General features: G+C 28.9%; 55 protein-coding genes, 1 pseudogene and 2 riboswitches (2 of these 58 only partly in view). Of the genes and pseudogenes, 8 read left to right on the top strand and 48 right to left on the bottom strand.

The features are described from left to right. From ACTG47_RS01760 to ACTG47_RS01615, 30 genes are all read right to left on the bottom strand, one after another. Positions 1 to 165 carry the beginning of a flagellin N-terminal helical domain-containing protein gene (locus tag ACTG47_RS01760; protein ID WP_479925873.1) on the bottom strand. It extends 777 nt beyond the left edge of the window, so the window shows 165 of its 942 coding nt (coding positions 1-165); its start codon is at positions 163 to 165; the stop codon falls past the left edge of the window. Positions 166 to 266: 101 nt separating this feature from the next. Further along, a complete protein-coding gene (fliT, locus tag ACTG47_RS01755; RefSeq protein WP_479925872.1) occupies positions 267 to 605 on the bottom strand; it encodes a flagellar protein FliT in 339 nt (112 codons plus the stop codon). Beyond that, complete coding sequence (gene fliD / locus ACTG47_RS01750) at positions 605 to 2,122, bottom strand: flagellar filament capping protein FliD (RefSeq protein ID WP_479925871.1); 1,518 nt, start codon at positions 2,120 to 2,122, stop codon at positions 605 to 607. Before fliD ends, fliT begins: the two co-directional genes overlap by 1 nt. A 2-nt stretch (positions 2,123 to 2,124) precedes the next feature. Further along, positions 2,125 to 2,496 (bottom strand): flagellar export chaperone FliS, encoded by a 372-nt coding sequence (gene fliS, locus ACTG47_RS01745; protein WP_479925870.1) that lies wholly within the window; start codon positions 2,494 to 2,496, stop codon positions 2,125 to 2,127. Positions 2,497 to 2,499: 3 nt separating this feature from the next. Continuing rightward, entirely contained in the window at positions 2,500 to 2,892 is a 393-nt protein-coding gene (gene fliS / locus ACTG47_RS01740; RefSeq protein WP_479925869.1) for a flagellar export chaperone FliS, read from the bottom strand. A gap of 22 nt (positions 2,893 to 2,914) precedes the next feature. Then, entirely contained in the window at positions 2,915 to 3,127 is a 213-nt protein-coding gene (gene csrA / locus ACTG47_RS01735) for a carbon storage regulator CsrA (RefSeq protein WP_479925868.1), read from the bottom strand. Further along, a complete protein-coding gene (locus ACTG47_RS01730; RefSeq protein WP_479925867.1) occupies positions 3,121 to 3,513 on the bottom strand; it encodes a flagellar assembly protein FliW in 393 nt (130 codons plus the stop codon). Before ACTG47_RS01730 ends, csrA begins: the two co-directional genes overlap by 7 nt. Positions 3,514 to 3,529: 16 nt before the next feature. Continuing rightward, complete coding sequence (gene flgL, locus ACTG47_RS01725; protein WP_479925866.1) at positions 3,530 to 4,462, bottom strand: flagellar hook-associated protein FlgL; 933 nt, start codon at positions 4,460 to 4,462, stop codon at positions 3,530 to 3,532. An 18-nt stretch (positions 4,463 to 4,480) separates the two neighbouring features. Continuing rightward, the gene (flgK, locus tag ACTG47_RS01720; protein ID WP_479925865.1) at positions 4,481 to 5,791 is read right to left on the bottom strand and encodes a flagellar hook-associated protein FlgK; all 1,311 of its coding nucleotides are present in this window, start codon (positions 5,789 to 5,791) and stop codon (positions 4,481 to 4,483) included. A 17-nt stretch (positions 5,792 to 5,808) separates the two neighbouring features. Further along, on the bottom strand, positions 5,809 to 6,225 hold the full coding sequence (locus tag ACTG47_RS01715) for a flagellar protein FlgN (protein WP_479925864.1): 417 nt from the start codon (positions 6,223 to 6,225) through the stop codon (positions 5,809 to 5,811). A 4-nt stretch (positions 6,226 to 6,229) separates the two neighbouring features. Then, positions 6,230 to 6,505: a flagellar biosynthesis anti-sigma factor FlgM gene (gene flgM / locus ACTG47_RS01710; protein ID WP_479925863.1), complete on the bottom strand. Its 276-nt coding sequence runs from the start codon at positions 6,503 to 6,505 to the stop codon at positions 6,230 to 6,232. 151 nt (positions 6,506 to 6,656) lie between these two features. Beyond that, positions 6,657 to 6,971: a FliM/FliN family flagellar motor switch protein gene (locus ACTG47_RS01705; protein ID WP_479925862.1), complete on the bottom strand. Its 315-nt coding sequence runs from the start codon at positions 6,969 to 6,971 to the stop codon at positions 6,657 to 6,659. 23 nt (positions 6,972 to 6,994) lie between these two features. Further along, positions 6,995 to 7,423, bottom strand: coding sequence for a YaaR family protein (locus ACTG47_RS01700; RefSeq protein WP_479925861.1), 429 nt, complete (start codon positions 7,421 to 7,423; stop codon positions 6,995 to 6,997). Between the two features lie 8 nt (positions 7,424 to 7,431). Then, entirely contained in the window at positions 7,432 to 8,100 is a 669-nt protein-coding gene (locus ACTG47_RS01695) for a lytic transglycosylase domain-containing protein (protein WP_021382652.1), read from the bottom strand. Positions 8,101 to 8,138: 38 nt separating this feature from the next. After that, complete coding sequence (gene rfbB / locus ACTG47_RS01690; RefSeq protein WP_407813934.1) at positions 8,139 to 9,122, bottom strand: dTDP-glucose 4,6-dehydratase; 984 nt, start codon at positions 9,120 to 9,122, stop codon at positions 8,139 to 8,141. Between the two features lie 22 nt (positions 9,123 to 9,144). Then, positions 9,145 to 9,705, bottom strand: coding sequence for a dTDP-4-dehydrorhamnose 3,5-epimerase (rfbC, locus tag ACTG47_RS01685; protein ID WP_243193843.1), 561 nt, complete (start codon positions 9,703 to 9,705; stop codon positions 9,145 to 9,147). 49 nt (positions 9,706 to 9,754) lie between these two features. After that, the gene (rfbA, locus tag ACTG47_RS01680) at positions 9,755 to 10,624 is read right to left on the bottom strand and encodes a glucose-1-phosphate thymidylyltransferase RfbA (protein ID WP_243193842.1); all 870 of its coding nucleotides are present in this window, start codon (positions 10,622 to 10,624) and stop codon (positions 9,755 to 9,757) included. Positions 10,625 to 10,735: 111 nt separating this feature from the next. Beyond that, positions 10,736 to 11,608, bottom strand: coding sequence for a dTDP-4-dehydrorhamnose reductase (gene rfbD / locus ACTG47_RS01675; protein ID WP_479925860.1), 873 nt, complete (start codon positions 11,606 to 11,608; stop codon positions 10,736 to 10,738). A 202-nt stretch (positions 11,609 to 11,810) separates the two neighbouring features. Next, positions 11,811 to 15,617, bottom strand: a complete 3,807-nt coding sequence (locus ACTG47_RS01670) for a phosphoribosylformylglycinamidine synthase (RefSeq protein ID WP_479925859.1) — start codon at positions 15,615 to 15,617, stop codon at positions 11,811 to 11,813. A 24-nt stretch (positions 15,618 to 15,641) separates the two neighbouring features. Next, the gene (gene purD, locus ACTG47_RS01665) at positions 15,642 to 16,892 is read right to left on the bottom strand and encodes a phosphoribosylamine--glycine ligase (protein ID WP_479925858.1); all 1,251 of its coding nucleotides are present in this window, start codon (positions 16,890 to 16,892) and stop codon (positions 15,642 to 15,644) included. A gap of 10 nt (positions 16,893 to 16,902) precedes the next feature. After that, positions 16,903 to 18,435 carry a bifunctional phosphoribosylaminoimidazolecarboxamide formyltransferase/IMP cyclohydrolase gene (purH, locus tag ACTG47_RS01660; RefSeq protein WP_479925857.1) on the bottom strand — a complete coding sequence of 511 codons (1,533 nt, stop codon included), beginning with the start codon at positions 18,433 to 18,435 and terminating at the stop codon, positions 16,903 to 16,905. Further along, the gene (gene purN, locus ACTG47_RS01655; RefSeq protein ID WP_479925856.1) at positions 18,428 to 19,021 is read right to left on the bottom strand and encodes a phosphoribosylglycinamide formyltransferase; all 594 of its coding nucleotides are present in this window, start codon (positions 19,019 to 19,021) and stop codon (positions 18,428 to 18,430) included. Before purN ends, purH begins: the two co-directional genes overlap by 8 nt. Next, positions 19,015 to 20,091 (bottom strand): phosphoribosylformylglycinamidine cyclo-ligase, encoded by a 1,077-nt coding sequence (gene purM, locus ACTG47_RS01650; protein ID WP_054268781.1) that lies wholly within the window; start codon positions 20,089 to 20,091, stop codon positions 19,015 to 19,017. Before purM ends, purN begins: the two co-directional genes overlap by 7 nt. Beyond that, positions 20,085 to 21,452, bottom strand: coding sequence for an amidophosphoribosyltransferase (purF, locus tag ACTG47_RS01645; RefSeq protein WP_054268780.1), 1,368 nt, complete (start codon positions 21,450 to 21,452; stop codon positions 20,085 to 20,087). The genes purM and purF overlap by 7 nt, the downstream gene beginning before the upstream one ends. An 11-nt stretch (positions 21,453 to 21,463) precedes the next feature. Beyond that, a complete protein-coding gene (gene purC, locus ACTG47_RS01640; protein ID WP_479925855.1) occupies positions 21,464 to 22,162 on the bottom strand; it encodes a phosphoribosylaminoimidazolesuccinocarboxamide synthase in 699 nt (232 codons plus the stop codon). 5 nt (positions 22,163 to 22,167) lie between these two features. Next, positions 22,168 to 22,644 (bottom strand): 5-(carboxyamino)imidazole ribonucleotide mutase, encoded by a 477-nt coding sequence (gene purE / locus ACTG47_RS01635; protein WP_003425290.1) that lies wholly within the window; start codon positions 22,642 to 22,644, stop codon positions 22,168 to 22,170. A gap of 434 nt (positions 22,645 to 23,078) precedes the next feature. Beyond that, positions 23,079 to 23,519, bottom strand: a complete 441-nt coding sequence (locus ACTG47_RS01630) for an HAD-IA family hydrolase (protein WP_479925854.1) — start codon at positions 23,517 to 23,519, stop codon at positions 23,079 to 23,081. Further along, positions 23,473 to 23,784: an HAD family hydrolase gene (locus ACTG47_RS01625; protein WP_479925853.1), complete on the bottom strand. Its 312-nt coding sequence runs from the start codon at positions 23,782 to 23,784 to the stop codon at positions 23,473 to 23,475. Before ACTG47_RS01625 ends, ACTG47_RS01630 begins: the two co-directional genes overlap by 47 nt. A 298-nt stretch (positions 23,785 to 24,082) precedes the next feature. Beyond that, positions 24,083 to 26,326: an EAL domain-containing protein gene (locus tag ACTG47_RS01620; RefSeq protein ID WP_479925852.1), complete on the bottom strand. Its 2,244-nt coding sequence runs from the start codon at positions 26,324 to 26,326 to the stop codon at positions 24,083 to 24,085. 325 nt (positions 26,327 to 26,651) lie between these two features. Beyond that, on the bottom strand, positions 26,652 to 27,233 hold the full coding sequence (locus ACTG47_RS01615) for a sugar O-acetyltransferase (protein WP_169467511.1): 582 nt from the start codon (positions 27,231 to 27,233) through the stop codon (positions 26,652 to 26,654). A 437-nt stretch (positions 27,234 to 27,670) separates the two neighbouring features. Between ACTG47_RS01615 and ACTG47_RS01610 the strand changes: the two genes are divergently transcribed. The 4 genes from ACTG47_RS01610 (at position 27,671) to ACTG47_RS01595 (ending at position 33,826) form a co-directional block, all read left to right on the top strand. Further along, a complete protein-coding gene (locus ACTG47_RS01610) occupies positions 27,671 to 28,252 on the top strand; it encodes a TetR/AcrR family transcriptional regulator (protein ID WP_169467513.1) in 582 nt (193 codons plus the stop codon). A 59-nt stretch (positions 28,253 to 28,311) separates the two neighbouring features. Next, complete coding sequence (locus ACTG47_RS01605) at positions 28,312 to 29,178, top strand: alpha/beta hydrolase (protein ID WP_479925851.1); 867 nt, start codon at positions 28,312 to 28,314, stop codon at positions 29,176 to 29,178. Positions 29,179 to 29,473: 295 nt separating this feature from the next. Next, complete coding sequence (gene uvrA / locus ACTG47_RS01600; protein WP_479925850.1) at positions 29,474 to 32,902, top strand: excinuclease ABC subunit UvrA; 3,429 nt, start codon at positions 29,474 to 29,476, stop codon at positions 32,900 to 32,902. Positions 32,903 to 32,992: 90 nt separating this feature from the next. Further along, positions 32,993 to 33,826 (top strand): serine aminopeptidase domain-containing protein, encoded by an 834-nt coding sequence (locus tag ACTG47_RS01595; RefSeq protein WP_479925849.1) that lies wholly within the window; start codon positions 32,993 to 32,995, stop codon positions 33,824 to 33,826. A 195-nt stretch (positions 33,827 to 34,021) separates the two neighbouring features. Here ACTG47_RS01595 and ACTG47_RS01590 read toward each other — a convergent pair whose 3' ends face one another. Both ACTG47_RS01590 and ACTG47_RS01585 read right to left on the bottom strand, forming a co-directional pair. Continuing rightward, on the bottom strand, positions 34,022 to 34,588 hold the full coding sequence (locus tag ACTG47_RS01590) for a chromate transporter (RefSeq protein ID WP_479925848.1): 567 nt from the start codon (positions 34,586 to 34,588) through the stop codon (positions 34,022 to 34,024). Further along, a complete protein-coding gene (locus ACTG47_RS01585) occupies positions 34,585 to 35,148 on the bottom strand; it encodes a chromate transporter (protein ID WP_479925847.1) in 564 nt (187 codons plus the stop codon). Before ACTG47_RS01585 ends, ACTG47_RS01590 begins: the two co-directional genes overlap by 4 nt. Before the next feature lie 104 nt (positions 35,149 to 35,252). On the opposite strand from ACTG47_RS01585, the gene ACTG47_RS01580 reads away from it, so the two are divergent. Next, positions 35,253 to 36,140 carry a LysR family transcriptional regulator gene (locus ACTG47_RS01580; RefSeq protein ID WP_479925846.1) on the top strand — a complete coding sequence of 296 codons (888 nt, stop codon included), beginning with the start codon at positions 35,253 to 35,255 and terminating at the stop codon, positions 36,138 to 36,140. Between the two features lie 150 nt (positions 36,141 to 36,290). Here the strand turns inward: ACTG47_RS01580 and ACTG47_RS01575 are convergent, their stop codons facing one another. Continuing rightward, a complete protein-coding gene (locus ACTG47_RS01575) occupies positions 36,291 to 37,682 on the bottom strand; it encodes a metallophosphoesterase (protein WP_479925845.1) in 1,392 nt (463 codons plus the stop codon). A 522-nt stretch (positions 37,683 to 38,204) separates the two neighbouring features. Next, positions 38,205 to 38,301: riboswitch (cyclic di-GMP riboswitch) on the top strand. Positions 38,302 to 38,354: 53 nt separating this feature from the next. Here ACTG47_RS01575 and ACTG47_RS01570 point away from each other — a divergent pair. Together ACTG47_RS01570 and ACTG47_RS01565 are read left to right on the top strand one after the other, a co-directional pair. Further along, on the top strand, positions 38,355 to 38,531 hold the full coding sequence (locus tag ACTG47_RS01570) for a hypothetical protein (protein WP_479925844.1): 177 nt from the start codon (positions 38,355 to 38,357) through the stop codon (positions 38,529 to 38,531). 337 nt (positions 38,532 to 38,868) lie between these two features. Next, positions 38,869 to 39,885, top strand: coding sequence for an ArsR/SmtB family transcription factor (locus ACTG47_RS01565; protein ID WP_479925843.1), 1,017 nt, complete (start codon positions 38,869 to 38,871; stop codon positions 39,883 to 39,885). A gap of 71 nt (positions 39,886 to 39,956) precedes the next feature. Here ACTG47_RS01565 and guaA read toward each other — a convergent pair whose 3' ends face one another. From guaA to ACTG47_RS01525, 8 genes and pseudogenes are all read right to left on the bottom strand, one after another. Continuing rightward, complete coding sequence (gene guaA / locus ACTG47_RS01560) at positions 39,957 to 41,492, bottom strand: glutamine-hydrolyzing GMP synthase (protein WP_479925842.1); 1,536 nt, start codon at positions 41,490 to 41,492, stop codon at positions 39,957 to 39,959. Positions 41,493 to 41,713: 221 nt separating this feature from the next. Further along, positions 41,714 to 41,815, bottom strand: a riboswitch (purine riboswitch). Between the two features lie 59 nt (positions 41,816 to 41,874). Continuing rightward, positions 41,875 to 43,058, bottom strand: a pseudogene (larC, locus tag ACTG47_RS01555) (nickel pincer cofactor biosynthesis protein LarC). A gap of 86 nt (positions 43,059 to 43,144) precedes the next feature. Further along, positions 43,145 to 43,885 (bottom strand): nickel pincer cofactor biosynthesis protein LarB, encoded by a 741-nt coding sequence (larB, locus tag ACTG47_RS01550; protein WP_169467539.1) that lies wholly within the window; start codon positions 43,883 to 43,885, stop codon positions 43,145 to 43,147. A 164-nt stretch (positions 43,886 to 44,049) separates the two neighbouring features. Next, positions 44,050 to 45,678, bottom strand: coding sequence for a chaperonin GroEL (groL, locus tag ACTG47_RS01545; protein ID WP_169467540.1), 1,629 nt, complete (start codon positions 45,676 to 45,678; stop codon positions 44,050 to 44,052). A gap of 32 nt (positions 45,679 to 45,710) precedes the next feature. After that, positions 45,711 to 45,995 (bottom strand): co-chaperone GroES, encoded by a 285-nt coding sequence (locus tag ACTG47_RS01540; RefSeq protein ID WP_003420907.1) that lies wholly within the window; start codon positions 45,993 to 45,995, stop codon positions 45,711 to 45,713. 192 nt (positions 45,996 to 46,187) lie between these two features. Next, complete coding sequence (gene cls, locus ACTG47_RS01535) at positions 46,188 to 47,678, bottom strand: cardiolipin synthase (RefSeq protein ID WP_479925841.1); 1,491 nt, start codon at positions 47,676 to 47,678, stop codon at positions 46,188 to 46,190. An 18-nt stretch (positions 47,679 to 47,696) separates the two neighbouring features. Beyond that, positions 47,697 to 48,572: a DNA-3-methyladenine glycosylase family protein gene (locus tag ACTG47_RS01530; protein WP_479925840.1), complete on the bottom strand. Its 876-nt coding sequence runs from the start codon at positions 48,570 to 48,572 to the stop codon at positions 47,697 to 47,699. Positions 48,573 to 48,861: 289 nt separating this feature from the next. Then, positions 48,862 to 49,893: a YeiH family protein gene (locus ACTG47_RS01525; RefSeq protein ID WP_479925839.1), complete on the bottom strand. Its 1,032-nt coding sequence runs from the start codon at positions 49,891 to 49,893 to the stop codon at positions 48,862 to 48,864. 187 nt (positions 49,894 to 50,080) lie between these two features. Between ACTG47_RS01525 and ACTG47_RS01520 the strand changes: the two genes are divergently transcribed. Beyond that, positions 50,081 to 50,971: a LysR family transcriptional regulator gene (locus tag ACTG47_RS01520; protein WP_169467548.1), complete on the top strand. Its 891-nt coding sequence runs from the start codon at positions 50,081 to 50,083 to the stop codon at positions 50,969 to 50,971. A 51-nt stretch (positions 50,972 to 51,022) separates the two neighbouring features. Here ACTG47_RS01520 and ACTG47_RS01515 read toward each other — a convergent pair whose 3' ends face one another. From ACTG47_RS01515 to ACTG47_RS01485, 7 genes are all read right to left on the bottom strand, one after another. Further along, entirely contained in the window at positions 51,023 to 51,949 is a 927-nt protein-coding gene (locus ACTG47_RS01515; RefSeq protein ID WP_479925838.1) for a ketopantoate reductase family protein, read from the bottom strand. Positions 51,950 to 52,129: 180 nt separating this feature from the next. After that, complete coding sequence (gene pyrE, locus ACTG47_RS01510; protein ID WP_054268753.1) at positions 52,130 to 52,714, bottom strand: orotate phosphoribosyltransferase; 585 nt, start codon at positions 52,712 to 52,714, stop codon at positions 52,130 to 52,132. An 84-nt stretch (positions 52,715 to 52,798) separates the two neighbouring features. Continuing rightward, positions 52,799 to 53,701, bottom strand: coding sequence for a dihydroorotate dehydrogenase (locus ACTG47_RS01505; protein ID WP_169467552.1), 903 nt, complete (start codon positions 53,699 to 53,701; stop codon positions 52,799 to 52,801). Next, on the bottom strand, positions 53,694 to 54,386 hold the full coding sequence (locus ACTG47_RS01500) for a dihydroorotate dehydrogenase electron transfer subunit (RefSeq protein ID WP_169467554.1): 693 nt from the start codon (positions 54,384 to 54,386) through the stop codon (positions 53,694 to 53,696). The genes ACTG47_RS01505 and ACTG47_RS01500 overlap by 8 nt, the downstream gene beginning before the upstream one ends. A gap of 38 nt (positions 54,387 to 54,424) precedes the next feature. Further along, positions 54,425 to 55,345 (bottom strand): aspartate carbamoyltransferase, encoded by a 921-nt coding sequence (pyrB, locus tag ACTG47_RS01495; RefSeq protein ID WP_169467556.1) that lies wholly within the window; start codon positions 55,343 to 55,345, stop codon positions 54,425 to 54,427. Positions 55,346 to 55,635: 290 nt separating this feature from the next. After that, complete coding sequence (locus tag ACTG47_RS01490) at positions 55,636 to 56,658, bottom strand: C40 family peptidase (protein ID WP_479925837.1); 1,023 nt, start codon at positions 56,656 to 56,658, stop codon at positions 55,636 to 55,638. A 557-nt stretch (positions 56,659 to 57,215) separates the two neighbouring features. Beyond that, positions 57,216 to 57,671 carry the end of a M56 family metallopeptidase gene (locus ACTG47_RS01485; protein WP_479925836.1) on the bottom strand. It continues 684 nt past the right edge of the window, so the window shows 456 of its 1,140 coding nt (coding positions 685-1,140); its start codon lies off the right edge, out of view — the gene reads right to left on this strand; its stop codon occupies positions 57,216 to 57,218.

The raw sequence follows: 57,671 nt of genomic DNA, 5'->3' as shown, positions 1-57,671 counted from the left end.
TTGTGCTCTCATTTTTTCAGATATTGCAAGACCAGCAGCATCATCAGCAGCTCTCTTTATTCTAACCCCAGAAGATAACTTTTCCATAGATTTACTTTGACCACTTACGTTTCTTCCCATTTGATTATTTGCTATTAAAGCACTTACATTTGTATTAACTCTCATTAATTTACCCTCCTTAGTATAATTGACATCCTTGTCATTTCTACTTTTTAATTTTTATATCAATCCTTTGTTTATATAATCGGATAAGTTAATCTATAACTTTATACTTTTTTACTAAAAATATTCACTTTTTCTCTATTTAACTTAGAATACATTGTATTTACTTGTTTTGTTAACTTGTATTCATGTAGCTCTTTTTTAACTTCTAATAAATTTCTTTGTAAAGTATTTTGTATTTTGCTATCAATATCAATTAGCTTCATATCGCTGTAAATACTTATGAAATTTTCTTTATCATTTTCATCTACACTATTTATAATTTTTTGTCTATCATCTAACTTATTACTTATGTATTGATACTCTTCTTTATCAATAAGGTTTATAATCTGTAGAGATATTTCTTTATATAAATCCAGTTTATCTTCTAGTATTCCCATCATTACTTACCTTGTGAAAAATAGTTCATTTGAGAACTATACTGATTTAACAAAGATTCTAAAGCTGAATATTTTGCATAAAGTCTTTTCTCTTTATCATTCATTTTTTCAACCAATCTATTTATATTTTTTTCTTGTTCTGCTATTTCTTTAGAATATATATTTTCACTTGCAGAAGCTGTTTTTTCTATACCAGCTTTTTCTGCAAATTTAGAACCTGAACTTCCTGAATACTCATATATTATATCTTTTAACTTTTCAAACATACCCTTATCATCACTATTTGAAGAATATCCAGCTAAAATTTTATATACTTTATCACTATCTTCTATAATAGCCTTCGAAAAAACATCTTCCTTAAATGCTATTTGTCCTTTTTTATTATAATCCTCAGATTCATTAATACCTATCTTTCTTAAAGCATCAATATTTTTTGCATCTCCAAAAAACATAGATTGAATATCTTCAACAAATGCTCTTAATTCATCATCATTTCTTAGTATACCTTCTTTAGCTTTTTTATCCCATTTTTCTATTTCATCTGTTGTCATATCTTCTTTTTGAGCTTCTGTAAGAGGCGGATAGTCTTTTGATTTTTTAGTAGTTATCAATCCATACACTTTATCCATCAATTTATTGTAATCCTCTACAAATGCTTTCATATTTTTAGTAGCTTCTTCAGTATCAGTGACAGAAACTAATTTAGATGTTCCTTTTGAATTCACATTATAGGAAATATTATCTATTACAAATGAATTTGATTCCCTATTTATATTCACTACTCTTCCATTTTCATCAGTTATATCAGCTTCTAGATTTTTCCCATGTGTTGATGCGATTTTATTACCAGCAGAATCAGCTGTAAATGTAATACCATTATCATTAGCAATTTGTTGAGCTAAATTATCATTTCCAGTTATTTTTAAATTAAGTTCTGAGGATGCGCCAGTTTGCTTTCTCGAAATCATTAATTCACCTGTCAGTTCACTATATGAAGCTCTTATATCTTTATCTTCACAAAGAGCATTTATTTTACTAACAATAGTACTTGTCGTATCCTGTTCAGATATAGGTATGTTTACATCTCCTATAGTCAATGAACTTGCACCACTAGCATTTGGAGGAAATTGTTTAACAATTGGGGTACTTGCATTTAGCTTAATTGTTACTTTTGCTGGCTCTGCCATTTGTGATACAGCAAACTGATAGTTTATTTTATTTGCACCAGCTGACCCACTTGCAACTATAACACTCTCATCAGAACTTTTTACACTTAAAGATGAATATGCATTTTTACTTATTATATTACTCTTAGAATCAAGTCCAAAATATTTATCATACATATCTTTTGATTCTTTAATAATATCTCTGTATATTTCTTGCTTCCATTTTACTATTTGTTGAGCTTGCTTAGCTTTATCGACCTTTTCTTTGTCTTTGGTCATACTAGCCTCTATTATCCCTTCCATATCAAAATTTCCTGAAAGACCCGTAACTCTTATAGGACTTATATTTGACATAATCACTCCTCCTGTCTGTTATTTATTGATTTATTATTAGCCTCATACCACATATCTTTAATTTGTTGTATTATTGGTAACACCTCATCTATTATTTTTATATCTTTTGTTACATCTACTTTTGATAACTCAGATCTTATAAAGTCATAAACATTATACATATCTTTAGCCCATTGGCCTACATTTTGATCTAATGTAAGCATTAATTCTGTAAATATATCTTGTACTCTTATAAGCTCTTTATGTGATTTCTGCATATCTCCATCTATGATTGCTATCTTTGATATTTTTGTGGCTTCTACAGCTCCATCTAAAAGTATCAATAATAATTCTTCTTGAGAAAGTTTATTTAACTCATCTAAATTTAGTTTCATTAGTTATCTCCTATTTCTTTCTTCTTTACTTTTTTTATCGGCTTCATACCATGTATCTTTAATTTGTTCTATTACAGGTAATATACTATCTATTATTTGAATATCCTTTCTTATATTTGCTCTTGATAATTCATATCTTACAAAATCATAAACTCTATACATATCTTTAGCCCATTGACCTGCATTTTGATCTAATGTGACCATTAATTCTGTAAATATATCTTGTACTCTTATAAGCTCTTTATGTGCCCTTTGCATATTCTTATCTACAATAGATAACCTAGCTATCTTCGTATATTTTACTGCTCCATCTACAAGCATCAATAACAATTGTTCTTTTGATGCCATAAAAACTGCATTTTGTTTATAATAACTATAAGGATTTTCTCCATACATACACAAATTCCTCCAAACACTTTTATTTTAAATTTCTCAAAATTTCTATATTTTTATTTGTTGCTTTTATATTTTCATCTTTTATTTTTTCATAAATTTCTTTTCTTAATATTCCTATGTCATTTGGTGCTGTTATAGCTAATTTAACATTATTTCCATCAACACCTACTACTTTAACCTCAATATTTTCTCCTATAAGTATTGCCTCATCCTTTTTTCTAGAAATCACTAACATCCATTATCACCTCTCAGTAATGGATGTCTTATACTGTATTTTTCTTCTTCTAAGATTATTTGCATTCCATAATTATTTTTTATATTTATTACTATAGGAGCTTTTAAGTTAACAGTTGATTCTTCTAAAATTCGTCCAAGAGTTATTATATTAAATAAGATAATATCATTAGGAGACTCTATCTCAAGTTTTTCTATTATATCTTGACTTAGAACCACTTCATACTCCTTAATAATCTCAAATGGTGATACAACGATAAATCCTATACAATCTTCTTCAGTAGAATTGAGTTCTTTCAAAGTATCATTATTTTCTATATCTAAAATCTCGTATTCACTTAAATTTTCAAACCCTAGTATACCTTTTTTTAATGTAACCTTCATCATATCTTCGTTATTTTTACTATATGTAATCTAATATAGATACATTAAATAACTTTCCTCCTGTTTGTAGTGAAGCTTGATAAGTTAATTCTGCTGCCTTTAATTGAACAAGTTTTTCTCCATAATCTATCTCTTCATTTTGTGATAGAATATCCTTTAATTGTATCAAACCATCATCATTTTTTTCCTTCATAGCTTCTACTGTATTTGCTTTTGTACCATATATAGACCTAACATTTACTGTATTTTCTATTAGTTGCTCCATATCACCTAAACAAGTTGTTGTTAACTCTTTTATAGCATCATCATCTGGATTTGCTAATTTTTTTGATATGTTATTTAGCTCTTTAAATGGGTCAGCCTTTGTTGGGTCAAATCCAAGACTACTCAACTTGACATTATAGTCTACACTTATTCCTTGAGCTATATCCATACTCAAAGAATCTTTTAATTTATCAAGATTTAGACTAGAATTGAACTTTAAGCTTACTGATCCATCAGCATTATCTACACACTCAACAGGTGGTATACCTGTATTTGAACCTGAAAATATATACTTTCCTTCATGTGTTGCATTTAAAGCATTTGCAATCTCTTTCATTTTTTCATTAGTTTCTTTGCTAAGGGTTTTTAGTTCTCCCTCTGAATATGCACCATCACCACTTGCCACCAAAGTTTTCTTTATATCTGATAATAATTTCCCAAGCTGATCTAGTGCAGTATCAGTAGTTTCTAACCAGTCTCCTGTATCTTTACAATTTTCAACATAAGTCTCCATAGTCTTTATTTCACTTTTTGAGTTCAATATTTTTATTGCTTTATATGGATTATCTGACAATTTATTTATTTCTTTTGTCGTATTAACTTGTCTATTAACCTTATCTAATCTTTGTAAATTATCTTGTAGCGAATTTAGATAACTACTAGACATCATACCTGTACTAACTCTCATTATAAATTCCCCTTTCTATTAAATTATTCCATTTATTACAACATCCAACAGTTGAACAGCTGTTGACATAACTTTTGCACTAGCTTGATATGAACGTTGTACTTTTATAAGCTCTGTCATTTCTTCATCTAAAGATACACCCGAAACGCTCATTCGAGAGCTATCAATATTATTTATAATTTTACGTTGATTCACTTCATCTTGATTTACTTTTTTAGAATCTAAACCTACTGATTCTGCAAAAGCTTTATAGTGGTCACTTATTGTACTTACTTTTCCACCAACTACTCCAATATCTATTTTTTCATCTTTTAACTTAGCAATCTTTGAAACCTCATCAGCAGTAAGCTTTAATTCATTTGGATTACTCTTTATTGCTGGATTTATTTTTATTATGTCTTCACCAGCCACATTTGAAGTTATAAAAAAATCTCTTACTGTTATCCCAGGACATGCATTATAAACATCATTTATCTGTTTAGCTAATCCATCAGATACATCTTTTAAATCGCTTTTATATGTATCAATTTTGCCATGCATCTCAAACAATCCTTGTAAGGTTCCTGATACACCTGTTTTCCAAGTTCCATCTACATTTTTTAATTCACTAAGTTCTAGTTTTCCATCTGCAAGCATATTTTTAACATCACTATTTTCAAGGTCTAATTTAAAACTTAAATCATCTAATATTCTATCTCTTTCATCAAGTAAATCATTTGGGGTAGAACCAGAACCAGATATAACATCAATAGACTTATTTAAATCTTCAAGACTTTTTAACATGTCATTTATCTGCTTTATTTCAGAGTTTATATTATCATCTATATCTCCTTTTAATTTATCAAGTTTTTTATAACTCTCACTTATTAAAGTTGCTAAATTTGATGCATTTTCTACCACGAGACTTTTTTTACTATCACTATTTATATCCTTTGCTAATGATTCCCATCCTTTAAAAAAATCATCTATACCTGCAGATATTCCATAGTCAGATGGTTCATTTATTATAGTTTCTATAGTATTGTAATAGTCATATTTTGAAACTGTCTTACCATACTTATGAGCTTCTGCTCTAAATTGATAATCATAAAAACTATTTCTAGCTCTTGTTACATCTGTTACATGCACACCTGTACCTAATTGACCTCTTCCAATAGCATTGTTTAAACTAGGCATATACATTGGGCTATTTGTGGCAAATTCTGTTCTTTGCCTAGAATAACCTTCTGTATCTAGATTACTTATATTATGAGAAATTGTCTGTATTGCTTTTTGATGCGCATTCATTCCTGAATTAGCTGTATTTAAAATGGAAAATAATCCCGCCATATTTCTCCTCCCAATATCTATTTTCTAATATTTCCATAAGAATTATAAGTTGTAATCTGTTTATCAGTTGGTTTTATAAAATTAATCATTTTTTTTGTAAAAATAAGTTCTTTCTTTATTAGAGAATCGTTTGACTCTTGTTGATTTTTGGCCAAAGCAATAATACGCTTTAAGTCTGTATATATTTCTTTTAAATATTCATCGTTACTATTTTCAACAACTTCACTCATTGGAATATCATCATTGAAAAGTTGCCTTCTCTTTATCTCTATAGATGCGAGTTCCCTACTAATATCTTCTAGTTTAGGATTTAACCTATTTAAATTTTCTATATCTTTTACAACTATATAATCAAATTGTTCTTTTAATAATTCCATCATATTACCAAGTATCTTTTTTTCTTCATATATTATAACTTTTAAGTCTGCAATCATGACTTTATCCTCGCATATCCTCTATCATTTTTTTAGCAATTTCTTCTGGTTTTATTTTGTAAGTTCCACTTTCTAATGCACTTTTTATTTCATCTATTTTTTTATTTCTAATAGTTTCATCACTCATATTTGATACACTTGCCATTTCCTTTGCAAATTTAGATAGTTCTATCTTGTCTGTTTTACTAGTTTTTTGAACTTCTTGAACTTTTTTTACATCTGATGTATTCTTTAAATAATTATTTATTACAATATTTGAACTTACATTTTTAATATCCATAGTTTCACCTCCAAAATTACATTCTTATATTTTAGTTATCGCTCAAAAAATAAAAATATTTATATGATTCGAACATATTTTAAAATTTTTATAAAAATATCCCCTTAGTTAAACTTATATAGAATAACCTAAAGGGATACTATTTAAAATGTTAATTTATATCTGAATCTTCTATTTTAGATAATCTTATAGATAATTTTTCATTTGTAATAATACTTTCTCCATAAGCAAACAATCTATCATTTGCATATATATCTAATTTTTCATCTACATTCTTATTTAATTTTATTATAGAGCCTTCTTTTAAATCTAATATGTTTTTTATTGTTTCTGTTGTTTTTCCTATAGAAACAGATACATTTACTTTTGCATTAAAAACATTTTGATTCTCTTCTATAACTCCAGTCTTTTCTTCTATTAGTTGTCCAAAATTCAATTCATATATATCCTCTTTTTTACTATTCATAAAACTTTTCTCCTCGTGTAATCTTATCTATACATATCTATCAATAAGCCTTGTATCATATCAACAGTAGAAACAATATCTATATTTTCTTTTTCTTCACTAAATAGCTCACTAGTCATCTCTTCAAGTTTATTATCAACTATCTTTACATTTTTATAATATTGATGCTCCCAAAAACTACTATTTTTATCAAGCGAATACATGTTATCTACGACAGATTTTAGATACTCTTTTACAGCATTTTTATAACTATTAATATCTCCATAATTTTGAGTAAGAACAAGCCTTTCACCAGCTTTTTTTACACTTTCTAAATTTCTTTTTATATCCTCTAATGAAGAAGATTGTTTTACAAAGTTTAGGCTGTCAGAAAATTTATTGTTTTCCTTTGTTTTCTTCACCTCTATATTTCTACTTGGACTTATATTTAGCTTATCTATATTTATACCCATGATAAATCCTACCCTCTATAATATTTCATAACTTTAGGAATATAATTTTGTGTTTCTTTTGGCATTTTATATAAGTCAGAAATTGATTCTACCCCTCTGCTTTTCATCCTTCCAGGACCACCATTATATGCCATCAGCCCCATTTCTATGCTACCTCCAAACATATCTATATATTCTTTAATATGTCTAGTTCCTGCATCTATATTTTGTTCTATATTAAAAGGGTCTGTAACACCCAAGTCTCTGCAATTTTCTGGCATAAGTTGCATAAGACCCTTAGCTCCAGCAGAAGAAACTGTATTAGGATTAAAATCTGATTCAACTTTAATTATTGCCTTTATAAGATTTGCATCTATGTTATATTTTTTTGATGCTTGCTCTACAGCATTTTCAATTCTTGTCTTTACACTTTTATCTTTTGTATCAACATCTATAAATCTACTAGTTGTATTATTTACTACATTATCAAGCTCATTAAATAAATTTTCAGAATTAGATGATAAATTGTATCCATTAGAAGTCTGTTGATTATTTTGTGATATTGCTTTTAACAAAGTCATCATAATCATGTCAAATCCAGATGAATTATTATATGTACAATTACACTGATTTGTAGTGTTGCTACCAGATAATTGAGTCAATGCCAATATATTAATTAGCGAACTTATATCATTCAATATAAAACTCCCCTTTCTAAATTTTATAAACTTCAAAATTAAATTGATAAAATAGCTCTCCACCAATATTCATGTTCTACATACCATTTAACCGTTTCTCTTATACCTAAATCAAAATCATATTTTGCCTTCCAACCTAGCTCATTCTCTATTTTAGATGGGTCAATAGCATATCTTAAATCATGACCAGGTCTATCATTTACATAGGATATTAAATCTTCAGATTTACCTAAAAGATTTAATATAATTTTTACTACTTCTATATTACTTCTTTCATTATGACCACCTATATTATAAATTTCGCCTATATTACCTTTATGAATTATTAAGTCTATAGCAGTGCAATGGTCATATACATGTAACCAATCTCTTACATTTGCTCCATTACCATATACTGGTAATTTCTTATCCTCTAAAGCATTTAAAATCATGAGAGGGATTAATTTTTCAGGAAAATGATATGGCCCATAATTGTTTGAACATCTAGAAATTGTTATTGGCAATCCATATGTTCTATAGTAAGAATTTACTAATAAGTCTGCTGATGTTTTAGAAGCAGCATAAGGTGAACTTGGATTGACAGTAGATTTCTCAGTAAAAAATAAATCCTTTCTATCAATTGGCAAATCCCCATATACTTCATCAGTAGAAATCTGATGGTATCTTTTTACTCCATATTTTACAGATGCATCCAAAAGCACTTGGGTTCCCATAATATTTGTTTGTATAAATAATTCAGGATTCCTAACTGACCTATCTACATGGGATTCAGCAGCAAAGTTGATAACCATGTCAAACCTTTCTTCTTCAAATAACTTATATACCTGTTCTCTATCTGAAATATCCCCTTTAACAAACCTATAGTTAGGATTGTCTTGTATTTCTCTTAATGTTTCCAAATTACCAGCATAAGTCAACAAGTCTAAATTAACAATAAAATAATCTACATACTTATTAAGCACATAATGTACAAAATTACTCCCAATAAATCCTGCTCCTCCAGTTATCAATATTTTTTTCATATTTTTCTCCTAAATTTTAATTTTAATAAACCTCTATACAAATCTCTTTAAAACTTTTCTGTTTTTTGTCCTTTTCTGACAATAATATTTTTTCAATTTCTTCTAAAGGCCAATCAATTGATACTTGCTTATCATTCCACAGAAAACCACTTTCAAATTCTGGATGATAATAATTTGTACATTTATAACTAAATACTGCTTTTTCTGATAAAACTAAAAATCCATGTGCAAATCCTTCTGGAATATAAAATTGCTTTTTATTTTTATCAGACAGTATTACTCCTTCCCACTCTCCAAATGTTTGTGAATCTTTTCTTAAGTCAACTGCAACATCGAAAACTTCTCCCTCTGTAACTCTGACTAACTTTCCTTGAGGATATCTATTTTGAAAATGCATTCCCCTTAATACGCCTTTCCTTGAGCTAGATTCATTATCTTGAACAAAACACATATCAAGTCCAAACTCCATAAAATCCTTTTTATTGTAACTTTCCATAAAATATCCTCTTTCATCACAAAACACATTTGGTTCAACTATATATAACCCTTCTATTTTTGTCTTTATAAAATTAAATTTTCCCATTATAACAAACTCCTTTAATAAAATTTATAATAAATTTTATTTACCATAGTTACATATTTTCACTAGCTAAATTTAATAGATATTGACCATAGTCAGTTTTTATCAGTGGTTTAGCTAATTTCATTAGCTGTTCTCTGTTTATATATCCTTTTGTATATGCAATTTCTTCTAAACATGCTATGTACAATCCTTGTCTTGTTTGAACCACTTCTACATAGTTAGAAGCATCTAATAGACCTTTATGTGTACCAGTATCAAGCCAAGCCATACCTCTTCCTAAAAGTTCTACCTTTAATTTTCCTCTTATTAAATATTCATTATTTATCGAAGTTATTTCTAGTTCACCTCTAGCTGATGGTTCAACAAACTTTGCTATCTCTACAACATCATTATCATAAAAATATAATCCTGGTATAGCATAATTAGATTTAGGTATTTTAGGTTTTTCTTCTATCGATAATACATTAAAATCTTTATCAAATTCTACAACTCCAAATTCATTTGGATTGCTTACATGATATCCAAATATAGTTGCACCACTTCTTTTAACTGCATTCTCTAATCTTTCACTAAACCCATACCCATAAAATATATTATCACCTAATACAAGAGATACACTATCATTTCCTATAAATTCTTCTCCTATTATAAATGCTTCTGCAATTCCATTTGGTTTTTCCTGAATTTTATATGTTATTTTAAGTCCTAATGAACTTCCATCTCCAAATAATTCCTCAAATGCTGTTATATCTCTTGGTGTAGATATTATTAGTATATCTTGTATCCCTGCTAACATAAGAACTGACATAGGGTAATATATCATTGGTTTATCATATATTGGAAGTGTTTGTTTTGATATACATTTTGTTATAGGATATAGTCTTGTTCCAGACCCTCCTGCTAAAATAATTCCTTTCATTTTCTCCCATCCTTACATTTATTTTTTTTATTATATTATGATTATCGTATAAATGAAAAAAATATTTATATTTTATATAATATCTTATTTCGTTTTATAAAAATAATTCATTTATTTTATACTAATATCATAGTTTTTTAAATACTCTTCAATAGATTCTTCCCACTTCCTAAATGAATTTAATCCAATTAATTTCAACATAAAATTATCCAATACAGAATAGGTGGGCCTTTGAGCCTTACATTTAAAATCTTTACTTTTAATTTGATTTACTTTTATATCTATATTTTTTAATTCAAATATCTTTTTGGCGAAATCATACCAACTACATTCTCCTTTACATGTCGCATGATAAACCCCATAATGTTCTGTTTCCATAATATTTATTATAACTTTTGCTAAGTCTACTGTACTTGTTGGACTTCCAAATTGGTCATCAACGACATTAATTTCTTTGTTTTCTTTAGAAAGTCTTATCATAGTATTTACAAAATTATTCCCATCACCATATAACCATGCTGTTCTTAATATAAAGTACCTATGTGAAAATTGTTCCACAAACTTTTCTCCCATAAGCTTACTTTTCCCATACACAGACTTGGGTTCAGTTTTATTATCTTCCATATATGGATATTTAGAAAAACCATTGAACACATAGTCAGTTGATATGTGAACAAGTTTTGCATTAATTTTCTCTGATGCTATAGCTAGATTTCTTGCTCCTAATGCATTTATTTTATATGCAATCTCTACATTATCCTCACATGCATCAACCTTTGTGTATGCTGCGCAGTTTATAATTACATCAGGTTTATTATACAATATAAAATCATCTACACTAATTTGATTAGATATATCTAAATCATCTCTTGTTGTAGCTAATATAGTATATTTTAGTTGATTCGTACTTTGATTGATTGATTTTAATTGGTTGACCAATTCTTTTCCTAATTGACCATTAGCCCCTGTTATTAATACTTTCATTGATTATGCTTACCCTCCAATAAATATTCATCATTACTTAATAATTAATTATAACATAGCTTATATTTTGACTCGAATAGAATATATTTTTATATAAGTAAAAAAGAGATGTAATATTAAATGATTATCATCATATTATTACATCTCTCTAAGTTTAAATATCCAAAATATAAATTGTAATTACCAATTAATTATCAGAGCCTTATCTAAAATACTTAACTCCAGATTCAAATATCTTTTGGTCTTTTTCACCTATAATATTCTTATATACTTCCTCACCAATTCTCTCAGAATGTCCCATCTTACCAAACACTCTACCATCAACGCTAGTTATACCTTCAACCGCATAGAATGAACCATTTGGATTAAATTCAATATCATAAGTAGCTTCATTATTAAAATCAACATATTGAGTTGCCACTTGCCCATTAGCAATTAATTCTCTCATAACCTCTTCACTAGCAACAAATTTACCTTCTCCATGAGAAACTGCTATATTATGAATATCACCAACATTAGTTTGAGCTAACCAAGGAGATTTATTAGAAGAAATTCTAGTTCTAGCAATCTTAGCTTGATGACGACCAATATTATTGTAAGTAAGTGTTGGTGCATTTTCACTTTGAACTCTTATTTCTCCATATGGAACTAGTCCTAATTTGATTAATACTTGGAATCCATTACATATACCTAGCATTAGACCATCTTTTTTAGTTAAAAACTCATTTATAGCTTCTTGTACTCTAGGATTTCTAAATACAGTAGCTATAAATTTACCAGAACCATCTGGCTCATCACCTGCACTAAATCCACCTGGCAACATTATTATTTGAGAAGATTTTATCTCATTTACTATTGTATCTATAGAATCTTCTATATCTTTATAAGTTAAATTCTTAAATACTCTTATATTTGCATTAGCTCCTGCTCTTTCAAATGCTCTTGCAGAGTCATATTCACAGTTTGTTCCAGGGAATGCTGGTATAAATACTCTTGGAGTAGCTATACTTAATGATGATTTTTTAGCCTCTCCTTGTGATATATAACTTATAGTCTCTATCTTTGATTTTACCTCTTCTGCTTTAGTTGGGAATATAGGCTCTAAAGTACCACAATGTGCTTTATATAATTCATCTAATGAAAGTTCTTCGCCTTTGATGAATAAACTAGCTTCTTTAACTGTACTTCCAAGCACTATGTAATTATATCCATCTAACACATTTAAATCATCCTTCGCTAATTCAAGTACTATATTTCCATAACTAGCCTCAAATAATTTATCATCTGTAAGTGCCTTTTCAGCTTCTTCACTAAACTTAAACCCTACTTTATTACCAAAAGCCATTTTACTTATTGCTTCACCCACACCTGCAAACCCTAATGCATATGTTGATAAAACTTTATTTCCATGTATAAGTTCTCTTACCTTATCCAAGTTTTTCTTTAATTCTTCAAAATCTATAACATCATTTTCTGATTTATTTACACATAACATTACTACTTTTGAGTCTGCTTTTTTAAATTCTGGAGATACTACTTTTCTAGCATCTACTGTATCAACAGCAAATGAAACCAATGTTGGCGGAACTTCAATATCTTTAAATGTACCAGACATACTATCTTTTCCACCTATAGCAGGTATCTCAAATTTACTTTGTGCATAGAATGCTCCTAAAAGTGCTGAGAATGGTTTACCCCATTTTTCTGGATTGTTACCAAGTTTCTCAAAATACTCTTGGAATGTAAGTCTTGTCGTACTGTAATTTCCTCCAATAGCAACCAATTTACACACAGATTCTACTACTGCATATAAAGCACCATGGAATGGACTCCATTTTCCTACCTTTGGATTGTATCCATAAGTCATTATTGTAGAAGTATTAGTTTCTCCACCAAGTACTGGTATCTTAGCAACCATACCTTGAGTTGGAGTAGCTTGATACTTTCCACCAAATGGCATAAGTACTGTATTACCACCAATTGTATTGTCAAACATCTCAACTAATCCTTTTTGAGAACAAACATTAAGGTCAGATAATACTTTTGTAAATTTATCTTTCATACTTGCACACTTAGCATCTTCTACTATTTCATTAGAGTTAAAGAATGTGTTTTCTTCATCTACTCTAGTAACATGGACATCAGTAGTTTGCTTTACTCCATTTGTATCCAGGAATTCTCTATTTATATCTACAATTGCTTTTCCATTCCAGAACATTCTTAAATATCCTGTATCTGTTACTGTAGCTACATGTGTAGCTTCTAAGTTTTCTTCTACTGCTAATTGTATAAATTTATCTTTATTTTCTTTTTTTATAGCCACAGCCATACGCTCTTGTGATTCTGAAATTGAAAGTTCAGTTCCATCAAGCCCATCGTATTTTTTAGGCACTAAATCTAAGTTTATGTCCAAACTATCAGCAATTTCACCTATAGCAACACAAACTCCACCTGCTCCAAAGTCATTACATCTTTTTATCATTTGAGCAACTTCTTTATTTCTAAAGAATCTTTGTATTTTTCTTTCGTTAGGAGCATCTCCTTTTTGAACTTCTGCACTACAAGTTAAGATTGATTCTTCACTATGTTCCTTAGATGAACCAGTTGCTCCTCCACAACCATCTCTTCCTGTTTTTCCTCCAAGAAGAACTATTACATCTCCTGCTTCTGGTCTTTCTCTTACTACATTTTCTTTTGGTGCTGCTGCTATAACTGCACCTATTTCCATTCTCTTTGCAACGAAGTTTTCATCATATACTTCTGCAACTTGTCCAGTTGTAAGACCTATTTGGTTACCATATGAACTATAACCATGAGCCGCTTCTGTAGTTATTTTTCTCTGCATAAGTTTTCCAGGCAAAGTATCATCTAAAGTTGTTCTTGGGTCAGCACTTCCTGTAACACGCATTGCTTGATAAACATAACTTCTTCCTGATAATGGGTCTCTTATCGCTCCACCTAGGCAAGTAGCTGCTCCACCAAATGGTTCTATTTCAGTTGGATGGTTATGAGTCTCATTTTTAAACATTACTAAATATTTTTCCATCTTACCATCAACTTCAACATCTACATTTATACTACATGCATTTATTTCTTCACTTTCATCTAAGTCATTTAATTTTCCATTTTTCTTTAGTTCTTTTACTGCAACTGTAGCTATATCCATCAAACATATATCTTTATGTCTGTTCACATATACATTGTCTCTTGAGTTAAGATACATTTGATACGCTTCTTTTACTATATCATTAAACTTACCATCTTCTATTTTTACATTTTCTATTTCAGTCATAAAAGTAGTGTGTCTACAATGATCAGACCAGTAAGTATCTAGAACTTTTATTTCTGTTATAGTTGGATTTCTTTTTTCTGTATCTTTAAAATATTTTTGAACATGTTGTAAGTCTCCTAAAGTCATTGCTAATCCTTTTTCACTTACAAATGTCTTTAATCCATCTTCATCTAAATCTATAAATCCATCTAATACTTCAACTGTTGTTGGTATTTCAGTTTCCATTTTTAATGTTTCTGGTTTTTCTAAAGATGCTTCTCTACTATCTACTGGATTTATACAGTAGTCTTTTATTTTAGAAAACTCTTCATCAGTTACTTGACCTGATAATATATAGACCTTTGCTGTATTAATAGCAGGTCTTACACCTTGATTTACGATTTGGATACATTGAGCTGCCCAGTCACCTCTTTGGTCATATTGACCAGGAAGAAATTCTATCGCAAATACTCTTTCGCCATTTAATTTTGGTATTTCTTCATAATATACTACATCTAGATTTGGTTCAGAAAATATTGTTTTTGCTGCATTTTCATAAACTTCTTCTGATATTCCCTCTACATCATATCTATTTAATATTCTTAAATTTTCTATATTACTTATGTGTAAACTTTCCAACAAGTCTTTTTTTAAAGCTTTAGCCTCAAGGTCAAAACCTTCTCTTTTTTCAACTAGTACTCTTCTAACCATTGAGTCTTTATTTTCAGTATTCAACATACCTTATCCTCCATTTTAGAAAAATTATCTTCCTATGTCTGTTCTATAGTGCATCCCCTCAAAGTTTACTTTCTTTATATTCTCATAAACTTTTTCTGCTGCATCCTTTACTGTAGCTGATTTTGCAGTTATACCAATTACTCTTCCTCCATTAGTAACTAAATTACCATCAAGCATCCTAGTACCACTGTGGAATACTACTATATCCTCATCCAAGTTATCAAGACCAGTTATAATTTTTCCTTTTTCATAACTGTCTGGATACCCTCCTGATGTAAGCATAACACATACTGCTTCATCATCACTATAATTTATTTCTATATCTTTTAATTTATTATCCAATATAGCTTCCATTATCTCATGTAAATCTGTTTCTAATCTAAATAAAACAGATTGTGTCTCAGGGTCTCCAAATCTTACATTGTATTCAAGTACTTTCTCTCCATCTTCAGTTATCATAAGACCAACAAATAAAATACCTTTAAAGTTAAGACCATCTTTTTTGAATCCTTCTAAAGTTTTTTCTAATACTGTCTCTTTTACTTTATTTGCTAATTCTTCTGTATATATTTCACTAGGAGAAAAAGTTCCCATTCCACCAGTATTTGGTCCTTGTTCATAATTATTTACTTTCTTATGGTCTTTTGCACTTGCCATAGGAACTATTGTGTTATTGTCTACAAATGCCAAGATTGAAGTTTCTATTCCTTTTAAGAACTCTTCAATTACTATTTTATCTCCAGCAGCTCCAAATTTCTTATCTGACATCATTTCTTTTAAAGTCGCTATAGCATCTTCTCTATTTTCAGGTATTACAACACCTTTTCCAGCAGCTAATCCGTCCGCTTTTATTACTACTGGATATCCAAAGCTATCTATTTCTGATATAGCTTCTTCTAAGTTTGTATATTCTTTATATTTTGCAGTAGGTATGTTATGTTTTATCATAAAATCTTTTGAAAAAGCTTTACTTCCTTCAAGTTGAGCACATTTTTTATTAGGCCCAAAAACTCTTAGACCTTCCTTTTCAAACTCATCTACTATACCCATAACTAGTGGTACTTCTGGTCCTACTATTGTAAGACCTATCTCATTTTCTTTTGCAAATTTTAAAAGTTCTTCTATATTAGTATCACTTATATTTACACATTCTGCTACATTTGCAATTCCTGCATTACCTGGTGCGCAATAAACTTTATCTATATTCTTTTCTTTGCTTAGTTTCCAGCATATAGCATGCTCTCTTCCGCCACCGCCTACAACCAATATCTTCATAATATCCTCCTTAGTGTTTGAAGTGTCTTATTCCTGTAAATACCATAACCATATCGTACTTATCACAAGCTTCTATTGAATCTTTATCCTTTATAGAACCACCTGGTTGAACTACTGCTGATATTCCATATTCATGAGCTAATGTTACACAATCATCAAATGGGAAAAATGCATCTGATGCTAAAACAGCTCCTGTAAAGTCTTTATCTTTGTTATTTTCAAGAGCATTTTTTAATGCCCAAATTCTTGATGTTTGCCCACAACCTAAAGCTAAAGTTTGACCATTTTTTACTATCGCAATTGCATTTGATTTCATATTTTTTACTACTCTCATACCAAATTCCATGTCCTTAAGTTGTTCATCTGTTGGTTTTGCTTTTGTTACATTCTCACTTTTTTCTGCTAAAGTGCTATTTCTATCTTGTATTAATAATTTTCCATCTAAATATTTCATTTCATATGGTTGTAAACTATCTTCTATCTTAGCTAATTTTAATATTCTTAAATTTTTCTTTTGTTTAAGTACTTCTAAAGCTTCTGGCTCAAAATCATATGCTACTACTATTTCTAAGAATATTTCATTTAATTTCTCTGCTGTAGCTTTGTCTACACTAGAAGTTATTCCTACTATTCCACCAAATATTGAAACTTTATCCGCTTCATAACATTTTGTATATGCTTCAAAAGCATCTTTACCTAATCCAACCCCACATGAATTAGCATGTTTTATAGCTACTGAAACCACTTCTTTACTATCTTTGAATTCTCTCATTACTTCTAAACATCCATGTAAATCGTTTAAGTTGTTAAAAGAAAGTTCTTTACCACCTAATTGCTCATAATTTAAGATTGGATTTTTTGCATTTGATTGTGAATATAAGAAACCATTTTGATGTGGATTTTCCCCATATCTTAAAGTTTGTTCTTTTTGGAAAGTTAAATTTAATATGTCAGGATATGTATCTCCAACTTCTCCAGCAAAATAGCTAGATATTAACGCATCATATCTTCCTGTAGTTGAGAAAGCTTTATATGATAATTTTTTTCTGTCTTCTAATGTCATTGTGTCTGTTTTTAATTTTTCTATTATAGAATCATAATCTTTTATATCTACTACTACTATTACATCTTTATAGTTTTTAGCAGCAGAACGTATCATAGATGGACCACCAATGTCTATGTTTTCTATCATTTCATCATGGCTTTTGCCAGCCTTTAAAGTTCCTTCAAAATCATATAAATTTACAGCTACTAAATCTATTGAATGTATTTTGTGTTCATTTACAGTTTTCACATGAGATTCTTTATCTCTTTTGTAAAGTATCCCACCATGTATATATGGATTTAATGTTTTTACTCTTCCATCTAATATTTCTGGGAAGTTTGTAACATCTTCAACTTGCATTACATTAACTCCATTTTCTTTTAATGTCTTAAAAGTATTTCCTGTAGATATAATTTCATAATCTAGCTTGTTTAACTCTTTAGCAAATTCTACTACACCTGTCTTGTCAGTTACACTTATTAAAGCTCTCTTACTCATTTATAAACACTCTCCTACCTTGAAGTTTTAATTTATTTTCACAAAAAAGACTTAAACTCTCTTTTAAAATTCTATGTTCAACTTCTAACACTCTTTTTGCAAGTGTCTTTACATCATCATCTTGATTCACCTTAACTACATCTTGCATTATGATTGGCCCAGTATCAGCACCTTCGTCAACAAAATGAACTGTAGCACCAGTTACTTTAGCTCCATAATCTATAACACCTTGATGAACTCTTTCTCCATAGAATCCAGCTCCACAGAATGAAGGAATTAATGATGGATGTATGTTTATCATTTTGTTTCTAAACTCATTAACCAGCTTTGGGCTGATTATTTTTAAATAACCAGCCAAAACTACTAAATCTATTTTATTTTCTTTAAGAATTTCTATTATCTTGTCTTCATTAGTTTCACAAATTGCCTTTATGTTATGATTTTTAGCTCTCTCTAAGCCATAAGCATCTTGCTTACTTGAGATAACTACTTTAACCTGACCTTTTATTTTCCCAGACTCAGTTCCATCTATAACTGCTTGTAAATTTGTTCCTCCACCAGATATTAAAACTCCTATATTTAACATAATTCTACACCTTCATGACTATCTACTACTTCACCAATTATATATGCTTTATCTTCTAATAACTCACTGTATTTTTTATCTACATAAGCAGCATTGTCATTTTCTCTATTGTTTATAAAGTCTACAACATTGTTAGCATCTTCTTTATTTACTATTAAAACTAGTCCAATACCCATGTTGAAACTTTTATGAAGTTCTCTCTCATCAACAGCATTAAAACCTTCTATCATTTTAAATATAGGAGGCTTCTCCCAAGATTTTTTATTGATGTCTAATCCTAATCCTTTAGGTATAACTCTTGTTATATTTTCTATAAGCCCTCCACCAGTTATGTGAGCTATAGCTTTTATATCATGTTTAGCTAATACATCTAAAGCTAATTTAACATATATTTTAGTTGGTGTTAAAAGCGCTTCCCCAACTGTCATTCCTAGTTCTTCAACATATTGTTCCATCTTATAGTTGTAAGTTTCTAAAAATATCTTTCTTATAAAAGAAAAACCATTACTGTGTACTCCACTTGAAGATATACCAACTAATACATCTCCTGATTTAACACTATTTCCAGAAACAATCTTTTCTTTGTCTGCTATACCTACAGAGAACCCTGCTAAATCATAATCATCATCTCCATACATACCAGGCATCTCAGCAGTTTCTCCACCAATTAGTGCACAACCAGACATTTTACAACCATCTGCAATTCCACCAACTATTTTTTCTATATGCTCAGGAATTAATTTCCCAAGAGCTATATAATCAAGGAAAAATAATGGCTTTGCTCCTTGACAAATCAAATCATTTACACACATTGCAACTAAATCTATTCCAACAGTATCATGCTTGTCCATCATTTGAGCTATTTTTAACTTAGTCCCAACACCATCTGTAGATGCAAGCAAAACTGGTTCTTTCATTCCTACAAAATCTTTTAAACTGTATAATCCACTAAAGTTACCTAAATCTCCAACTACATTTCCATCATAAGTTCCTTTTATTTTACCTTTTATAAGGTCTACTGCTCTATTTCCTTCATCTATATCTACACCTGATTCTTTATATGTTAACATGAAAATAATTCCTCCTTATCAATTTTCTTAACTGGGTATTCTCCATCAAAACAAGCTTTGCAGAAAGTAGACTTGTGTTCTGCTGCATCTAACATTCCTTCTATATCTAGGAATTTTAGACTATCACATCCAATATATTCTCTCATTTCTTCTACATTGTTACTTGATGCAATTAATTTAGAACGATTTGGAGTATCTATTCCATAGTAACAAGAGTAAGCTACTGGAGGAGATGTTATTCTAAGATGAATTTCTTTTGCTCCTGCTTCTCTTAAAGATTTTACTAACTGTTTAGATGTAGTTCCTCTTACAATTGAGTCATCTACTAAAATTATAGATTTTCCTTTTATTATTGTTGAAAGAGGGTTTAATTTTATTTTTACTGCTATTTCTCTTTCTTCTTGTGTAGGTTTTATAAATGTTCTTCCTACATATCTATTTTTAACTAAGCCTTCACTTATTTTTAATCCACTAGCATTTGCATAACCAATAGCTCCTGGCCAACCTGAATCTGGAACTGGAACTACCATATCTGCATTTACATTTTCATTTTGAGCTAATCTTTCACCACATTTAATTCTAAATTCATATGCGTTTACATTGTCTATAGTTGCATCATTTCTTGCAAAGTATATGTGTTCAAATATGCAACTCTTCTTAACTGGCTTATAATTTTCTGAATAAAAATATGATTTTAATTCTCCATCTTTAACTATTATTATTTCTCCTGGCTCTACATCTCTTATAACTTCTCCGCCAAGTATATCTATTGCACAATTTTCTGATGCAAATATATATTCATCACCCTTTTTACCAAGTACAAGAGGTCTGAATCCATGTGGGTCTCTAACTGCAACCAATTCTTCCTGACTCATTATTACAAGAGCATATGCACCTTTGATATAATCCATAGTCATTTTTAAACTTTCTACTATATCACCTTTGTAATATCTTGCAAGTATATATAAAATCACTTCTGTATCTGAATTAGTTTGGAACATATATCCATCTTCTTCTAACATGTCTTTTAAATAATTTGCATTAACTAAATTTCCATTATGAGCTATGGCTAATTGTCTTTTTCTACAGCTTCCAACTAAAGGTTGGCAATTAGAAACATGACTCCCTCCAGCTGTTGAATATCTAACATGTCCAATACCTATATTTCCTTTTAACTTAGATAGTTCACTTTCTTTAAAAACATCTCCAACTAATCCCATATCTTTTTTGTACTTAATTTCTCCATCATCTAAAAGAGCTAAACCACAGCTTTCTTGCCCTCTGTGTTGCATAGAATATAAAGAATAATATAGTTCTTTAGTTACATCTTTATTAGAGTAAATCCCTAAAACTCCACACATACATTTGCCTCCTATTTATTATTCATTCTTGAAAGTACTTCTGTATAACCTTCTACAAGGTCTCCTAAGTCTCTTCTAAATCTGTCTTTGTCTAATTTTTCATTTGTGTTTACATCCCAAAGTCTACAAGTGTCTGGTGATACTTCATCTGCTAATATTATGTTTCCTTCTGAATCTTTACCAAATTCTATTTTAAAGTCAACTAACTTTAGGTTTAATTTTAAGAAAAATGCTTTTAGCAATTCATTTATTTTTAAAGTCTCTTCTCTTAAGAAGTTTAATTCTTCTCTAGTTGCCAACTTCATTGCTATGGCATAATCGTCATTTAACATTGGGTCACCATAAGCATCGTTTTTATAGCTTATTTCAAAGATTGGCTCATCGAACACTACACCTTCTTCAAGACCAACTCTTTTGCAAATAGAACCAGCAGCGATATTTCTTACTATTACTTCTAATGGTAAAATCTCTACTTTTTTAACTAGCATTTCTCTATCTGATAAACTTTTTATAAAGTGTGTATTTATATTATTTTCTTTTAACATTTCAAAGATTATTGTTGATATCTTATTGTTTAGTATACCTTTTGATGATATTTCTGCTTTTTTCTCTCCATTAAATGCTGTTGCATCATCTTTATAATAAACAACATATTCATTTTCATTATCTGTAGAATATACTTGTTTTGCTTTTCCTTCATATAATAACATTTCTGCTACCCCCTTAAATTCTTGTCGTCTTCTAGCACCTTTTGTGCCATCTCTTCTCTATATGATTTCAAATCCTCTTTTAATTTTGGGTATTTCAAAGTCATTATTTGTAATGCCAATAAAGCTGCATTTAAACCTAAATCTATTGTAACTGTTGCAACGGGTATTCCTTTTGGCATTTGAACTATTGATAAAAGTGAGTCTAGTCCATCCATAGTTGATGATTTAATAGGTAATCCTATTACAGGAATTAATGTTTGTGAAGCTATTACTCCTGGTAAATGTGCTGCCTTACCTGCTGCTGCTATTATTACATCAGTATCATCTTCTATTTCTTTTAGGAATATTGAAAGTTGTTCTGGTGTTCTATGAGCAGATAATGCTCTTGCTACAACCTCTATTCCATATTTTTCAAGCAGTTTTATCCCTTCTTCTAATTTTGGATAATCTGATTTTGAACCCATAACTACTGCTACTTTCATTAGACTTCCCCTCTCCGTTTATAAGTTATTTTACATTCTAAATCATTCGTATAATTATACGAATTATATATATTAAATTTTATATTAATATACATATATTATCAACTCTTTTTTGAAATTTTTTAAAAAAAATATTACTTGTGTTTTTTTCGTTCGTTATATTCCGAACTTTTCTCTTAGTCTTTTATAAAAACAAAAAATCATTTTTAAATTTATTATTTAAAAATGATTTTTATCAAATTCTATATATAAAGGTTTTTTATTTTTAAGTCTAATATTTATTAAAATACAACACATTATATTCACTTAATATAAAACCATTTTATCTTTTCTAATAAATCTATTTTTTAATAAAAAATAGATTTATTAGAATTTAAATACATAATTTTGCATATCTGTTTTTAATTATTTTATATAATTCTATTACTAACATTTCATTTACTACATACCTTCATAAATAAAGACATTAAATCCTCATACTCTGAAATTACAAAATCAGACTTATAAAGCAATTCTTCTACTCCATGACTTCTATGATTCATCCAAATACTCTTCCACCCAGCTTTTTTAGCACCTACTACATCATTTTTATAAGAATCACCTACATAATATGTATTCTCTCTATCTAAATTCATAACATTCTCAGCCATTCTAAAGATATTGATATCTGGCTTAGAAAAACCAACTTCACTAGAAATAAAAATATGATTTTTATCAACCCAGTTTTCAACATTCAACTGCTTTAACTTCATTCTTTGATGTGCTGATGGTCCATTCGTTATGATTCCTATATTAATATTTCTCTCTTTAGAAAAATTCAAAACTTGCTCAATTTCTGGCATTAAAGTAATTTGTGATTGTTGATATATACTCATCTTGAAAATTTTGAGCATCCTTTTCTGTAATAGGATTTCCTAATTCTTCAAAAGCCTTCATTGTTCTATATACATGCATTTTTTCAATTGGCATCTCTCCACTCTCAGTCAAATGAAACACCTCATCACTATACTTTCTACTACTTATATATAAGTCTTTAACAGAAATCCCTTTCACTGAAGAAAACATCTTATCATATGCAATATAAAAAGGTGTCAATTGATTGTATAAAGTATCATCTACATCAAAAATTAAATTAATCAAAATATTAGTCCTCCTAAATTTAATAGTGGTAAGTATAAGTCATATTATTTATTTAAAATCCTTGTAGTAACTTCTTTTAAATTATAACATTCTGCATTTTAATTTTTATATCTCTAAAGAAGCAACTCTCTTTCTATATTCAGAATAATACAATAAGACTTTAGCCACAACTTACAATATTTGGAAATTATTTTTACAAAATTTGTAGCTATATTTTTTTAGTAAATATACAAATAAAAAATCTAGACAGGCTATATTTTTAATTACATAACCTGTCTAGATTTTTTATTTTATATACTTAATCATTAGATATCTTTAAATTTTTTATTTTATTATTCTCATATGTGAACTCTTCAAATTCGGATATTAAAAGTGGTTTAGAAAAAACATAACCTTGTATATAATCACATCCTATATTTTTTAGAAACTCTACCTGTTCTAATTCTTCAATTCCTTCAGCAATTGCCTTCATGCCAAGTCTTCTGCTAAGTTCAATAATAGACTCAATGACTACCTTACCACGTTCTATATTATTTTTACTGATAAAAAATGAGCGGTCCAGTTTAATTATATCAACTTTAAAGTCCTTTAATATTCCCAGTGATGAATACCCAAATCCAAAATCGTCTATAGAACATTTAAACCCCTTATCATGAATATCATCTATTACATCTACAGACTCTGGATTTTCTAAAAAGATAGATTCTGTAAGTTCTAAATCTATCAGATATGTTGGTACATCATATTTATTACATATAAGTTCATATTTTTCTAAGAATGAATTATCATTTAAGTGTTGTCTAGATACATTAACAGAAATCCTCAATACTTCTTTACCTTCTTTTATCCATTTAGAAATCAATTTACATGTCTCCTCAAGTATATATAAATCTAACTTACATATAAATCCACTTTTCTCAAAAAGAGGAATAAAATCACTTGGATAAATTATACCTTTTTCTGAATTTCTCCAACGCACAAGAGACTCTGCTCCACTAATTTTACCACTTTTTATATCAATTTTTGGTTGTAAACATATAAAAAAGTCTTTATCTTCAAGGGCTTTTTCCATTAAATTTGAAATTTCCTTCTCAGATATTAATCGCTTTCTTTCTATATCACTATAAAAAGAAAAATCACTTTGATGAGATTTGTTGAAGCTTTTTCTTGCTGTATTTGCATAGTCTTGTATTGTGATTAAATCTTCATTACGATTTTCAATAGTGTAAATACCTGCTGATATTCTTAAAAAGTACGGATTTTCTCTACCCTCATTAAAATAATTTATATCAGCTTCTATTTTATACAATAACTCTAAAACTTCTAACACTGGTCTATTTTTAATAAACAAATAGAAAAGGTCTGCATCATGACGACATACAAATTCTTCATTTTTAGTAATATTTTTAGATAAAACATTATAAATATGTTTGAGTGTCATATTTCCTTTATCACTACCAAAGCAATCATTTATTAACTTAAACTCCTTTATATTTATCGCTATCATCATATAAGTGCTATCTGGTGATTCTGAAATTAAAGGTTTGACCAACATACTAAATTTTGTTTGGTTAATACCATTTGTTATATTATCTAAATACGCGATATTTTCTATTTGACTTACATATTTTTTTCTTATAGTATATAAAAGCCATGTTATAATCCCAATAATACATGTAACTATAAATGTCATTATTATTGTAAAAGAGTTTAACTTATTAAGTTCCCCAAGAACAGCTTCTTCAGGTACTATAAGAACAAAATACCAATCATTTAAACCTTTTGTCATTGGATAATAAGTTAATAAACATTTTATATTTTTTGATGAAGTTATTACAATATCTCCTGACATTTCATTTTTAAAATCATTAAGCATCTTTTGAGCCCAAGGCTCATTAATGGAATCTTTATACTTATAACTAAGGTCTTTTATTAATTCACTATTTTTGCCTATAAAAAGTGGTCTTCCCTTACTATTGATAATCTCAATAGTCCCTTCTCCATTAAAATTCTCTATGTTAAGAATATCATTCATACTTTCTTTATCAGAGACACCTATTAAAAGGCTCGACACCTCATGCCTATCATCAACTATAGGCACAGTATAGAGAACAACACCTAGCGACTCTATTACCTCTGAGTATTCTTTACCTTCTATTCCTTTTTTATATGAAACAGTATTCTTTAAATCAAATTTTTTTCCGCTTAAAAACTCTGCCTTACCTTCTAAATCAATTATTCCAATGTCATAATACTTATAACTAGTCTTTCTTTTAGATAAGTACTCATATCGACTATCACCCTCATATTGTTTAATAAAATCTGCCATTATTCTTAAATCAGATAAGATAAATTTTATTTTAGAATCAACATTCATTACAATTTGTGTAGATACATCCTTTAAATAGCTTTTAGTTTGTTTATTAGATATATTGTGCAGTTTTATGGTACTGAAAATAATAATTACAAGGATTGAAATAATAAGTGAATATAAGATTATAGACAAAACTAAACTATTTTTCTTATACCTTGATAATTTCATTTTTTGTCCTCCAGGTTATAAATCTATTTTTTAAATGTATATTAGCACCTACAAATTTCTCTATTAAGAATCTATTCATACTATATTATAGTATCCTATTTCTTAATATTCAAGAATTCCATATTAACATTATGTTAATAATTCGTAAATAATATCTTTATTAATCAATCATATGAGATATAATTCTTTATGTGCATAAATATAGTAAATGGAATAAATGCAATGCCTAATATCTATTAATAAAAAAACTACCCCTAATTTTGAGATAGCTCTTTATTTTAATAATGTCTTCAATATTTCATGAATAAATATATTGCAATAGTTCTCACTTATTTTCTCTAATAACATGACAAGGATTACCGTAAGCTATAGTATTAGATGGTATTGATTTTGTCACAACACTTCCTGCACCAATAGTTACATTATCTCCTATTGTTACACCTGGTAAAATAATACTTCCTCCACCAATCCAAACATCATTCCCAATTTTAACTGGAGCTGTTATAGTTTTACAAAACTTAAATCCATCATCAGTTTTTTCTCCAAATCTATCTTTAGCATTTGTTGGATGAAAAGCTGTATATATTTGCACATTAGGAGCAATTAAGGCATTATCTCCTATTATGATTTCATTATCATCTAAAAAAGTACAATTCATATTTACTTCACAATTATCACCAAAATAAATATTATTTCCATAGTCAACATAAAAAGGTGCAGTAATCCATATATTCTTCCCTCTTTTACCCAAAAGATTAGTTAAAATACGTTCCTTATTAATATTGTCATCTGATTTCAAATTATTATACTCTCTAGTTAAATCTTTTGCCTTATGCCATTGATACAACAATTCTTTATCCCCACAATCATACAATTCTCCTGCTAACATTTTTTCGCGCTCTGTCATTTCATCCTCCTACAATATTTAAGTGTTTTGACTAAATATAATATTTAATGCTACCCCTTGTATATCATTTCAGTGAAAAAGTAAATATAAAGATAGTAAATAATCATAGCTTCTACCTAAATTAACTCTATGCTGTATGTTCCTCTTAACTGAATCAAAATTTCTGACAATATCTCCATTCTTGCTTCTTGTTAATATTTTTGCCTTTAATAATTTAGATAAATTGCACATACATTCTATATTCACTACACAAATATAACACAAACTATATTTGTATTACAATTCACTATTATACTGTTTATTTATTTATTTTTGAATTTTAGTGCCTAAATTAAGTATTACTTATTGTCTCATTAAAATTTTAATGCTATAATGAATTCAAAACAATTCCGAGATAAGTGTCGGTTTTATTGCTAGAAAGGAGTTTAAACATATTTATGGATACTAAATTAAAAATACAAAAAGAAACAAGACGATTAATTTTAGAAAACGGCTATGCATCTATAACTATGAACAAAATTTATAGTTCATTAAAAATATCTGCAGGTGGTTTATACTATCATTATCATTCAGTTGAGGAAATACTATTTGATATTATCGAATCAGAAACAAATGATGTTTGGACTATTTTTGATAAAGTAAACACTTTTGAAGACTTTCTTGAATCCCTTAATGAGTATCTAAAGTTGGAGCAAAAAGATTTGCTTGATATTGATAATTCTCTAAATTCAATACTATATCAATATTATTTCAGTTTAAATCCAAAAGATAGACAAAAAATTCTGAAAAAATCACATACAAATGTACTTAATAAGATAGAATCCTTATTATCAAAAGTATTTTTGTCGAGAGAACATATCGAAGTTATAAGTAATCACTTATTTGTTATGCTTCATGGACTTACTTTTCTAGCAATGTCTGGAGAAATTAATGAAGAGAAAATTAATAATGAATTTGAATATACATTAGAATTTATTTGTAAATTACACAGGCTTGAGAAATTAGTACAAAAAAATTAGTAATGAATTTAAACATATATTAGAATTTACTTATAATTTCTGTAGAAAGGAGATTAAAAATGAAAGTAAAATTAATAAAAAAAGAGAATTATAACCTTGGTAAACTATATATTAAAGAAAAAAGTATAGAAATTGATAATACTGAATGGAAATATACAGTAAGTGGTAATGGAAACAAAGTTATATTGGCAATTATTGCTAATACTACAGGTCATTTACTAGCACTTCCTTTAGCAGAAAGATTTTCATTGTCCCATACAATAGTAGCTCTTTCGGTTCCACCAATTTCCACATTTTCTAAAACTGCTGATGGGCTTAAAGCACTGTTGGATTTTGAAAATATTTCTTCTTGTGATGCTATTGGTCAATCAAATGGAGGAGTCTACATACAAAATTTAGTTAGCAAATACCCAGAATATATAGATAAAATAGTCTTCTCACATAGTTTAACTTCAATGAATAAAAATGATGCTTACACCATAAATGCGTCTGAATTAAAAGTCTATAAAAAGATGAGAACTATATTAAAAATATGTCCTGTATCATTTATTACTTTTGCTCTTCAAAAACTCTTTGTACCTAAAATACATCTTGCTTCAGGAAATAAAGCTACAATTAAACTAAAACATCTTTGCAAATCGGACTTAAATAAATTAACAAAACAAGATTTCTTGATAATGTGCCAATGTATGGAAGATTTTTTGTATAACTATACATTCGACTCTACTCCATACTCTATAAAGCCTGACAAAATTTTAATTATAGATAGTGAATCAGATAAGCTTGCAAATCCTATGCAAAGGCAAGAAATGCGTCGCTTGTGTCCAAAGGCTAAAGAATATCACTTTAAGAGTGGAGGACATGTTACAATACTTAATTGCCAAGAAGAATATTTTTCAGTATTAGAGAGATTTTGGCTTGGTTGATACATCTACTTATATAATAAATATAATTATCATTCTAATATAATATAGTACTAAATCCTAAAATAGATTAATGATTATTCTATACTAGTCTATTTTTCTCTCTTCAAGTTTATAGAATTAATGTTAAATTCACCTCTGATACAATACAACAAAATACATATTAAGATATTTTAATAAATCTTATTACAAAAGGATTCTTATTTTATACTTTTTCTAATATTTAAAAAAATTTGAATTACCCTTGAATCTGACACCATGTTAGGGTATATCATACATTCAGAGAGGTGAATAATAGATGATAATAAACAATTATAAAAAACAAAGTATTATTACAAATCCTAGAATATTTGAAAATGAATATCAAAATTTGCCAAGCTCTCCAATAGAATTACTAAAAATAGTTCAGAACCTAGTAATTCATGGAGACCAAGGGAAACTATATGGTATAACCCTTAATAAGCAACAAACTGATGAAGAATTACTTCGTACAGTCCCCCAGATGTTAGAAAAAATATTACAAATAGATTCTCATCCTTTAACTATTCCAAGGAAACCAAAACAGAGATTGGTTGGAATGTGCAGAAACTATTCTTTACTTCTTGTATCGTTCCTAAGGTATCGGGGTTTTGAAGCTAGAATGAGAGCTGGTTTTGCTAATTATTTTGATAGCGAACTTCTTTATGAGGACCACTGGCTTGTAGAATATTATGATACTATAACAGAAAACTGGATAAAAATAGATGCACAGATAGATAGTGTACAAAAAAAATATTTTCAAGTTGAGTTTGACACACATGATGTAAAAAAAGGAGATGGATTTTTAACTGGTCCAGAAACTTGGATAAGTTGCCGACAAGGTCATACTCACCCAGATGACTTTGGATATAATAAAAATTGGAAAGGTTGGCATTCTGTAAAAGGCAATCTTCTACATGACTTTAACAACATAATTGGTTTGGAATTACTTCCCTGGGATTTATGGACAGAATTAAGTTCTAAAAAGTACAATCAATTGACAAGAGAAGAAAAAAATTTGTTAGATGAAATGGCCGATATATTATCAAATAGCAACATCAAAATAGAAGACCTCAACTTATTAATAGAAAAATTACCTGAAGATTATTTTTCATCAATCTTTTCTCAGTTAAAAATATTCGGTATTTCAGAAACAAAAAAATTATGTAATCCTTTTGAGCTAGAAAAGAAATTCAAACTTACAGAAACAACAAATAAGCCAATTAAACATTCACTTTGTCACAATAAGCCTTCTATCTATTTAAAAGGAGGAAGACAAAATAATTTAAAGGATGTTGAAGTAACAATCCCCAAAAATCAAATAACTGTGATTACAGGTGTAAGTGGTAGTGGGAAATCATCTCTAGCATTTGATACAATTTATGAAGAAGGTAAAAGGCGCTATTTTGAAAATCTAAGTAGTGGAGCAAAACTTTCAGAACAGCTCCAAAAACCTGATTTTGATTTGCTTCAAGGATTAACACCCACTATCGCTATCGAACAAAAAAAGGGAAGTCAAAATCCTCGTTCTACTGTTGGTACTCTTACAAGCATTTGGGATTACTTACGAATGCTATTCGTATCAATTGGGAAAAGCTACTGCCCCTATTGTAAAATTCAGCTATCAAAAAAGAATAGTACAAAAAATTATTGCCCACATTGCAAAACTATTTTTTCTAAAATAAATACTTCAACATTCAATACTAATTCCCATACTGGTGCTTGTCATAATTGTAATGGATTAGGTTTTACCTATCAAGTTAACCCTCAGTTAATTATAAAAGACCCTACTATTTCAATATTAGATGGTGCCACTTACTATTGGGGAAAATTGAGAGGCAAAAAACCAAATGGCAATTGGATGGTAGGTGAATTATATGCAATAGCAAAAGATAAAAATATTGACCTTGATATGCCTTGGAATGCATTACCAAGAGATTTTATAGATGCAATATTATATGGTACAGGCAATAAGATATATGAATTTAGTTTTGAATCAAGGGGTCGAGAATCAAAGATTAAAAGACCTGCTTCAGGAGCAATCAATCATATCCAAAGGCTTTTTAGGGAATCTAGTTCTCAAAATAATACATTGCATCAATATATGGACAAAATTCCTTGTTCTACATGTAGTGGTGAATTACTATGTATTGAAGCTAGGTTTACCACAATTAAAGGCTATAGATTCCCTAAACTAATAAAAATGACCATAGAGCAATTATGGAATTGGTTGTGTGAATTACCAAATCAACTTCAACAAAATGAACTATATTTAGTAAATGATATCTTAACAGAATTAAAAATTCGAGTTAGTTATTTATTAAAGATAGGTCTTAGCTACCTATCAACAGATAGAACAGCTCCAACTTTATCTGGAGGTGAACTACAGAGAGTACGATTATCTAGTCAACTGGGAAGTGAGTTGGTAGGATTAACATATATCCTGGATGAACCATCTATTGGTTTACATCCCAGAGACCATAATTTAATCATCCAAACAATTAAAGAGCTAAGAGATAAGGGAAATACAGTTATAGTTGTAGAACATGATAAGGACACAATATTATCTGCTGATTATATTGTTGATGTGGGTCCAAATGCTGGTACAAAAGGTGGTTTTATTATTGCAAAAGGTACCACTCAAGAAATTATAGAAAATCCAAACTCTATAACAGGTCAATATCTGAGAGTAACTGATAAGGTAAGTTCACAATATAAAATTAAACCAAATAATTGGTTAAGCTTAAAGGGATGCCATGCAAATAACTTAAAAAATATTGATGTGGAAATCCCATTAAACTGCATGTGCTCTATTACAGGTGTTAGTGGCTCTGGTAAAAGCTCTCTTATATTTCACAGTTTACTTCCTGCTTTAGAAGAAAAACTAAATCAGAAAGCTATTCCAAATAAAAAGTATACTGAACTTACTGGATTTGATACCATTGATGATTTTATATTAATGGACCAAACACCTATTGGAAAATCTAATCGCTCCATACCTGCTACTTATATTAATATTTTTGATGAAATTCGCTCTCTTTTCGCAGAGACTACTAAAGCAAAGGAAAAACTATTTGATGAAAGCCATTTTAGTTTTAACAGCAAAAAGGGACAATGTCCAAACTGTCAAGGACTAGGTAAAACAAAAGTTACTCTACAGTATATGGCAGACCATTGGATAACTTGTAACGAATGTCATGGTAAAAGATATAAAAAAGAAATACTGTCTATACAATATAAAGGAAAAACAATTGCAGACATACTTGAGATGGAAATAGAAGAAGCAAAAATATTTTTTAGTGACTGTCCTGATATATATAGAAAACTCTCTATATTAGATGAAGTGGGGCTTGATTACTTAAAATTAGGTCAAAATACATTAGGATTAAGTGGGGGAGAATCTCAGAGAATAAAATTAGCAAAAGAGCTAGGAGCGAAAACTAAAAAACGAATGCTATATATATTAGATGAACCTACCACTGGACTTCATTTTAAAGATATAGAGAATTTATTAATTACTTTCAGAAAACTAGTGAATGAGCAACATTCTCTTTTAATTATTGAACATAATACAGAAGTTATATGTGCTTCTGACTGGATTATTGATATAGGTCCAGATAGTGGTATAAATGGAGGAGAAATCATTGCTTCAGGAACGCCTGACGAAATAAGAATGAATCCAAATAGCATTACAGGACATTTTATATAAAACAAACAATTAACTTTAATATATCACTGTGATAAAATATGACTACTATAAAAATTATTATATCTTTGTAATATAAGGAAAGGAAATCAAATGAATTGGCAACATATAAGAATACCTAATGGAGATACAACTATTTTTTGTAATTCATTCATCACTGGAAAATCTTCTATGAATATTATTGTTACACATACCCCTATTGTTACTACTCTTGAGATGCAACAAGCTTATGAGCCACTTACTCAATATAATGTAAATATTTTTGCTTTTGACTTTTCTGGAACAGGTAAAAGTGATGGGAATGAAAAAGATTTTTCTCGTAATTCAATCTTAAAAGACTTAGATTCTGTTGTTACATATATAGAAAAAAATTACTCTTCTAATATACATTTATATGGGAATACTGGTATTGGTGGTATGTTTGCACAATATTATGCATGCTCAAATAATAAATTAAAAAGTTTTGCTCAGTTTGCTTGTGTTGATTATAAAAATACTACAGGAATAGGTTATCCCTATCCCACTGTTAAATTATTAAACTTTTTTCTCAAACTTCTCCCTAATTTTCACATAACAGTAAAGCCACCTAAATATGAAGGTTATAACGAAGTCTATGATAACGAATTTTATAAAGTATTTGAAAAGAAAAATCCTCATGTTTGGAAAAATAGCACAAAAATAATTAATACTATGTTAGAATGTTTTATTGCACAAGATAGTACAATTAAAAATGGAATTAGCATACCTACACTTGTCTTTAAAACACTTCATGACAGATATTTTAAAAGACAATATTTTGATAGTTATTATAGTTCATTAAAATGTAAAAAGAAACTTGTTGAGATTAATAATGTTCATAATAGTTACTATTTAGACAGTGACAGATTTTGTCAAGAAGTATATGATTGGTTTGTAGAAAATCAATGATGTGTATAAGTTATGTTAATAAGTAAATATTATATTAATAGTCAATGTAATTGCTTCAACATTAAGTCAACATATGTTAAACTTAAATGTCTAAATAGCCTTATTCTATGGCTATTTGGACATTTTTACTATTGGTTGATATAGGTAATAGCTCACCCAAACACAGAGCTTGTATATCGTGTCTGAGTGATGGCATTATAAATAAAAAAGTATCCCTACTATACCACTTATTAGCATAATTATGATGGGATTGGTTTTCCATTTACGCACTATCAATAACATAACACAAAATATCATTAATGCAATCCAATTTAATTTATTAAATATAGAGTTGAGATATACTGTACTTGTTCCAAATAATGCAAGGATTATAATTGTAGTTGCTGCTGAGATAATTAGACCTAATGATGCTGACTTCAAACCATTTAACACTTCAAATATGTAAGTAGAATTCTGGTTTCTTTGAAAAAAGTTATATAAAAATAGAGATATTGCTACCCCACACAATACACAACCTAAGGTAGCTGAAACTGCTCCCCAGAACCCTCCAATTTGAAGCCCAACAAAAGTAGAAGTATTAACAGCTAATGGACCTGGTGTCATTTGTGAAATAGTTATAATGTCTGTAAACATCTTTTCGCTTATCCATTCAGTTTGGTTTACTACTTGCTCTTGAATTAAGGGTATGATTGCATAACCACCACCAATACTAAGCAAGCCTATTTTTAAAAATATAAGAAATAAGTTCCAAATTGTATTCATTTATTTTTCCTCTTCTTGCAGAATACTCTCACTACGCACACACAACAACAAACAACTAATATGAGAGCTACATTTATACTCATAACAAAATTTGCAAAGAAAGCAACAGGTATCATAGCTGATAAAAATATAGACTTTTCTTTTAGTATCATCGAGCACATGTCAATAATTAAATCTACTATTAGTGCAGCAACTCCAGCCTGCATTCCTTTTAATATAGCATTGACAATAGCATTGGATATAAAAGTTGTATAAAATACTGATACTAACCCGAGAATAACTAGTGGTGGTATTATAGCAGATATACAACTAATGATAGCCCCTAAAGTACCTGCTACTCGGTAACCTGCTAAAGCAGATAAATTGATTGCAATTGCTCCAGGAGTTGATTGTGCAATTGCTGCCATACTCATCAAATCATCCTCTGTAAAATATTGCTTCTGTTTTACAAAATAACGTCTAACCATAGGTACAACTACATACCCTCCTCCAAAAGTAAACGTGCTAATGAATAAGTTGATAGTTAGAAGCCAAAAACATGTTTTTTTGCTTTTATTCAAAATCTATCTCCCTCTTTCTTCCTTACCTTATTTAGTATACCCCTTGCCTTGTAATCTGTAAAATGATAGAATTTGATAGAATCAATTAATTTTATTCATGTCTAGTGAGGATATTTATTATGAATATAAGATATTTAGAGATTTTAGAAGCAATCGAGCAAACAGGAACATTCACAGGTGCTGCAAAAAAATTACATATTACACAATCTGCAGTATCTCACGCCATAGCTGAACTTGAACAACAGGCTGGCACCGCACTATTTGATAGATTTCCAAGAGGAGTATGCCTGACTAGTTGTGGTATTTCTCTTTTAGAAGAAGCTCGCAGTATACTAACTGCTTGTCGCAATTTAGATAAAAAAATCAGCCATTTAGAGGAATGTACGCCTATAAATATTGTATCAAGCATTACAATTGCTTCTTTTTTACTTCCACCAATTTTAAGTCGATTGAAGAATTCATTTCCATCTCTTAAAGTGAATGTACGTGTTGAAAGTGCTAATTCAGCTATGGATATTTTAAAAAGTGGAGAAGCCGATATAGCTTTTTGGGAAGGTATAGAACCACAAGGAGCATTTCGCACAATTCTATTAAGCTCATATAAATTATGTGTTGCATGTGCTCCAACTTTTCCTTTATCAGAACAGGTAATATCTCTGCACCAATTATGCACGTTTCCATTGTTGTTGCGTGAAAAAGGAAGTGCTGTTCGTGATACTTTAGACAGTGTATTATCACTTTCTAGCCAAAAAGCTTATCCTGTTTGGGAAAGTGTTAGTTCTTTTGCTCTTATTAAAGCTGCAGAGGCAGGATTAGGTATAACCATTTTACCAGAAAATTTATTATCAGATTCACTATTACATAATAAATTACGATTGGTTAAATTAGATGGAATAGATATGGAAAATAGAATGTTAGCAATCTTTCATAAGGATAAAAATATCACACAACCTTTGAAAATAATATTAGACAATTTAACCCATATACTCTAGTTTAAAGATTTAATTTTTTAACATCAATTTTTTTAAATAAAAAAAGTGTGTATTATTCTTTAATATTGTGATATTTTAATTATCACCACTCTTTAGAATAATACACACTTTATTTTAGACATCATCTAAACTGAAATAAGATGATAGTCTCTATTGTATATGTTTTAAATTAATAATATATTCTTGTTTACCTTTCTCAACTCTAAACTTATCATTTTTGTTAGGATAAATAGTCACAACATTATCTTTATACTCTGATTCATCATATTTTATATTAAGTGGCATAACTTCAGATTCTGCACATAGATAGGTAACAGGTTTATCTTTGTTCATTACAACAATCTGTACCGTGCCATCACCCTTTGGAGATGATATATTTCTCCATTTATATCCTACTGTTTTATATATATCCTCTGCGGATGTCCCAGATTTAAAAACATATATTTTATCCCATTCAGGAGTTGTTACTTCTGATAATCTTATTTCGCTCTTATCTTTACTGACTTTATTAACTGAAGAAATGAACTCTCCAAATTTTTCATCTTCTTGATTTTTTTCAAATTTAACTAATTTACTAGTTTTATCAACCACATTCCATTTGTCATTATTTTTCTCTAATTTAAAGTTAATCTTAGAAATACATTCTCCATGTTTCCCTGGTTCAGTAACTATAACATTTTCTCCTGATTTATTTTTATAATCATGTTGCTCAATTTGAACATGATTATGTCCAGCAACTATAGCATCAATTCCATCAACTTGTTGTGCTAAGTCTTGTATTCTATTTCCTGGATTTCTAGGTTTTTTAGGTTTTTCACCTGTATGTGCAACGGCTACTATGATATCAGGTTTCTCTTTTTTCATTATATTAACCCATTTTTTAGCATCCTCCACTAAATCATTCATATATAATTCACCATTATATCCTTCTTGGTCTTTTAACTCTAATGATTTAGAATCTACAAGCCCTCCATCTTTCCATTGTTTTCTCTCACCAACTTCTTTTATTGTAAGCCCTAAAATCCCAAGCTTTACATTTCCTTCAGGCGTATTAATATTTTTTATTATGTATGGTTTTGTATAATTTTCTCCATTTTTTTTATAAGTATTTGCTGATAATATATTTATTTTTTGTTTTTCAAAATCAGATATCATATTATCTAAATAGAATTTATTATTAGATATGAATTCATGATTACCAAGGACTGCAACATCATAACCTACTTCTTTCATATCTTTTGAAATAGGGGTTTCGATATAGTTTTCAGATTCACTATCATTATTTTTTTGTCTAGCGCTAAAATAATCATTCATACTGCTACCTGATACTTCCCCACTATCAAAAAAATCTCCAGCATCTACTAAAGTTAGATTTTTATCTTTTTCTCTTTCTTCTTTTACATAAGAAGTTAATTCATAAGGTATCACACCATGTAAATCAGTAGTCGCTAACACATTTATTTCTGTTGTTTTCTTTGAGGCACATCCAGACATCAGTACTGCAAATAGAAAAGTAACTACTATAATTGTTTTATTTTTCATAATCCCTCCATCTTTTAAAATATTCATTTTAATTTATTAACTACCAAGTTATTTTATAGTATTAATATTAATACATTATGTACAGAAATCATCTTTATTTTCATATACATAAAATGTTAAAAATTAAAAAACTAGATAACTTAATCTCTAGTCTTTTTTATCTTATCTTACTTAATATCATTTTCAATATTATCCAGTCTTTGCTAATAAGTATAATTTATGTACTTATTACTGTCAAGTTTACCTCACCTCCTCTACAATATATCTCAAAGTTACCTAATTCTTATCTACTCAATTTATTAACTACTTCTATTTGCTCCAATTTATGCAACCTTCTCAATTTAACTTAATTTAATAATAGAAGCTTTTTAATAGAGAAACTACAGGGGAAATTTATCATAATCAACACATCTAGTCTGTTTTTTGAAGTAAAATAACATTCATGTGCATAAATTTATTCAATTTTCAAATAATCATGTTGAATAATAACTAATTCTGTTGTATTATTGTAGTTGTAGAATAAAACTAAATCGGCAAAGCTAGAGAAATTTAGTGACGCAAAGCTATAGGGACTAAGACTTATAAAATTAATTATGAGTTATGTCAGCCAGTTGCCAAAAAGATATATTCTTTTTGTTTTTCATGAAAGTTTTTTAGGGGGATAAATATATTATGTTTGGAGATAAAATGGACAGATGTACACATATATTGACTGCTTATATTGGTAGTTCATATGATTATTGTGATTTTATAGATACACAGCTAGATGATTTTATACTAGAGTACGGAGAAAATGTGGTAGAATCTTGCCTACATCAGGTGATGATATTGGTAAGTAAGTATAATTAGGTAGGTTTTATTTTCTAGAGAAACCTTTTTAGTTTTATCTACATTTAAATAATCTTATTGTAAAAAATTTAAATATCTTTGTAGGAAGTGAAAAAGCACAACTCTATCAAAAAATGTTTACTTACAATTATAGGGTTGCATTTCTAGTACATTTATATTTGATTGTTATAAAAGAACTAGAATCAAACACATAGAACCAATAATCTGAAAGATTTAATTACTTTTATGATTATTGGCCTATTTTTATTACATAACACAAAGTAGCAAAATGGAATTGTACAGTTTTTGATATGTATGATATAATTATCACAAATATCAAACTAGGGAGGAAAAATAAATGAATTTCCATTGTGAATTTAATTACTACTTTGAAACACTAGGACTTCTCTCTTATTGCAATAATTTTTCTACAGCAAAGATAGAATTAATAGAAGAATTAAATAGATTGGGTGTTGATGGAGAAAAAGTATATAATACTCATATGGCTGATTGGGAGAAACTGATTACCACTTTTGATAAAATGAAGGTCATAAATGAAGATTATGATTTTTATTTTAAGAACATCATTAGTGAAGAAAAGAATTTTTATATATTTATAATTGCTATAGTGTCAGAATATTTCGAGTCATTTGATGATGAAAAAAAATCTGATGATTGTTTTCGAAAATTTTTTATTGAGTTAATTTGTATTATTGCAGAAAAAAGTAGTATAGATAAACAACTTTCCTCTTTAGAATTCTACGAATTTCTATCTATATTGGATTTTAATGAAAGTGAAAAGTGGAAATTTTTTTCATTCTATCAATCTCCTAGAAAACTTATTAATAAACTCTTTACACTAATACATTCAAATTTATCTATATGTGAAAAATTATATCTTGAAATTGATACTAAAACACTAATTTCAAAATCTTCCATTTTGCTTGAGAATTCAAAGGAAAAGAATGTAATCTCAAAGAGGGGAAATGGACTTCCTATTTATCCAACTTTCATAAACCCTTTATTTCAAATAATTTTAAAAACAAAATGCTATTTTGGATTACTGAATTTAGATATGTTTAGCGAAAATGGTTTTTCTAAAGAAATTGATGATAACATATTGATAAAATTAAAAGCACTTTCAGATAAAAGTAAGTTTCAAATATTAATTTATTTAAAAAATAAACCAATGTATAGCTTAGAATTGGCTAATGAGATTGGGTTATCTGCTGGAACGATTTCACATCATATGGCAGTTCTACTACAATTAAACTTGGTCAATATAGAAAAAAAATCTGGAAGAGTTTATTACCAATTAAATAGTGATGAAATCGAAGAAATAATAAAAGGACTTGAAAATCTATTATTTAAATAAATTTGATTAATGTAGATAAATTTAAAAAGCTATAAGCCTTGAAGTCACAAGGCTTATAGCTTTTTTATCTGTTATTCCCACTCGATAGTACCTGGTGGTTTTGATGTTATGTCATAAACTACTCTATTTACTCCATCAACTTCATTTATTATTCTATTAGAAATTCTTTCTAATACATCATAAGGCATCTTATACCAGTCAGAAGTCATTCCGTCAGAAGAAGTAACTGCTCTTAAACCAACTAGATAAGCATATGTTCTTTCATCTCCCATAACTCCAACAGTTTTAACATCTGGTAATGTTGCAAAAGCTTGCCATATTTCTCTATATAAACCTGCTTTTCTAAGCTCGTCCATATAAACAGCATCAGCTTCTCTTAAGATGTCACATTTTTCTTTAGTTACATCACCTATAACTCTTATTCCTAGACCTGGCCCTGGGAAAGGATGTCTAAATATTAATCCTTCTTCTATACCAAGTTCTAATCCTATTTTTCTAACTTCATCTTTAAATAACTCTCTTAATGGCTCTACAATTTCTTGGAAGTCTACATCTTCTGGAATTCCACCAACATTGTGATGAGACTTTATTGTAGCAGCATTTCCATGTCCACTTTCTATAACATCTGGATAGATTGTTCCTTGAACTAAGAAATCCATTTTTCCTAATTTATTTGACTCTTCCTCAAATACTCTTATAAATTCTTCACCTATTATTTTTCTCTTAGCCTCTGGTTCAGAAACACCTTTTAATTTAGATAAGAATCTATCTTCTGCATTAACTCTTATTAGATTTATATCAAATTTCTCTCTGAATATTCTTTCTACATCATTTCCTTCATTTTTTCTAAGTAATCCATGGTCAACAAATATGCAAGTTAAATTGTCCCCAATTGCTCTATGAATAAGAACTGCTGCAACAGAAGAATCAACTCCTCCACTTAAAGCACATAAAGCTTTTTTATCACCTATTTTTTCTTTTAATTCTTTTATTTTATCTTCTATAAATGAATCTGTAGTCCAGTCACCTTTTACTTTACAAATATTGTACAAGAAATTTGTAAGTATTTTATCGCCTTCTAAACAGTGTTCTACTTCTGGATGGAATTGAACTCCATATAAGTTTTGTTCTACATTTTCCATAGCTGCTACTGGACAATCATTAGTATTTGCAACTATATTAAATCCTTCTGGAACTTTTTCTATTAAATCCGTATGACTCATCCATACACTATTTGTAGTTATACCTTCAAATAATGATGATTTTCCATAAGTTATAGATGTCTTTCCATATTCTTTTTCTTGTTTATTACCTTTTCTTACAACTCCGCCTAATACATGAGACATTATTTGAATACCATAGCATATTCCAAGTATTGGAACTCCTAGTTCAAATATTTCTTTTGATATTGTTGGTGAATCTTCTAAATATGCACTATTTGGTCCACCAGTAAATATTATCCCTTTAGGATTTTTTTCTTTTATTCTTTCTATGCTTGCAGTACATGGAAGTATTTCACAATATACGTTGTTTTCTCTAACTCTTCTAGCTATCAACTGATTATATTGTCCTCCAAAATCTATTACAAGTACTAATTCATGTTTCATAAATTTACATCTCTCCTTGTATAATATAGTTTTTATATATTTATTTTAACACAATACAGTCTAAATTATATTAAATCTTTTTACACAAAAAACCTGTATAGTAACTTCCATAATTTCTAACAAAAGTGAAATTACTATACAGGCTTCCAAAATGCCCTTTATCTTATAGCCAACACATAGGGAGTATAACTCAGCCTACACATTTACTTAACTAGGTCTTTTGGTATAATAATTTCACTCATAGTCAAGATATTTACGGTATCTTGGTAGAGACTCTCAGACCATATTTCTGAGCATATACGAGTGAGTTTATATTTTATATATTTTTTTCTGTTTGCTTTTATTTAATAAAGCTGAGTATTAATTTATCAAAATTTATTGCTTATGTCAATAAGTTTTCACTAAATTTTTCTTTTATTCTAAAATTTATATCATCAAACACTTTTTTTATAGGAATATCTTCATTTTTTGCTATAGTTTTACATTCATCATATTCTGGAGTGGCCTTTACCAGTTCGTCTTTATAATATCCTAATTTTACTGTAACTACTCCATATTTTGTATCCAATTTTATAAATTTTCTATCTAGAATTTCTCTATTATAAGCATTATATCGCACTCCAAATGTGCTAGTTTCTAAAAGTAATATTTTAATAAATTTTTCTAAATCTGATTCATTACATAAAATTGACACTTTTGTTGCAGGCCTATTCTTCTTCATATAAATGCTCTCTGTGTAAATATCTAATGCTTTCTCACCTAATGCCTTTTCATACAAATAAGAATAGATTTCTGAAGACATATCATCGATGTTTGCACTAATTTCATAAATTAATTCTTCTTTTTTTTTTCACCTAATACAGTTCTCAACATGTTTGGAACTTCAAACTTCTTATGACCTATCCCATATCCAATTTGTTTTGGAGAAAACTCAAACTCATCCACAAACTCATCACATAAAACTTTTATGATTGCAGCCCCTGTTGGAGTCGTGCATTCTCCTTTTATATTATTTAATTTAATTGGTACACCTTTTAAAATTTCCATAGTTGCAGGTGCAGGTATAGGTATAATTCCATGTTCACATTTCACAAAACCTGAACCAACAGTCACTGTACTAGCACAAACTTTATCTACACAAAGTAAATCAACCAATATAGAGGCTCCTACTATATCTACAATTGAATCTATAGCCCCTACCTCATGAAAATGTATCTTATCTATTGTAGTTCCATGAACTTTAGCCTCTGCTTCTCCAATTACCATAAATATTTTTTTTGCTTTAGATTTTACATTTTCATTTAAGTCACTTTCATCTATAATCTCAAATATATCCACTAAATTTCTATGTGTGTGTGTTTCTTTTGTAATTACTTCTACCTTTGTACCTACTATTCCATTCTCATTTTTTGAGCTGATGTTTATATTAAATTCATCACTCATTTCTAGTTTATGAATTTCCTCCAAAAAAATTTCCTTAGGTACACCTAAATTTAATAAACTTGCAAGGGTCATATCCCCTGATATGCCACTTATTATATCAAAATAAAGTATTTTTTCATTCATATATGTCTCCTCAATTTTAATAATAAAATATAATAGAAGTTAGATTTTATTATATAATTTATGTTTAATTTATATCAATGTATTTATTATAGTTTATTTATCATTGCTGCTAAATATCCTGCTCCAAATCCATTATCAATATTTACAACAGATATTCCAGATGCACAACTATTTAACATAGCTAGTAATGCTGCTAAACCTCCAAAATTTGCTCCATATCCAACAGAAGTCGGAACAGCTATTACTGGAACATCAACTAATCCTCCAACTACGCTTGCAAGTGCACCTTCCATTCCTGCAACAGCCACTATTACTCTAGCACTGTCTATTTTATTTCTTTTATTTAAAAGCCTATGTATGCCTGCCACTCCTACATCATAGATTCTATCAACATCATTACCTAGAAATTTAGCTGTATAATATGCTTCATCTGCTACTGGTATATCAGAAGTTCCTCCTGTAGCAATCACAATTTTGCCCTTTCCTATATTTTTTATAGCATGATTTTGAATTTTAAGAATTTTAGATAACTCTTCGTACTCAGCATGATTATAGATTTCTTTAATTTTTATAAAGGTTTCTTTTCTACATCTTGTACCCAATATATTAGAGCCTTTTTGATTCATTTTATCAATAATTCCTAAAATATGCTCATCACTCTTTCCTTCACAATAAATAACCTCTGGGTATCCATTTCTTAGTTCTCTATGATGGTCTATATTTGCATATCCAAGGTCTTCATATGGTAAATCTTTTAATCTATCTAATGCAACATCTATATCGATGTTCTCATTTTTAACTTCTTCAAGCAACTTTCTTAAATCCATACTCTCGCATCCTTTTTAATTTTGATTTTTTATCTAATAACAATTATACCTCAATTAGTATTTGTGTAACATTACTTATACAGAAAAGAACTATTCCAACTTAGAAATTAAAACTAAGTCGAAATAGTTCTTTATATTAAGATTTATGTTCTAAATTTTTTAAATTACATCATACCTGGCATTCCGCCACCCATTCCTGGCATTCCTGCATCTTCTTTCTCAGGAAGGTCAGCAACAGCAGCTTCAGTAGTTAAGAAAGTACCTGCTATTGATGCAGCATTTTGTAAAGCACTTCTACTAACTTTAGTTGGGTCAACTATACCAGTTTCTATCATATTTACATATTTTTCATTTAATGCGTCAAATCCAGTTTCCGCTTCAGAATTAACAACATTTTGTACAATTACAGCACCTTCAAGACCAGCATTTATAGCTATTTGTCTTAATGGCTCCTCTAATGCTTTTTTAACTATTTGAGCACCTAGTTTAACTTCTCCTTCTAAACTGTCAACTAGTGTACCTATTGCTGGTATAACACTAACAAAAGCAGTTCCTCCACCAGCTACTATTCCTTCTTCTACTGCTGCTCTAGTTGCATTAAGAGCATCTTCTATTCTTAGCTTTCTTTCTTTTAACTCAACTTCTGTAGCAGCTCCAACTTTTATAACAGCTACTCCTCCAGCAAGCTTAGCTAATCTTTCCATTAGTTTCTCTCTATCAAAATCTGAAGTAGTTTGCTCTACTTGATGTTTGATTTGAGCTACTCTATCTTCTATAGCTTTTTTATCTCCAGAACCATCTACTATTGTAGTGTTTTCTTTAGTTACTTTAACAGATGAAGCTCTACCTAACATAGATAAATCAGCTTCTTTTAAATCATAACCTAATTCTTCTGATATTACTTGAGCACCTGTAAGTATTGCTATATCTTGAAGCATTTCTTTTCTTCTATCTCCAAATCCTGGTGCTTTAACTGCTACTACATCAAATGTTCCTCTTAATTTATTAACTACTAATGTAGACAATGCTTCACCTTCTACATCTTCAGCTATTATCAATAATTTCTTACCTTGTTGAACTATTTGCTCAAGAACTGGTAATAATTCTTGTATGTTAGATATTTTTTTATCAGTAATTAATATATATGGGTCATTTAAAACTGCTTCCATCTTATCTACATCTGTAACCATATATGCAGAAACAAATCCTCTATCAAACTGCATACCTTCAACCGCATCTAATTCAGTATTCATAGTTTGAGATTCTTCGACAGTTATAACTCCATCTTTGCCTACTATTTCCATAGCCTCTGCTATTAATTTTCCAACTTCTTCATCACCAGCAGATATAGAAGCAACTTGAGATATAGCTTCTTGTGTTTCTACTATTCTTGATTGATTTTTTAATTCTTCTACTGCTACTATTACTGCTTTTTGTATCCCTTTTCTTAATAATATTGGGTTAGCCCCTGCTGTTACATTTTTTAAACCTTCTCTTATTATAGCTTGTGCTAAAACTGTAGCAGTTGTAGTACCATCTCCAGCTACATCATTAGTCTTTGTTGCAACTTCTTTAACTAATTGAGCACCCATATTTTCAAATCTATCTTCTAACTCTATCTCTTTTGCTATAGTTACACCATCATTAGTTATAAGTGGAGAACCGAATTTTTTATCCAATATAACATTTCTTCCTTTAGGTCCTAATGTTACTTTTACTGTATCTGCTAATTTATTTACACCAGCTTCTAAAGCTCTTCTTGTTTCCTCTGAAAATTTAATTTCTTTAGCCATTTTAAACCCCTCCTAATAAACTTATTCTATATTTATTCAATAACAGCTAATACATCACTTTGTCTTAGTATTGTATACTCTTGTCCTTCTATCTTAACTTCTGTTCCAGAATATTTTTGGAATATAACTTTATCTCCTACTGTTAATTCCATTTTTATTTCTTTTCCTTCAACTATTCCACCTGGTCCAACTTCTACAACTTCAGCTATTTGAGGTTGCTCTTTAGCTGCTCCTGGTAAAACTATTCCACTTGCAGTTTTTTCTTCTGCTTCTACTTTTTTAATTACTACTCTGTCAGCTAATGGTCTTATTTTCATTCTTTACGCCTCCTAAAATATTAAGTATAGACTAGTTTGCCTATGTTTTTAGTTATTTTTAAATTAATACTACTTTTATATGTAGATTTATATATATACTTTTTATTTATTATCACTCTATTCAATAGAGTGCTAACAATTATTATAATATACCAATCACACATAATTTTCAATACCTTTTTTAATAATTTTTTATAATATTGGTGAAAATAATCTTGCTACAGATTCTTTAATTTTTTGTATTATACTTCTATTCTTAAATACCTCTAAATTAAGCTCTTCACAGTGACTTAAATCTTCAAAGAAATCATCTGTCATTACTCCAATAACTTCTTCATCATAGATAAATGCATTTACTTCAAAGTTAAGCATAAAACTTCTTAAATCCATATTAGCTGTACCTGCAGAAGCAATTTTATCATCTATTATTACGACTTTAGAATGTATAAATCCTTTATTATATAAATAAACCTTACCACCTGCTCTTAATATTTCTTCAAAATAGGAATAGGATGCTATGTTTACTATCTTGTGGTCTGCAATTTTGGGAAATATTATTCTAACATCTACTCCGCTAAGTGCAGCGCTTTTTATGGCTTTTAGTAAACTTTCATCTGGTATAAAGTAAGGTGTTTCTATATAAACATTTTGTCTAGCTTGACATATTGCAGAAAAATAAGCATAATGAATATCTTCCCAATCACTATCTGGACCACTTGCAACAACCTGTATCATACTTTCACCAACATTCCCAACACTTGGAAAGTAGTTTTTAGTCACTAAAACTTCTTTTGTTGTATAATACCAATCAATCAAGAATGTCATTTGAAGCATATATACAGAAATACCTTTAATTCTGATGTGAGTATCTCTCCAATACCCAAACTTATCATTTTTACCTAAATATTCATCTCCTATATTTATTCCACCTGTATACCCAATTATTCCATCAATAACAACAATTTTTCTATGATTTCTATAGTTTAATTTTCCTCCTATTATAGGAAATTTTGTAGGTAAAAATGCTGCTATTTCTATACCAACTTCTCTCATTTCTCGGAAGAATTTTCTATTAAACCAAAATCTCCAACATCCTACATCATCATATAAAATTCTTATTTTAACGCCTTCTTTAGCTTTTTTTATAAGTTCTTCTTTTAACACCCTACCTATATCACTATCTTTGATAATAAAGTACTCTAGATGGATATGGTCTTTTGCTTCTCTTATATCTTCTATAAGCCTTTTAAACTTTTCATTTCCATCTACAAAGACATCTACTTTATTATTTTTAGTGAATGGAAACATACCAGTCTTTAACAACATGTTTATTACTCTTTTTCTGTAACTACCGTCCTCTTCATCTCGTAAAAGCTTATTTTGCTTTATAGATTCCTTTTCTAGTTCAACGATTTCTGTTATCTTTTCTAATGTATCAAAAAGTTTCTTTTCTTTTATACTATTAGCTAGTTTTTGAGTCTTAAATAATTTTCTCTTTCTAATATTTCTACCTGAAATAGCATATACAATTAAACCTATTCCTGGAAATATAATAAACATTAATAGCCAGGACATTGTTTTTGCAGGATCTCTATTTTCAAGTAATATAATCACAGAAATTATGGCTCCAGCTAGATATGATATAATCAAATAGAACAGAAATATTGTGCCTATTACTCCCATAATTCCTCCCCCTTAATTTTATTTTCCTATACCAAGTTCTCTTGCATAGTAAAATAAATACTGTTGAGCAAATCCAGACATATCTCCAAATTTATCAATCCCATAAGTTCTCATTTTAGGTAAACTCATATCTTCATCTATGTAGAACTCTTGCATAACTCTCTTAACCCAAACATCCACTGGAAAAGAATCATATTTTTGCATGCCAAATAATGCAATACAATCACATACTTTTGGTCCTACTCCATTGAATTTTAAAAGTTCTTTTCTACAGTCATCTGTAGTTAAATTTGTATATTCAGATACCTTATCATTATTTTCTATAACTGCCTCTGTAGTACTTTTTATGTACTTGTCTCTAAATCCTGTTTGACAGGCTCTTATTTCTTCTTGTGAGGCCTTGTTTAGCTCTTCTGGTGTAGGGAATGCATAGTATTCATTACCTTCGTACTCACCTATGTACTTACCAAACTTTCTTGATAAATTTTCTATAGCTCTTTGTATCATAGGAATTCTATTATTAGAGGAAATTATAAATGATATAAGCATTTCCCATCCATCTTGTCTTAGTATTCTTATTCCACATCCAAACTCAGTAGCTTTATTTAAATATTCATCCATATTTTTTAGCTTATTTTTTATTTCTGCATAATCAGTTCCTAAATCAAAGTAATTATACCAAATACTATTAAACTCCTCTAAATTTGTATTATTTAAATATACTTTATCATTTTCTTTTTTTACATTTAATATTCTACCCTTTGCAACACCAGTGTATGAGTCATCATCTTGTTTATGCCATCTAAAACATTGACCACACTCAAATATATGTTTTGGTTCAAAATCTGTTACCCCTTCTAGTATAACTCCATTATCCTTTTCATAAACATTCATAACCAAATCTCCTTAATATTTATATTTTTATTTTGTCCATTTATTTAAAAACTTAACTTTAATATGTGTATTTTACTTATTTTAACACAAAGATAAGTAATTTCAAAATTTATAATGTTATTATTATGTAAAATAATATTTTACTTTAAATTTTCACTTAAAATAAAAAATGAATTCCTATAAGTTTATACCCATTTAAACTTATCGAAATTCATTTTTTATTTATATTATAAATTATTAGTATCATATTATTTTAATTAATCCAGCTAGTATTAAAAATATTTTTATATTATATAAATATTTTTATTAAAACTATAGCTGATATAACTTGCACTATACCTACAAATAAACCATATAAAGAAACTTCTTTACCTTGCTTCACTAAATCTTTTACATTTACCTTTAATCCAATTGCTGCTAAAGCTATTATTTCAAATTTGTTACTTATTTCTTTGCATAATACAGATACATCTTTTGGTATAATATTCATTGAGAAAAGTGCACAAGTTATAAAAAATCCAATTACATACCATGGTATATTTATTTTTTTCTTCTTTATTTCATCTTTTTCTTCTTCAAGGATTTCACAATTAGATTTATTTTTCATATGCCCAAATACTAATACTACAACAACCAAAAATATTACTCTTACTATTTTAAAAATAGTTGCCAAATCTTTTACATTTTCTCCAACTATAGCTCCACTTGCTACAACTTGACCAATTGACTGTAAAGTTCCTCCTATCATTGCTGATGTTTTTACAAGCTCATGGCTATATAAGAATTGAGATATTATTGGAAGTAAAAACATAAGAAATATACCAGTCACATTTACAATAGTTATTGCAATCCCCTTCTCTTTATCTGTGGCATTAACTACTGGAACTGTTGCTCCTATAGCAGAAGAACCACATACTGCGTTTCCACTTGCCATTAGAAATCTAAAGTTTTCTTCAAAACCTAGTTTTTTACCTATATAAAGTGCTGCTATTATTGTTATTGTCATTTGCAACATTATAAATAAGATTCCTGAAATTTTTAAGTCTATTAGAGTAGATACACTGAGTGTCGCTCCTAATAGTACTATTGAGTATGATAGCAAATCTGTCTCTGAAAATTTATAACCTTTTTGAAACACCTTTTGATTTAAGAATAAATTTCCTACAAACATGCCTAAAAATATAGAAATTGATGCAGCTCCTACCTTAGGAATTAGAGTAGAAATAAATATACTAATATAACCTACCAATACTGATACAAACAGTCCTGGTAATATTTCTTTTATATTTTTTAATGTTAGACAGCTTTTATTCTTTAACATAATATACCTACCTTATAATTAATATAGTTTTCTTTACAATAATAGTATATAATTGTAATAACCATAAGTAAAATAAATATATAATATCGTAATGATTAATATTTTTGATGATTATTACATGTAGTATAATTATTTGTAGAAAGCATATAAAAAATGTAAAATTTCATTAAGTAAAGGAGGTATAAAATTGTTTGAAGAATTAAAAACGTTTGTGGCTGTTGTTGAATATAAAAATTTTACTAAAGCTGGTGAATACTTAAATTTATCTCAGCCAAGTGTAAGTAAACACATTAAAAATCTAGAAAATTATTTTAAAGTTGTACTTATAAATAGGTCTATTAAGCAAAAGACGATTTTTATAACAGAAAGTGGACAAATATTATATAAAAGAGCTAAGGAAATATTAAATCTTTTAAATATTACCTATCATGATGTAAGTCAAGTTTCAGATGCTATAACTGGTCGCTTAAAGATTGGTGCGAGTTTAACTATTGGTGAGTATATTCTGCCTAATTTCTTAGCATTATTTTCACAAAAATATCCTGACATAGATGTAGAAATCTTCATAGAAAATACCTCAATTGTGTCTTCTCATGTTAAAGATTATGTTTTAGATATTGGACTTATTGAAGGTACTTGTTCTTCACCTTCATTTATTCAAGAATATTTTTTTGAGGACAAGATGGTTTTAGCACTTCCTTATAATAGTCCTCTGTTAAAAGGCTTCAGCTTTGACAAGCTTCAAGACCAAAAATGGATAGTTAGAGAAGATGGCTCTGGAACTAGAGATTATTTAGATATGTTTTTAAGTGTTAAAGAGATTATTCCAAAAAGTATGATGGTATTTGGAAGTAACTATGCTGTAAAAGAATCTGTTAGAAATAATTTAGGGATTACAATAGTATCTAATCTAGTGACAAGCTTACCTGTTTTAAATAATGAACTGTCTGTCATAGAGCTTGGAAGTAACTACAACAGACACTTCTCATATATATATCCAAAGGATATAACTTTATCAAAGGCAGCAAATATTTTTATTGATGAATTAAAAATATTTAGCAATTTAAACAATTTATAATATTAATAAAATTTAAAATAAATAATTATCAAAGTCGTTTGTAAAGACTATTTAAAATCTACTTTCAATTACTTTTATCATATATAAAAAAGTCTGATTTATAGGCGTAGATATGTTATATTTCTTTCCAAGTTCACAAATATTCTTAGAAAACATATCTACTTCTGTAAGTCTATGAGCTTCTACATCTTGAAGCATTGATGTTCTTCCTTCTTTTGAATGCTTTAGTATTCTATGTAATGAATTTTCTACATCCTCTTCTGTAAGACAAATACCTTTCACCTGAGCTATAGCAACTACTTCTCTCATTGCTGATTTTGCTAATTCTCTTAGATGTTCTGAGCTTTGGAATACTCCATAAGATGCACCAAGTATAGCTGAGGTTTGATTTACGCCAATATTAACCATGTATTTCCACCACATATCTCTTTGAATATCTTTTGATAAGACATATTCTATATTTACACTGTCAAAGACTTCAGTTATTATATTAGTTTTTCTATCTTCACTATTATCTTTGTTACCAAATACAATTATTCCATTAGTAGTATGTATAATATTATTATTAATTTTCTTAGCATCTATATTGGTAACATATGAATATACCATTTTTTCAATTCCAAATCTTTCCCCTATTATATCTTCACTATCAACTCCATTTAATAAAGACATTATTACTGTATTTTTTCCAACCAATCCATCTAATTCTTTTATATTTTCTTTCAAATTATTATATTTCAAGCCTATAATTATAAAATCAGCCTCTTGTTTATACTCATCTCTAGTTACATAATCAAAATCATACCTTTTCTGATTTATTATAAATCCATCTTCTAAATATCTTTTCTTTCTTTCCTCATCACAAAGAATTTTAAAATCATATTTGGAGTTTAAAAATTGTTCTGCAAAAGTTGCTCCTACTGCTCCTACTCCCAAAAATACAACCTTTTTCTGAGTTTCATTCAATTGATTTTTCACACTTACCCCTCCTCAATATATAATAATTTTTTTATATTACACTTATATTGTACTGCTATTATCTCCTGTTTTGTAAATATATTTTTAACAAAAAAAACAGTTAACCTTAGTTACAAGGCTAACTGTTTTTATCTTTGATTTATATTCTTTAAATGCTACTAAACTTAATTGAGTTATTTATTACATTCCTAATTCTTTAAATTCTCTACTTCCTGGTTTAACAACTGGTAATTTTCCTTCTTTACATAAAGGACACTCATCAGATTCATAAACTTGTATATCAAGCTTTATAGCACTATATATAGGCATACCTATATCATGATTAGTTCTATCTGCTATACATGCAACACCTATAACTTCTCCACCTAATGCTTCCAACACTCTTTTTGTTTCTATAGTTGATTTACCAGTAGTTACAACATCTTCAGCAATTATTATCTTTGCACCTTTTTTAACTTCAAATCCTCTTCTTAACTCCATTGTATTGTCTTTTCTCTCAGTAAATACAGCTTCTTTCCCTAACTGTCTTCCTAACTCATAAGAAACTATTACTCCTCCCATTGCTGGCCCTACTACTAAGTCTATATCTAAGTCTTTTATTTGTTCAACAACTGTACTTAATACTTCAGCAGCATACTCTGGGAATCTTAATACCTTTGCACATTGTACATATCTATTACTGTGCTTTCCTGAAGATAATAAAAAATGTCCTTCTAATAATGCATCACTTTTCTTTAATATATCTACTACATCTACTTTACTCATATTATTTTTCCTCCATATTAATGTTATAAAATTATTGTTTGCTTAATCTATATTTTTTATTTTTAAAATACTATTTATACTACCTTATATAATTCCTCTGATTTCTTGTAAGCTCTTTATTCCTTCTTTTTCCATAAAATCATTAATTCCATCTATTATTTCAAGACCTATTTTAGGATTCATAAAGTTTGCCGTTCCAACTTGAATACAAGTAGCTCCTGCCATTATGAATTCTATAGCATCTGTAGCCTTAGTTATTCCGCCCATTCCCATTACAGGTATATTTACATTTTTACACACTTCATGTACCATTCTTAGAGCTATAGGTTTTATAGCTGGTCCAGATAACCCTGCATATACATTCTCAAATACTGGTCTTCTATTTTTTATATCAATTGCCATCGCCTTAAAAGTATTCACTAGAGATACTCCGTCAGCACCCTCTTCTTCACAAACTTTTGCCATTCCTACAATGTCTTCTGCATTAGGTGATAGTTTTATTACTAAAGGTAGTTTCGTTATGTTTCTTACCTCACGAACGACTTCTCTTGCTACTTCATTTTTTATACCAAAAGCCATCCCTCCAGCTTTAACATTTGGGCAAGATATATTCAATTCAATAATATCTATAGGTTTGTCATTTAACATTTGAACACCTAATAAGTAGTCTTCTAATGTTCCACCTCCAACATTAGCTATTCTAACTAAGTCTAATTCACTAAAGAAAGGCAATTCATTATCTATAAACCCTTGAACTCCAGGATTTTCAAGTCCAACACTATTCATCATTCCAGATGGTGTTTCATGAACTCTCATACCATTGTTTCCAGGCTTTTTATTTAAAGTAAGTCCTTTACTGCTTATACCACCAAGTTTTTGTATATCATAAATGTCATTATATTCTCTTCCAAATCCAAAAGTTCCAGACGCCATTATTACTGGATTTTTAAATTCTATACTTCCAAATTTCACATTTAAATTAGCCATTAAAAATCACGTCCTCTCCCCAGAACACTGGACCATCTTTACAAGTCTTTTTATTTCCTTCATTCGTTTTACATGTACATACTAAACAAGCACCGATTCCACATGCCATATGATTTTCAAGAGACACCATAATTCTTGTTTTAGTACCTTCTACCATCTTAACTAATTTTTCCATCATTGGAGTTGGACCACATGTTAATATGTAATCATATTTCTCCACATCAATTATATCTGTTACAAAAGTATTACCTATTGTTGTATGAACTTCCTTACACACTTGCTTATACTCATCTTCTAATATAACATCTTCTCTAAATCCAAGATACGCATCACAGTCTTTTATATTTTTAGCAACTAAGTATAATGGAGCCACACCGATTCCGCCTCCTACTAAAGCTACCTTTCCATCAACCTTTGTATATCCATTACCATAAGGTCCTTCTAACTTTATAGTATCATTTACTTTTAGATTACTTAAAATTTGAGTTCCTTCTCCTACTACTTTATAAAGAAAAGTTATTCCTTCTTCATCTATATCATGTATACTTATAGGTCTTGAAAGTACTGGATAAGTATCCCATGCTCTTAGCATATAAAATTGTCCCATTTTACCTTCAAAATTACCTTTTACTTTCATTCTATACATATCTTCGCCTATATATATATTCTCCAGAATTTTATACATCCCAAAATCTCCTTTACTTTACTATTATATTAGAGTTATTAGTCTTCATTTATACCTAAAAGCTTTATTATTAAAGCCATTCTGACATACATTCCATATTTAGCTTGTTTAAAATATACAGCTCTATCATCATCATCTACATCTACATCTATTTCGTTTACTCTTGGTAATGGATGCATTACTAACATGTCTTTAGATGCTTTTTCTAATTTAGCCTTATTTAAAATATAATAGTTTTTAAGTCTTTCATATTCTGATTTATCTTCAAATCTTTCTTGTTGAACTCTAGTCATATATAAAACATCCAAACTTCCTATAACATCATCTAAATTGTTAGTTTCGTAGTATGCATGTCCCTTTATAGCTTCTTTTATATAATCTGGCATTTTCAACTCTTCAGGCGCTATAAATACAAACTTTGTGTTTTTGTATCTTGCCATAGCCTTAACCAAAGAATGCACAGTTCTTCCATATTTTAAATCACCACATAATCCTATTGTATGGTTTTCTAAAGTTCCTTTTAATGATTTTATAGTAAGTAAATCTGTAAGTGTTTGGGTTGGATGTTGATTTCCGCCATCTCCTGCATTGATAAATGGCACTTCTGTAAATCTAGCAGCCTCTGATGCTGCACCTGATTGAGGATGCCTCATAGCTATTATATCAACATAACCAGATACTATTCTCATAGTATCACCTAAAGTTTCACCTTTTGATGCAGATGATGAGCTAGGCTCTGAAAAACCTACAACACGACCCCCTAGTCGGTTCATTGCAGATTCAAAACTTAATCTTGTTCTTGTTGATGGTTCATAAAATAATGTAGCTAATAGTTTACCTTCACATATACGAGAATATTTTGACGGATTGTCAATTATTTTTTGAGCTAATTCTAATATTTCATCTATTTCTTCTATTGAAAAGTCTTCTGGTTGGATTAAATTTCTTGATTTTAACATCTTTCGTCCTCCTTTTTTAGCCTCTCTGAACTAAAATTAAAAGTATTTTTGTACTGTTAGTAGCTTACCACCTTTGCCTTATCCTGTCAAGGGATTGCACAAATAATCATTATATGGAAAGACTACTATTTAATAGTAATATTAGCTTGAATATTGGTTAAATGTAAATCAATACAAAAACGCTCTATATTACATTTAAAGTATAATCATTTTTTGTTGCCTGATTAAATTAAATATAGTATAGAGCGTTTATATTTATGTATTTATCAATTTGTCATATTGCAAGTTGATTATAATATTCTTTTTGCTGTAACAAATCTTGCTGTATAGTATGCTGAGTTTATATTAGTTACACGAACTGTTTTTCCTGTTGATGGAGAATGTATCATATTACCTCCACCTACATATATACCAACATGACTAACAGAACCAGAACCATTCGTTGTGAAGAATACTAAGTCTCCTGGCTGTAAATTTGCTTTGCTTACAGTTTGTCCATAATTAGATTGTGCTTTAGATGTTCTTGGTATTTTCTTTCCTACTGCATTTCTATATACATATTGTGTAAATCCAGAACAGTCAAAAGTATTTGGTCCTTCTGCTCCCCAAACATATGGGCAACCTTGCTTAGAATATGCCAAGTTAAGTACAGCTTGAACTGCATTAGAGTTAGCTGTTGGCACATTTGAATTATTGTTTTGTTGATTGTCATTCGTATTATTTTGTTGATTATTATCTGTAGAATTTCCATTTTGATTAATACTTGGATTTACTTCTGGCTCTTCTACTACTGGAGCTTTATCTGATATATAAGATGCTTTTACATATCCTTCAGTTTCTCCATCTTTAACTTTTAACCACTCTCCATTTTCTTCCAACACCAATAAAGAGCTTCCTTTTTCTAGCTCTTCGATTACTTCTGAACTTTCGCTCTTATCTTTTCTTAAATTTACTTTATCAGCATTAGTATATCCTACACCTTCAGATATATCTACATATCTAGTAGCTAACCAGCCTTCTCCATCTTCAACTTTAACCTTAACCCATTCCCCTTGAATTCCTAGAACGGTAAATTCATCTCCAGAATAAGCTATATTTTGAACTTGCCCTTCTTCTCTTATCTTTATAGCTACTCCATCTTTTATCTTTGCAACTTTATATTTTACTTCTTTATATTCGCCTAAATTTAATTCAGTATTTGTTTTATCATCCTTATTTTGAGATGAATCATTTACTTCATCTGCATTTACAATTGAACTTACTGATAATGCCATAACTGATGCAAATACTGGTATTAATATCTTTTTCTTCACGATAAACCTCCTAAAATTTTCCCATAATTATCTTATGATTCTATTTTGTAGGTGAAGTGTGCCTAAGGATAAAATATTAATACACAATACATTAATAAAAGCTCTATCTGTAACTTTTTTGTAAACCACTTTATATAACTTTTATAGTATCATTATATTAATAAAATAAATCAATTAGTTTATCCAATATGTCACCTAAATATACATTATTTACTTAATTATATAATACGAGTCTGTAAAAGTAAAGAATTTTGTACCCTTAGAGGCTAAAGTACGCATAAATATTGTTTTATGTGTTTTTTTATGCGTTTCTATGTGGCATATATTTTTTGAGGGAATGACTACAAAGTTGGTCATTTTGTGAATTTTTTTACAATCGAATATAATCATTAATGCTTTCTTTAGGAATTTTGTAAATGTTTACTTCTAAATTCTTTTAGATTTCAGCTATTTGTTATTATATGAGCATCTATCTTGATAAAAACATATTTATTTAAAAATAGGTAGTTATTTAGGATTGTTATAAATTAAAATTAAGTAAAATACCCATACCTTAATCATCTTGCCAAACTATCCAACTTGTCATAAAATTTTACACCAAAGCCTATTTTATCAGAATTTTTTGGAATCGTACCTACTTCTTCACAATTTCTTTTATATTGTTCTCTCACACTTTTAGGAGCATCTGCATATGTAAATTCTAAAAGTGTAACGTTTCCTCTAAAAAGGTGTAGCTTCTCCATATCATACTTAGGCAGTACATTAAAATTGACAATACTAGTTGCATTAACTTTCAAAAAAGTAATAGAAGATAATAGACATAAAGTTAGTGCCATCAATATACCATTCTTATATTTTTCATTAAACATGTTCTTTACTCTTTTTTTAATATCAGATTGCTTATGTAGACCAGCTATAAATTTATTTGAAGGATTTACTCCTTTTCTCATTGCATTTATAATTGTCAAAGCATAATCCTTTTTTTCCTCTGAGTTTCTATTTTTTAAAACACG

Source organism: Clostridioides sp. LIBA-6622 (assembly GCF_056716095.1).
Note: the sequence above shows the minus strand (reverse complement) of the source record. Positions and strands in the feature narration are given on the sequence as shown.

Coding starts and splice junctions, on each gene's coding strand:
- guaA (WP_479925842.1), bottom strand. CDS start 41,492: ATGAAACATGAATTAGTACTTGTAATAGATTTTGGAGGACAATATAAT.
- pyrE (WP_054268753.1), bottom strand. CDS start 52,714: ATGAGTAAAGTAGATGTAGTAGATATATTAAAGAAAAGTGATGCATTA.
- csrA (WP_479925868.1), bottom strand. CDS start 3,127: ATGTTAGTGATTTCTAGAAAAAAGGATGAGGCAATACTTATAGGAGAA.
- ACTG47_RS01590 (WP_479925848.1), bottom strand. CDS start 34,588: ATGAATACAATTTGGAACTTATTTCTTATATTTTTAAAAATAGGCTTG.
- ACTG47_RS01700 (WP_479925861.1), bottom strand. CDS start 7,423: ATGGGTATAAATATAGATAAGCTAAATATAAGTCCAAGTAGAAATATA.
- ACTG47_RS01530 (WP_479925840.1), bottom strand. CDS start 48,572: ATGAATGTTTATGAAAAGGATAATGGAGTTATACTAGAAGGGGTAACA.
- ACTG47_RS01540 (WP_003420907.1), bottom strand. CDS start 45,995: ATGAAAATAAGACCATTAGCTGACAGAGTAGTAATTAAAAAAGTAGAA.
- ACTG47_RS01500 (WP_169467554.1), bottom strand. CDS start 54,386: ATGTATAAAATTCTGGAGAATATATATATAGGCGAAGATATGTATAGA.
- ACTG47_RS01705 (WP_479925862.1), bottom strand. CDS start 6,971: ATGAATAGTAAAAAAGAGGATATATATGAATTGAATTTTGGACAACTA.
- fliS (WP_479925869.1), bottom strand. CDS start 2,892: ATGTATGGAGAAAATCCTTATAGTTATTATAAACAAAATGCAGTTTTT.
- purH (WP_479925857.1), bottom strand. CDS start 18,435: ATGAGTAAGAGAGCTTTAATAAGTGTAACTGACAAGACAGGTGTAGTA.
- flgM (WP_479925863.1), bottom strand. CDS start 6,505: ATGGATATTAAAAATGTAAGTTCAAATATTGTAATAAATAATTATTTA.
- purD (WP_479925858.1), bottom strand. CDS start 16,892: ATGAAGATATTGGTTGTAGGCGGTGGCGGAAGAGAGCATGCTATATGC.
- ACTG47_RS01525 (WP_479925839.1), bottom strand. CDS start 49,893: ATGTTAAAGAATAAAAGCTGTCTAACATTAAAAAATATAAAAGAAATA.
- ACTG47_RS01630 (WP_479925854.1), bottom strand. CDS start 23,519: ATGAGTATATATCAACAATCACAAATTACTTTAATGCCAGAAATTGAG.
- rfbA (WP_243193842.1), bottom strand. CDS start 10,624: ATGAAAGGAATTATTTTAGCAGGAGGGTCTGGAACAAGACTATATCCT.
- ACTG47_RS01565 (WP_479925843.1), top strand. CDS start 38,869: ATGAATTTCCATTGTGAATTTAATTACTACTTTGAAACACTAGGACTT.
- fliS (WP_479925870.1), bottom strand. CDS start 2,496: ATGAAACTAAATTTAGATGAGTTAAATAAACTTTCTCAAGAAGAATTA.
- purN (WP_479925856.1), bottom strand. CDS start 19,021: ATGTTAAATATAGGAGTTTTAATATCTGGTGGAGGAACAAATTTACAA.
- ACTG47_RS01715 (WP_479925864.1), bottom strand. CDS start 6,225: ATGATTGCAGACTTAAAAGTTATAATATATGAAGAAAAAAAGATACTT.
- ACTG47_RS01605 (WP_479925851.1), top strand. CDS start 28,312: ATGAAAGTAAAATTAATAAAAAAAGAGAATTATAACCTTGGTAAACTA.
- ACTG47_RS01505 (WP_169467552.1), bottom strand. CDS start 53,701: ATGGCTAATTTAAATGTGAAATTTGGAAGTATAGAATTTAAAAATCCA.
- rfbB (WP_407813934.1), bottom strand. CDS start 9,122: ATGAAAAAAATATTGATAACTGGAGGAGCAGGATTTATTGGGAGTAAT.
- ACTG47_RS01575 (WP_479925845.1), bottom strand. CDS start 37,682: ATGAAAAATAAAACAATTATAGTAGTTACTTTTCTATTTGCAGTACTG.
- purF (WP_054268780.1), bottom strand. CDS start 21,452: ATGTGTGGAGTTTTAGGGATTTACTCTAATAAAGATGTAACTAAAGAA.
- rfbC (WP_243193843.1), bottom strand. CDS start 9,705: ATGGGAAAATTTAATTTTATAAAGACAAAAATAGAAGGGTTATATATA.
- ACTG47_RS01730 (WP_479925867.1), bottom strand. CDS start 3,513: ATGATGAAGGTTACATTAAAAAAAGGTATACTAGGGTTTGAAAATTTA.
- flgK (WP_479925865.1), bottom strand. CDS start 5,791: ATGGCGGGATTATTTTCCATTTTAAATACAGCTAATTCAGGAATGAAT.
- ACTG47_RS01595 (WP_479925849.1), top strand. CDS start 32,993: ATGAATTGGCAACATATAAGAATACCTAATGGAGATACAACTATTTTT.
- purM (WP_054268781.1), bottom strand. CDS start 20,091: ATGTTAACATATAAAGAATCAGGTGTAGATATAGATGAAGGAAATAGA.
- rfbD (WP_479925860.1), bottom strand. CDS start 11,608: ATGAAAGTATTAATAACAGGGGCTAATGGTCAATTAGGAAAAGAATTG.
- fliT (WP_479925872.1), bottom strand. CDS start 605: ATGATGGGAATACTAGAAGATAAACTGGATTTATATAAAGAAATATCT.
- larB (WP_169467539.1), bottom strand. CDS start 43,885: ATGGATTTAAGAAAGTTGCTTGAAGAAGTTAAAAATGAGAACATCGAT.
- ACTG47_RS01620 (WP_479925852.1), bottom strand. CDS start 26,326: ATGAAATTATCAAGGTATAAGAAAAATAGTTTAGTTTTGTCTATAATC.
- uvrA (WP_479925850.1), top strand. CDS start 29,474: ATGATAATAAACAATTATAAAAAACAAAGTATTATTACAAATCCTAGA.
- groL (WP_169467540.1), bottom strand. CDS start 45,678: ATGGCTAAAGAAATTAAATTTTCAGAGGAAACAAGAAGAGCTTTAGAA.
- purC (WP_479925855.1), bottom strand. CDS start 22,162: ATGTTATTATATGAAGGAAAAGCAAAACAAGTATATTCTACAGATAAT.
- ACTG47_RS01615 (WP_169467511.1), bottom strand. CDS start 27,233: ATGACAGAGCGCGAAAAAATGTTAGCAGGAGAATTGTATGATTGTGGG.
- cls (WP_479925841.1), bottom strand. CDS start 47,678: ATGGGAGTAATAGGCACAATATTTCTGTTCTATTTGATTATATCATAT.
- pyrB (WP_169467556.1), bottom strand. CDS start 55,345: ATGTTAAAATCAAGAAATTTAATCCAACCAGAAGACTTTTCAATAGAA.
- ACTG47_RS01670 (WP_479925859.1), bottom strand. CDS start 15,617: ATGTTGAATACTGAAAATAAAGACTCAATGGTTAGAAGAGTACTAGTT.
- flgL (WP_479925866.1), bottom strand. CDS start 4,462: ATGAGAGTTAGTACAGGTATGATGTCTAGTAGTTATCTAAATTCGCTA.
- ACTG47_RS01610 (WP_169467513.1), top strand. CDS start 27,671: ATGGATACTAAATTAAAAATACAAAAAGAAACAAGACGATTAATTTTA.
- fliD (WP_479925871.1), bottom strand. CDS start 2,122: ATGTCAAATATAAGTCCTATAAGAGTTACGGGTCTTTCAGGAAATTTT.
- ACTG47_RS01570 (WP_479925844.1), top strand. CDS start 38,355: ATGTTTGGAGATAAAATGGACAGATGTACACATATATTGACTGCTTAT.
- purE (WP_003425290.1), bottom strand. CDS start 22,644: ATGAAAGTAGCAGTAGTTATGGGTTCAAAATCAGATTATCCAAAATTA.